Annotated in this window: 52 protein-coding genes (1 of these 52 running past the window's edge); 26 read left to right on the plus strand and 26 right to left on the minus strand. The window is 63.5% G+C overall.

Annotated elements, in window-relative coordinates:
- Nucleotides 1–891, plus strand: partial view of a bifunctional cobalt-precorrin-7 (C(5))-methyltransferase/cobalt-precorrin-6B (C(15))-methyltransferase gene (locus JOH52_RS08295; protein WP_014526984.1) — the 3' portion only. 342 nt of this gene lie to the left of the window's left edge; only the last 891 of its 1,233 coding nucleotides appear in the window; its start codon lies off the left edge, out of view; it ends in the stop codon at nucleotides 889–891.
- A 38-nt stretch (nucleotides 892–929) separates the two neighbouring features.
- The gene (gene cobM / locus JOH52_RS08300) at nucleotides 930–1,688 is read left to right on the plus strand and encodes a precorrin-4 C(11)-methyltransferase (RefSeq protein ID WP_010970288.1); all 759 of its coding nucleotides are present in this window, start codon (nucleotides 930–932) and stop codon (nucleotides 1,686–1,688) included.
- A 44-nt stretch (nucleotides 1,689–1,732) separates the two neighbouring features.
- Here cobM and JOH52_RS08305 read toward each other — a convergent pair whose 3' ends face one another.
- Nucleotides 1,733–2,665: a LysR family transcriptional regulator gene (locus JOH52_RS08305; protein ID WP_013844867.1), complete on the minus strand. Its 933-nt coding sequence runs from the start codon at nucleotides 2,663–2,665 to the stop codon at nucleotides 1,733–1,735.
- A 92-nt stretch (nucleotides 2,666–2,757) separates the two neighbouring features.
- Between JOH52_RS08305 and JOH52_RS08310 the strand changes: the two genes are divergently transcribed.
- Complete coding sequence (locus JOH52_RS08310) at nucleotides 2,758–3,570, plus strand: NAD(P)H-dependent oxidoreductase (protein ID WP_010970286.1); 813 nt, start codon at nucleotides 2,758–2,760, stop codon at nucleotides 3,568–3,570.
- Here JOH52_RS08310 and mnhG read toward each other — a convergent pair whose 3' ends face one another.
- The 10 genes from mnhG to JOH52_RS08360 all read right to left on the minus strand — a co-directional run bounded on the left by mnhG (nucleotide 3,571) and on the right by JOH52_RS08360 (nucleotide 16,350).
- The gene (gene mnhG, locus JOH52_RS08315; protein ID WP_010970285.1) at nucleotides 3,571–3,936 is read right to left on the minus strand and encodes a monovalent cation/H(+) antiporter subunit G; all 366 of its coding nucleotides are present in this window, start codon (nucleotides 3,934–3,936) and stop codon (nucleotides 3,571–3,573) included. It lies immediately after the preceding gene.
- The gene (locus JOH52_RS08320; RefSeq protein WP_003528834.1) at nucleotides 3,933–4,214 is read right to left on the minus strand and encodes a K+/H+ antiporter subunit F; all 282 of its coding nucleotides are present in this window, start codon (nucleotides 4,212–4,214) and stop codon (nucleotides 3,933–3,935) included. Before JOH52_RS08320 ends, mnhG begins: the two co-directional genes overlap by 4 nt.
- Nucleotides 4,211–4,696 (minus strand): Na+/H+ antiporter subunit E, encoded by a 486-nt coding sequence (locus JOH52_RS08325; RefSeq protein ID WP_003528836.1) that lies wholly within the window; start codon nucleotides 4,694–4,696, stop codon nucleotides 4,211–4,213. Before JOH52_RS08325 ends, JOH52_RS08320 begins: the two co-directional genes overlap by 4 nt.
- 2 nt (nucleotides 4,697–4,698) lie before the next feature.
- Entirely contained in the window at nucleotides 4,699–6,342 is a 1,644-nt protein-coding gene (locus JOH52_RS08330) for a monovalent cation/H+ antiporter subunit D (protein ID WP_013844865.1), read from the minus strand.
- Entirely contained in the window at nucleotides 6,311–6,658 is a 348-nt protein-coding gene (locus tag JOH52_RS08335; RefSeq protein WP_003528841.1) for a Na+/H+ antiporter subunit C, read from the minus strand. The genes JOH52_RS08330 and JOH52_RS08335 overlap by 32 nt, the downstream gene beginning before the upstream one ends.
- Nucleotides 6,658–9,567 (minus strand): monovalent cation/H+ antiporter subunit A, encoded by a 2,910-nt coding sequence (locus JOH52_RS08340; RefSeq protein WP_192924558.1) that lies wholly within the window; start codon nucleotides 9,565–9,567, stop codon nucleotides 6,658–6,660. Before JOH52_RS08340 ends, JOH52_RS08335 begins: the two co-directional genes overlap by 1 nt.
- A gap of 230 nt (nucleotides 9,568–9,797) precedes the next feature.
- On the minus strand, nucleotides 9,798–12,428 hold the full coding sequence (locus tag JOH52_RS08345; protein WP_107010537.1) for a bifunctional diguanylate cyclase/phosphodiesterase: 2,631 nt from the start codon (nucleotides 12,426–12,428) through the stop codon (nucleotides 9,798–9,800).
- A 157-nt stretch (nucleotides 12,429–12,585) separates the two neighbouring features.
- On the minus strand, nucleotides 12,586–14,199 hold the full coding sequence (locus tag JOH52_RS08350) for a cisplatin damage response ATP-dependent DNA ligase (RefSeq protein WP_010970282.1): 1,614 nt from the start codon (nucleotides 14,197–14,199) through the stop codon (nucleotides 12,586–12,588).
- A gap of 3 nt (nucleotides 14,200–14,202) precedes the next feature.
- Nucleotides 14,203–15,213 carry a ligase-associated DNA damage response exonuclease gene (locus JOH52_RS08355; RefSeq protein ID WP_010970281.1) on the minus strand — a complete coding sequence of 337 codons (1,011 nt, stop codon included), beginning with the start codon at nucleotides 15,211–15,213 and terminating at the stop codon, nucleotides 14,203–14,205.
- 183 nt (nucleotides 15,214–15,396) lie between these two features.
- Entirely contained in the window at nucleotides 15,397–16,350 is a 954-nt protein-coding gene (locus tag JOH52_RS08360; RefSeq protein ID WP_010970280.1) for a nucleoside hydrolase, read from the minus strand.
- A 199-nt stretch (nucleotides 16,351–16,549) separates the two neighbouring features.
- Here JOH52_RS08360 and JOH52_RS08365 point away from each other — a divergent pair, with 199 nt between their 5' ends.
- The gene (locus JOH52_RS08365) at nucleotides 16,550–17,170 is read left to right on the plus strand and encodes a hypothetical protein (protein WP_003528853.1); all 621 of its coding nucleotides are present in this window, start codon (nucleotides 16,550–16,552) and stop codon (nucleotides 17,168–17,170) included.
- A 169-nt stretch (nucleotides 17,171–17,339) separates the two neighbouring features.
- Here the strand turns inward: JOH52_RS08365 and lysS are convergent, their stop codons facing one another.
- The 5 genes from lysS to JOH52_RS08390 form a co-directional block, all read right to left on the minus strand.
- A complete protein-coding gene (lysS, locus tag JOH52_RS08370; protein WP_003528855.1) occupies nucleotides 17,340–18,836 on the minus strand; it encodes a lysine--tRNA ligase in 1,497 nt (498 codons plus the stop codon).
- Between the two features lie 10 nt (nucleotides 18,837–18,846).
- Entirely contained in the window at nucleotides 18,847–20,304 is a 1,458-nt protein-coding gene (gene gltX, locus JOH52_RS08375) for a glutamate--tRNA ligase (RefSeq protein WP_010970278.1), read from the minus strand.
- Between the two features lie 268 nt (nucleotides 20,305–20,572).
- Nucleotides 20,573–21,325, minus strand: a complete 753-nt coding sequence (locus JOH52_RS08380; protein WP_003528859.1) for a TerC family protein — start codon at nucleotides 21,323–21,325, stop codon at nucleotides 20,573–20,575.
- Nucleotides 21,326–21,491: 166 nt separating this feature from the next.
- Nucleotides 21,492–22,331 carry an AraC family transcriptional regulator gene (locus tag JOH52_RS08385; protein WP_003528861.1) on the minus strand — a complete coding sequence of 280 codons (840 nt, stop codon included), beginning with the start codon at nucleotides 22,329–22,331 and terminating at the stop codon, nucleotides 21,492–21,494.
- 119 nt (nucleotides 22,332–22,450) lie between these two features.
- A complete protein-coding gene (locus JOH52_RS08390) occupies nucleotides 22,451–23,161 on the minus strand; it encodes a TetR/AcrR family transcriptional regulator (RefSeq protein WP_003528863.1) in 711 nt (236 codons plus the stop codon).
- A gap of 242 nt (nucleotides 23,162–23,403) precedes the next feature.
- Between JOH52_RS08390 and JOH52_RS08395 the strand changes: the two genes are divergently transcribed.
- The 13 genes from JOH52_RS08395 to JOH52_RS08455 all read left to right on the plus strand — a co-directional run bounded on the left by JOH52_RS08395 (nucleotide 23,404) and on the right by JOH52_RS08455 (nucleotide 39,826).
- The gene (locus JOH52_RS08395) at nucleotides 23,404–24,615 is read left to right on the plus strand and encodes an HlyD family secretion protein (RefSeq protein WP_013844861.1); all 1,212 of its coding nucleotides are present in this window, start codon (nucleotides 23,404–23,406) and stop codon (nucleotides 24,613–24,615) included.
- A gap of 28 nt (nucleotides 24,616–24,643) precedes the next feature.
- Nucleotides 24,644–26,233, plus strand: a complete 1,590-nt coding sequence (locus JOH52_RS08400; protein ID WP_003528867.1) for a DHA2 family efflux MFS transporter permease subunit — start codon at nucleotides 24,644–24,646, stop codon at nucleotides 26,231–26,233.
- 169 nt (nucleotides 26,234–26,402) lie between these two features.
- The gene (locus tag JOH52_RS08405) at nucleotides 26,403–27,488 is read left to right on the plus strand and encodes a metallophosphoesterase (RefSeq protein ID WP_003528869.1); all 1,086 of its coding nucleotides are present in this window, start codon (nucleotides 26,403–26,405) and stop codon (nucleotides 27,486–27,488) included.
- Nucleotides 27,489–27,583: 95 nt separating this feature from the next.
- Nucleotides 27,584–28,621: a LacI family DNA-binding transcriptional regulator gene (locus JOH52_RS08410; RefSeq protein ID WP_010970275.1), complete on the plus strand. Its 1,038-nt coding sequence runs from the start codon at nucleotides 27,584–27,586 to the stop codon at nucleotides 28,619–28,621.
- A 9-nt stretch (nucleotides 28,622–28,630) separates the two neighbouring features.
- Complete coding sequence (xylB, locus tag JOH52_RS08415) at nucleotides 28,631–30,085, plus strand: xylulokinase (RefSeq protein WP_010970274.1); 1,455 nt, start codon at nucleotides 28,631–28,633, stop codon at nucleotides 30,083–30,085.
- Nucleotides 30,086–30,179: 94 nt separating this feature from the next.
- Nucleotides 30,180–31,490, plus strand: coding sequence for a xylose isomerase (gene xylA / locus JOH52_RS08420; protein ID WP_013844860.1), 1,311 nt, complete (start codon nucleotides 30,180–30,182; stop codon nucleotides 31,488–31,490).
- A 192-nt stretch (nucleotides 31,491–31,682) separates the two neighbouring features.
- Nucleotides 31,683–32,735, plus strand: coding sequence for a sugar phosphate isomerase/epimerase family protein (locus JOH52_RS08425; protein ID WP_013844859.1), 1,053 nt, complete (start codon nucleotides 31,683–31,685; stop codon nucleotides 32,733–32,735).
- Between the two features lie 207 nt (nucleotides 32,736–32,942).
- Nucleotides 32,943–34,127, plus strand: coding sequence for a Gfo/Idh/MocA family protein (locus tag JOH52_RS08430; RefSeq protein WP_010970271.1), 1,185 nt, complete (start codon nucleotides 32,943–32,945; stop codon nucleotides 34,125–34,127).
- 256 nt (nucleotides 34,128–34,383) lie between these two features.
- Nucleotides 34,384–35,760, plus strand: a complete 1,377-nt coding sequence (locus JOH52_RS08435) for a GH1 family beta-glucosidase (protein ID WP_010970270.1) — start codon at nucleotides 34,384–34,386, stop codon at nucleotides 35,758–35,760.
- A 337-nt stretch (nucleotides 35,761–36,097) separates the two neighbouring features.
- Entirely contained in the window at nucleotides 36,098–37,174 is a 1,077-nt protein-coding gene (locus JOH52_RS08440) for a methionine ABC transporter ATP-binding protein (RefSeq protein WP_010970269.1), read from the plus strand.
- Nucleotides 37,164–37,829, plus strand: a complete 666-nt coding sequence (locus JOH52_RS08445) for a methionine ABC transporter permease (RefSeq protein ID WP_003528883.1) — start codon at nucleotides 37,164–37,166, stop codon at nucleotides 37,827–37,829. The genes JOH52_RS08440 and JOH52_RS08445 overlap by 11 nt, the downstream gene beginning before the upstream one ends.
- Nucleotides 37,830–37,867: 38 nt before the next feature.
- Nucleotides 37,868–38,644: a MetQ/NlpA family ABC transporter substrate-binding protein gene (locus JOH52_RS08450; protein ID WP_010970268.1), complete on the plus strand. Its 777-nt coding sequence runs from the start codon at nucleotides 37,868–37,870 to the stop codon at nucleotides 38,642–38,644.
- 235 nt (nucleotides 38,645–38,879) lie between these two features.
- Nucleotides 38,880–39,826 (plus strand): IS630-like element ISRm2011-2 family transposase gene (locus JOH52_RS08455; RefSeq protein ID WP_011970797.1). Its coding sequence is split into 2 segments (ribosomal slippage): nucleotides 38,880–39,219 and nucleotides 39,219–39,826, totalling 948 coding nucleotides; the frame shifts between segments, so codons are not numbered across the junction.
- 12 nt (nucleotides 39,827–39,838) lie between these two features.
- Here the strand turns inward: JOH52_RS08455 and trhO are convergent.
- From trhO to JOH52_RS08470, 3 genes are all read right to left on the minus strand, one after another.
- Nucleotides 39,839–40,786, minus strand: coding sequence for an oxygen-dependent tRNA uridine(34) hydroxylase TrhO (trhO, locus tag JOH52_RS08460; RefSeq protein ID WP_013844858.1), 948 nt, complete (start codon nucleotides 40,784–40,786; stop codon nucleotides 39,839–39,841).
- Nucleotides 40,787–40,864: 78 nt separating this feature from the next.
- Nucleotides 40,865–41,767: a CHAD domain-containing protein gene (locus JOH52_RS08465; protein ID WP_010970266.1), complete on the minus strand. Its 903-nt coding sequence runs from the start codon at nucleotides 41,765–41,767 to the stop codon at nucleotides 40,865–40,867.
- Entirely contained in the window at nucleotides 41,764–42,237 is a 474-nt protein-coding gene (locus tag JOH52_RS08470; protein WP_010970265.1) for a CYTH domain-containing protein, read from the minus strand. Before JOH52_RS08470 ends, JOH52_RS08465 begins: the two co-directional genes overlap by 4 nt.
- Nucleotides 42,238–42,531: 294 nt before the next feature.
- On the opposite strand from JOH52_RS08470, the gene JOH52_RS08475 reads away from it, so the two are divergent.
- From JOH52_RS08475 to JOH52_RS08500, 6 genes are all read left to right on the plus strand, one after another.
- Entirely contained in the window at nucleotides 42,532–43,170 is a 639-nt protein-coding gene (locus tag JOH52_RS08475; protein WP_014529912.1) for a 2-dehydro-3-deoxy-phosphogluconate aldolase, read from the plus strand.
- Nucleotides 43,171–43,411: 241 nt separating this feature from the next.
- Nucleotides 43,412–44,116 carry a tellurite resistance TerB family protein gene (locus JOH52_RS08480; RefSeq protein ID WP_003528889.1) on the plus strand — a complete coding sequence of 235 codons (705 nt, stop codon included), beginning with the start codon at nucleotides 43,412–43,414 and terminating at the stop codon, nucleotides 44,114–44,116.
- 117 nt (nucleotides 44,117–44,233) lie between these two features.
- Complete coding sequence (locus JOH52_RS08485; protein ID WP_010970263.1) at nucleotides 44,234–44,932, plus strand: GNAT family N-acetyltransferase; 699 nt, start codon at nucleotides 44,234–44,236, stop codon at nucleotides 44,930–44,932.
- Nucleotides 44,929–45,141 carry a hypothetical protein gene (locus JOH52_RS08490; RefSeq protein WP_003528892.1) on the plus strand — a complete coding sequence of 71 codons (213 nt, stop codon included), beginning with the start codon at nucleotides 44,929–44,931 and terminating at the stop codon, nucleotides 45,139–45,141. Before JOH52_RS08485 ends, JOH52_RS08490 begins: the two co-directional genes overlap by 4 nt.
- A gap of 171 nt (nucleotides 45,142–45,312) precedes the next feature.
- Entirely contained in the window at nucleotides 45,313–45,552 is a 240-nt protein-coding gene (locus tag JOH52_RS08495) for a type II toxin-antitoxin system VapB family antitoxin (protein WP_003528894.1), read from the plus strand.
- The gene (locus JOH52_RS08500) at nucleotides 45,552–45,995 is read left to right on the plus strand and encodes a type II toxin-antitoxin system VapC family toxin (RefSeq protein WP_010970262.1); all 444 of its coding nucleotides are present in this window, start codon (nucleotides 45,552–45,554) and stop codon (nucleotides 45,993–45,995) included. The genes JOH52_RS08495 and JOH52_RS08500 overlap by 1 nt, the downstream gene beginning before the upstream one ends.
- Before the next feature lie 124 nt (nucleotides 45,996–46,119).
- Here the strand turns inward: JOH52_RS08500 and JOH52_RS08505 are convergent, their stop codons facing one another.
- The 3 genes from JOH52_RS08505 to JOH52_RS08515 form a co-directional block, all read right to left on the minus strand.
- A complete protein-coding gene (locus JOH52_RS08505) occupies nucleotides 46,120–47,154 on the minus strand; it encodes a nickel/cobalt transporter (protein WP_010970261.1) in 1,035 nt (344 codons plus the stop codon).
- Nucleotides 47,148–47,792 carry a DUF1007 family protein gene (locus tag JOH52_RS08510; RefSeq protein ID WP_017266959.1) on the minus strand — a complete coding sequence of 215 codons (645 nt, stop codon included), beginning with the start codon at nucleotides 47,790–47,792 and terminating at the stop codon, nucleotides 47,148–47,150. Before JOH52_RS08510 ends, JOH52_RS08505 begins: the two co-directional genes overlap by 7 nt.
- A gap of 119 nt (nucleotides 47,793–47,911) precedes the next feature.
- Entirely contained in the window at nucleotides 47,912–48,805 is an 894-nt protein-coding gene (locus JOH52_RS08515) for a LysR family transcriptional regulator (RefSeq protein WP_010970260.1), read from the minus strand.
- A gap of 586 nt (nucleotides 48,806–49,391) precedes the next feature.
- Here JOH52_RS08515 and odc2 point away from each other — a divergent pair.
- The gene (gene odc2, locus JOH52_RS08520) at nucleotides 49,392–50,531 is read left to right on the plus strand and encodes an ornithine/lysine decarboxylase (protein WP_010970259.1); all 1,140 of its coding nucleotides are present in this window, start codon (nucleotides 49,392–49,394) and stop codon (nucleotides 50,529–50,531) included.
- A gap of 85 nt (nucleotides 50,532–50,616) precedes the next feature.
- A complete protein-coding gene (locus JOH52_RS08525) occupies nucleotides 50,617–51,207 on the plus strand; it encodes a GNAT family N-acetyltransferase (RefSeq protein ID WP_010970258.1) in 591 nt (196 codons plus the stop codon).
- Between the two features lie 97 nt (nucleotides 51,208–51,304).
- Here the strand turns inward: JOH52_RS08525 and JOH52_RS08530 are convergent, their stop codons facing one another.
- Nucleotides 51,305–51,940 carry a LysE family translocator gene (locus tag JOH52_RS08530; RefSeq protein ID WP_013844857.1) on the minus strand — a complete coding sequence of 212 codons (636 nt, stop codon included), beginning with the start codon at nucleotides 51,938–51,940 and terminating at the stop codon, nucleotides 51,305–51,307.
- Nucleotides 51,941–52,217: 277 nt separating this feature from the next.
- Between JOH52_RS08530 and JOH52_RS08535 the strand changes: the two genes are divergently transcribed.
- The gene (locus tag JOH52_RS08535; RefSeq protein WP_003528909.1) at nucleotides 52,218–52,664 is read left to right on the plus strand and encodes a glyoxalase superfamily protein; all 447 of its coding nucleotides are present in this window, start codon (nucleotides 52,218–52,220) and stop codon (nucleotides 52,662–52,664) included.
- Between the two features lie 78 nt (nucleotides 52,665–52,742).
- On the opposite strand, the gene JOH52_RS08540 is transcribed toward JOH52_RS08535, so the two are convergent.
- The 3 genes from JOH52_RS08540 to JOH52_RS08550 form a co-directional block, all read right to left on the minus strand.
- Nucleotides 52,743–53,732: a WD40 repeat domain-containing protein gene (locus JOH52_RS08540; protein WP_010970256.1), complete on the minus strand. Its 990-nt coding sequence runs from the start codon at nucleotides 53,730–53,732 to the stop codon at nucleotides 52,743–52,745.
- Nucleotides 53,733–53,796: 64 nt separating this feature from the next.
- Nucleotides 53,797–54,897 (minus strand): CobW family GTP-binding protein, encoded by a 1,101-nt coding sequence (locus JOH52_RS08545; protein ID WP_003528913.1) that lies wholly within the window; start codon nucleotides 54,895–54,897, stop codon nucleotides 53,797–53,799.
- 116 nt (nucleotides 54,898–55,013) lie between these two features.
- Entirely contained in the window at nucleotides 55,014–55,805 is a 792-nt protein-coding gene (locus tag JOH52_RS08550; RefSeq protein WP_010970254.1) for a creatininase family protein, read from the minus strand.
- Between the last annotated feature and the right edge of the window lie 15 nt (nucleotides 55,806–55,820).

A 55,820-nucleotide genomic window follows, 5' to 3' on the forward strand; every position in this document is an offset into this window, starting at 1 on the left:
TTCAGCCTCGCGGCTTCCCGGCTCGGCTGGCCGCTGCAGGAGGTCGCGACCGTTTCGCTGCACGGCCGTCCGCTCGATCTCATAAGGCCGCATCTTCAGCCGGGCGCGCGCGTCCTGACGCTGACCTCGGACGAGAGCGGGCCGAAGGCGCTTGCCGGGCTGCTTGCAGAAAGCGGATTCGGTCAGTCACGGCTTACGGTTCTCGAGGCGCTCGGCGGCGCAGGCGAGCGTGTCTCCCGCCACCTCGCTTCCGGCTTCGCGATGGAGGAAATCAACGCGCTGAACGTCTGCGCGCTTGAGGTGGTGGCCGATGCCGATGCACGCGTTCTGACGCTTGCGAACGGCCTGGACGAGCGGCTTTTCGAGCACGACGGCCAGATCACCAAGCGGGAGGTGCGGGCGCTGACCCTCTCGGCACTCGCGCCGCGCAAGGGCGAACTCCTCTGGGACATCGGCGCCGGATCAGGCTCGATCGCGATCGAATGGATGCTTGCCGATCCGGCGATGCGCGCCGTCGCCGTAGAGGCGTCGTCCGAACGGGCTGCGCGGATCGGCCGCAATGCGGTCCGCTTCGGCGTTCCGGGGCTTGTGGTCGTCGAAGGGCAGGCGCCGGAGGCGCTGCGAGGGCTTCCGCGGCCGGACGTGATCTTCATCGGCGGCGGCGGCAGCGAGCCCGGCGTGATGGAGGCGGCGATTGCAGCGCTCGCGCCCGGCGGACGTCTCGTGGCCAATGCCGTGACGACGGAGATGGAAGCGGTGCTGCTCGCCCGACATGCGCAGTTCGGCGGCTCGCTGATCCGCATCGACATCGCCCGGGCCTCGCCCGTCGGCGCCATGACGGGCTGGCGGCCGGCCATGCCGGTCACGCAATGGTCGTGGATAAAGGCGTGAGCCGATCTTCGAACCATGCTTTTTCGAGAGGACAGATCATGACGGTTCATTTCATCGGCGCAGGCCCGGGCGCGGCAGACCTCATCACGGTCAGGGGCAGGGACCTGATTGGCCGCTGCCCCGTCTGCCTCTACGCCGGTTCGATCGTATCGCCCGAGCTCTTGCAATATTGCCCGCCGGGCGCCCGCATTATCGATACGGCGCCGATGTCGCTCGACGAGATCGAGGCGGAATATGTCCGCGCCGCCGAAGCCGGCGAGGATGTCGCCCGGCTGCATTCCGGCGATCTCTCCGTCTGGAGCGCGGTGGCAGAACAGATCCGCCGGCTGGAGAAGAATGGGATCGCCTACACGATGACGCCGGGCGTCCCCGCCTTCGCTGCCGCTGCCGCGACGCTCGGCCGCGAGCTGACGATCCCGGCGGTCGCGCAGAGCCTGGTGCTGACCCGAGTCTCCGGTCGTGCCTCGCCGATGCCGAACAGCGAGACGCTCGCCGCCTTCGGAGCCACCGGTTCGACGCTTGCGATCCATCTTGCGATTCACGCGCTTGGTCAGGTGGTCGAGGAGCTGACGCCGCTTTACGGCGCCGACTGCCCGGTCGCGATCGTGGTCAAGGCTTCCTGGCCGGACGAGCGCGTCGTCCGCGGCACGCTCGGCGACATCGCAGCCAGGGTTGCGGCGGAACCGATCGAACGCACTGCGCTGATCTTCGTCGGACCGGGCCTGGAAGCATCGGATTTCCGCGAGAGCTCGCTCTACGACCCGACCTATCAGCGCCGGTTCCGCGGGCGCGATTGAACGGGCGGGCATCGTTCAAAGTGCCACAGCGGAAAGTCGGCTGATCATTGCCCGTTCGGCGAACGGTCCATTCCCGGGAGCTTGCCGATCTCATTTGCGAGGAAGTCGATGAGAAGGCGGACCCGGGAGATGCCGGCGCGTTCCGGTACGATCAGCATGTTGAGCGGCACGGAAGGAAGCGAATAGCCGGGCAGCACCGCCTCGATCCTTCCGGCCTCCAGAAGATCGCCGACAAGCCATCGATGCGCTGGCACGATTCCGCGTCCGGCGATGAGCGCTTCGCGCACGGCCAGGCCATGGTCCACTCTCAAGCGCCCGCCGAAGGGGACGGCGTGGTACTTGCCATCCCGCCCCTGCAGGGCGAGTGTTTCGCTGCCTGACACATTCGACATCCGGATGCCTTCGTGCCCGATGAGCTCCTGCGGAGTGGCCGGTCTTCCGCGCTCCGCGAGGTAGGCCGGCGCTGCCACCAGCAGCCGTCGGCTTTGGCCAAGCGCTTTCATCCGCATCGAACTGTCGCTGACAGGCCCCAGGCGGATCGCCACATCAATCCCCTCCCGCACGAGGTCGACGCGCTCATCGCTGAGGCTCAGGTCGATGCCGATCTCCGGAAAAAGGTCCTGAAAGGCGAAGATCAGCCGGCTGACATGCAGCACGCCGAAAGCCGCCGTGCAGGAGACCCGGATCGTACCGGCTTGAGCGCCGCGCGTGCCGCGCACCTCATCGCTGGCCTGCTCGACCAGACGCAGGATCTCGACGCTTCGGGCGTAATAGCGGCTGCCTTCGTCAGTCATCATGACGCGCCGGGTCGTCCTGCTCAGCAAAGGCACGCCCACGGCCTCCTCAAGCTCGCGCAGGTGGCGTGTTACGGTCGATTGACCTACTCCGAGTTCGCGCGCGACAGCACTGAGACTCCCACGCTCCGCCACGCGGGCGAAGGTGCGCATGCGCTCCAAGGTGATGTCAGATTTATCCATTATTTGGCATAATCTTATGCATTCTCCAGAGGTAGCGGATTAGACGAGCGTTGGCTACCTAGAGGTTCGAAATCTCACCAGGAGAATGATCCATGAAAATCCTGCTCGTCTTTGCCCACCCGGAATCGCGCTCGCTCAACGGAGCGCTCCGCGACGTCGCGATCGAGGAGCTCACGGCCCAAGGTCACGAAGTGCGGGTCTCGGATCTCTATGCCGACGGTTGGAAATCCGAAGTCGGTCACGCCGACTTCCCTCTCCTGCCGCCGGATGCGCGGCTCGTGCCGGTCGCGGCGTCCAAGACGGCCTTCGAAGCCGGCGCTTTGACGGAAGATGTAAAGGCGGAGATCGAAAAGCTGCTGTGGGCGGACGTTCTGATTCTTCAATTCCCGCTCTGGTGGTTTTCCATGCCTGCCATTCTCAAGGGCTGGGTCGACCGGGTGTTTGCCTACGGCTTCGCCTATGGCGTCGGCGAACATAGCGACAAGCGCTGGGGCGACCGCTATGGCGAAGGCAGCCTGGCAGGCAAGCGCGCGATGCTGATCGTCACCGCCGGCGGTTGGGAAGAGCACTATTCCGCCCGCGGGGTGAACGGACCAATCGACGACCTTCTGTTCCCGATCAATCACGGCATCCTCTATTATCCCGGCTATGACGTGCTTCCTCCCTTCGTGGCTTATCGCGCCGATCGCCTCGACGAAGCCGGATTCACTGAGGTCGCTGAGGGTCTTCGCGAAAGGATGCGGACGATCGGGACCGTGTCACCCATTCCCTATCGGCAGCAGAATGGCGGAGATTATCTCATTCCGAGCATGCAGCTCCGCCCCGGACTGGGAGATCCGGCTGCGCCCAGCTTTGCCCTTCACCTCAATGAGACGCGGGAGGCCCTCCGTCAGGCGGGCGAGTAGCTATTCTTCACCCGGCGCGGGCTTCTGCTTACGCGGCACGCCCTGCTGTTCCTCGAAGCGGTCGCGGTAGAGGGTCGCCTGGCCAAGCAGCATCAGGGTCACGGGCGTCGTCACCGTCACGAAGAAGATGATGAGAACTTCGTGGAATACCCAGCGGCTCTGCAAGACCGCGAAGCAGAGGATCGAGGCGAGGCAGAGGAGGATGGTGCCGCCGCTGGTCGCGATCGTCGGGGCGTGCAGGCGCGCGTAGAAATCCGGCAGGCGCAGGAGTCCGAGCGATCCGATCAGGGTGGTGGCGGCGCCGACGAGCATCAGCCCGCAGACGAGGAGCGCCGCCCATGGCGGAAGGTCGGTCAGATGGCTCATTCGATCACCTCGCCGCGCATGAGGAACTTTGCCAGCGCGATCGACGAGGCGAAGCCGATCACAGCGATGATCAGCGCCGTTTCGAAATAGACCGTATTCGCCGTGCGGATACCGAAGGTGATGAGCATCAGCATCGCATTGATGTAGAGCGTGTCGAGACCGAGAATGCGGTCCTGGGCCCTCGGTCCTCTGGCCATTCGGTAGAGCGCGAAGGCCATGGCCAGCGCAAGCATGGTCTGTGCGACGAGCACGGACCAGACGACGGCAAGCTCCATCATTCGAATATCTCCTTCAAGTCGGCCGCATAGCGCGTGATCGTTTTCCGCCACAGGTCCTCGTTTTCGATGTCGAGTACGTGGAAGAGCAGGATCTTCTGGCGACGATCATATTCGAGCCATGCGGTGCCCGGCGTCGCCGTGACGACGCAGGCGAGCAGCGCCAGGGCGTTCTCGTCGTCGAGATCGAGGCTGACCGTCATGAAGCCCGCATTAACCGGACGCCTGCCTGCGCGCAGGATGATCAGCGTGACGGCGATATTGGAGCGGATGACGTCGCCGACGACGCGCAGGATGAATCCGGCGATCCGGCTCCAGCGATGGAGACGCGAGCGGGCGGGCTGCAGGTTGAGCGTCACCCATGCGAGAACCGTGCTGACCACCAGGCCGAGGACGATAGAGCCCGGCGTCACGGACTGGCTCAGAAGCAGCCACATGAGGAGGAGCGCGATCGAGAGCAGCGGGTAGGGGAACCAGGTACGCATCGCTACTGGCTCCCGGCCCGCGGCGCCGAAAGCACGCGCTCGCTGTGGGTGAGCGGCGCGAGCAGATCGTCAGCCGTCGCCTGCATGTAGCGCATCGCGGGTCCTGCCTGCAGGCTCAGGAAGATGCAGGCGCCGAGCAGGACGACGACCGGCGTGATCTCGATCACGACGACCCGCGGGATCGTACCCTCGATCGACGCCCAGAAGGTTCGGATGCCGATGCGGTTCATCGCGATCATGGCGGCGAGACCGGACAGGATGAGGAGAGTGACATAGGTCCAGTCGGCGGCGGACATTGCGGTCGCGAGCTCGGCGGCCGGCATGTCGAAGAGGCCGCTGATGAGCGCGAATTTGGCGATGAAGCCGGAGAGAGGCGGCAGGCCGGCGAGCAGCAGGGCACAGAGGCAGAAGCAGAGGCCGAGAACGGCCATTGTGCCGGGAATGGCGGCGCCGACCTCTTCCTCCTCCTCGTCCTCGTCGAAATCGCCATAGGCTTCCATCGTCACCGCCAGAACGTCGGCGCCGGCGTCCCGGCCGCGTTCGACGAGTTCGATCAGCAGGAAGAAGGCCCCGATCGTCAGTGTCGAGCTGACCAGATAGAAGAGTGCGCCGGCGAGCATTCCGTCGTGGCCGAGGCCGACCGCGGCGAGCAGCGTCCCCGAGGATACGAGAACGGAGTAGCCCGCAAGGCGGCCCATTGCCTGCGAGGCGAGTACGCCGATGCCGCCGAAGGCGATCGTCAGCATTCCCCCGGTGACGAGCCATTCCTGGCCGAAACCGGACGATGCGCCCGCCGCGGTGCCGAAGACGAGCAGATGCAGGCGGATGATGACGTAGATGCCGACTTTGGTCAGGACCGCGAAGACGCCTGCGACCGGCGGCGTCGCCGCGGCATAGGCCGTCGGCAGCCAGAAGCTGAGCGGCCACATGCCCGCCTTGACGAGGAAGGCGACGCCGAGGATGGCCGAGCCCATTTCGACGAGCGTTCTGCTTCTGGGTTCGAGGGCTGCGAGCTTCGTTGCGAGGTCGGCCATGTTGAGCGTGCCGGCGGCGCCGTAGATCAGGCTGACGCCGATCAGGAACAGCGCCGAGGCGGCGAGGTTGACGGCGATATAATGCAGCCCCGCCTTCACGCGCAGAGGACCGGAGCCGTGCAGGAGCAGGCCGTAGGAGGCGGCCAGCATCATCTCGAAGAAGACGAAGAGATTGAAGAGGTCGCCCGTGAGAAATGCGCCGTTGAGACCGGCTACGAGAAGCTGGAACAGCGAATGGAAGTGATGCCCCGCCGTGTGCCACCGCGCCATGGAATAGGCCTGCGCGGCGAGTGCAAGGCCGCTCGTCAGGCACAGCATCAGGGCCGACAGGCGGTCGAGCACGAGGACGATACCGAAGGGGGCGGGCCAGTTGCCGAGCTGATAGACCCCTGATCCGGGGAGGCTGCCGGTGCCGGCCGCGGCAAGTCGCATGAGGATCATCGAGAGGATGAAGACGACGAGCGTGGACGCGAAGCCGATGGCCCCCTTCAATGTCCGGTCGCGCTCGTTGATCGGGATCAGCACCGCGGCCACGGCAAGCGGCAGGAGGATCGGCAGGATGAGAAGATGATCGAGCCAATCAGTCACCGCGCTGCTCCCTTCCGTCCACATGGTCGGTTCCGGTGAAGCCGCGGGAGGCGAGGAGCACCACGAGGAAAAGTGCGGTCATGGCGAAGCCGATGACGATCGCCGTCAGCACCAGTGCCTGCGGCACCGGATCGGTATAACGGGCGAGATCGCCGACGCCGCCTGGATCGAGGATCGGCGGGGCGTTCACCCGCAACCGGCCCATGCCGAAGATGAAGAGATTGACGGCGAAGGAGAGCAGCGAAAGCCCGATGATCACCTGGTATGTTCGCGGCCTCAGGAGAAGATAGACGCCCGATGCGGTCAGCGTGCCGATCCCGGCCGAAAGAATGAGTTCCATTAGCGTACCGCCTCCTTGTCGGAGCGCGCGGCCTTCGCATGCGCACGCGGTGCACGGACCGACTGGTGCGCCAGCGCGATCAGGATGAGAACGGTGGCACCGAGCACCAGCGAGAAGACGCCGAGGTCGAAGAGGATCGCGCTTGCGAGCGGAAACTTGCCGACGACCGGCAGGCTTGCATATTGCGCGTGGGAGGTGAGGAACGGATAGCCGAAGAACCAGGATCCGACGCCCGTGGCCGTCGCCACCAGGAGACCGATGCTCATCCAGCGAAGCGGATGGATGCGGAGCCGTTCCTCGACCCAGCGGGTGCCGCCGGACATATATTGCAGGATGAAGCCGATCGACATGGCGATGCCGGCGGCAAAACCGCCCCCCGGCAGATCATGTCCGCGCAGGAAGAGAAAGGCCGCGAGCATTCCGGTGACCGGAAACATCCAGCGCATGATCACCGCCGGGATGAAGAGGTATTCGGCCACGCTGTCGCCGGCGGCGCGGTCGGGGTGATCGTCGTCGAAGGCGTTCTGCACTTTTTGCTGCTCAGGGGCCTCCAGGCTGTCGGACTGAGGTCGGAAGCGCAGGAGAAGCGCGAAGACCGTGAGCGCCACGATGCAGAGCACGGCGATCTCGCCGAGCGTATCGAAGCCGCGGAAATCGACGAGGATGACGTTGACGACGTTGGTGCCGCCGCCCTCGCGATAGGCGCGCTCGAGAAAATAGCTGGCGATGGTTTCGGGAAGGGGCCGCGTCATCACCGTGTAGGCGATGAGCATCATTCCTCCGCCGGCGCCGATCGCCAGCAGCAAGTCGCGCAAGCGCCTCAGGCGGACCCGGATCGAGATGTCTTCCGCCGCCACCGGCTCCTCGATGCGCTTCGGCAGCCAGCGCAATCCGAGGAGAATGAGCACGGTGGTGACGATCTCCACCAGGAGCTGCGTGACCGCAAGATCGGGTGCGGAAAGCCAGACGAAGGTAATGCAGGTGACGAGCCCTGCTCCGCCGAGGAGCACCAGCGAGGCGAGACGGTGGAATTTCGCCTGATAGGCGGAGCCGATGGCGCAGGCGATGCCGATTGCCCAAAGCAGGGCGAAGGCGGGATCGATGCCGCGGATCACAAGCGGCGGCAGTTCGAAATTGCCGAGAAGAAGCGGCGATGCCCCCGCCGCAAGTGCCAGGAAGACGAGGAGACGCATCTGCGGCTGCAGGCGGCGCGTGCCGAGCCGCTGTTCGAGCCATCGGGCCCACTTCCAGGAAAGCGTCACCAGAACGCGCTCGAAAATGCGCTGACCCTGGAGCAGCCGGAAGACCGGCGGACCCTCGACGGCCGTCGCCAGATAGGAGCGCATCAGGAAATAGAGACCGATGCCGCCTGAAAGCGCGACGAAGCTCATGATCAGCGGAATGTTCCAGCCGTGCCAGACCGAAAGGCTGTAATCGGGCGTTCCCTCGCGCAGGACCGAGAGAACGGCCGTGTGAAGAAAGGGACCGATCGTCTGGGCGGGAATTATACCGACGACCAGACAGGCGAGAACGAGGAAGTCGAGCGGAGCCCGCATCCAGCGGGGTGGCTCATGCGGCTTTCTCGGGAGGTCTGCCGGTGGCCGGCCGAAGAAGACGCCGTGGATGAAGCGGAGCGAATAGGTGACTGCAAACATGCCCGCGATCGTCGCCACATACGGCGTGACCGTGTCGAGCGGGTTGACGAGATGCGTCTCGATCGCCTCGGCAAAGAACATCTCCTTGGAGAGAAAGCCGTTGAGCAGCGGCACGCCGGCCATGGCGGCACTCGCCACCATGGCGAGCGTCGCGGTGATCGGCATGAAGTGGAACAGCCCGCCCAGCCTGCGAATGTCGCGGGTGCCGCTTTCATGATCGATGATGCCGGCCGCCATGAAGAGCGAGGCCTTGAAGGTCGCGTGGTTGACGATATGGAAGACCGCGGCGACGGCCGCCAGCGGACTGCCGAGGCTCAGGAGAACGGTGATGAGCCCGAGATGACTGATCGTCGAATAGGCGAGGAGTCCTTTCAGATCCTGCTGAAAAATCGCGAAATAGGCGCCGAGCAGGAGCGTTGTCAGTCCCGCAAGGCCGACGATCCAGAACCAGGCTTCCGTGCCGGCCATCACCGGCCAGAACCGCACGAGCAGGAACACGCCGGCCTTCACCATCGTTGCCGAATGCAGATAGGCCGAAACCGGCGTCGGGGCCGCCATCGCGTGCGGCAGCCAGAAATGGAAGGGGAACTGGGCGCTCTTCGTCAACGCCCCGAGCAGGACGAGGACAAGCACCGTGCCATAGAGCGGATGGTTGCGGATCGCGTCGCCCGAGGCGAGGACCGCGTCGAGTTCATAGCTGCCGACGATCTTGCCGATGATTATCAGGCCGACGAACATGGCGAGGCCGCCCGTGCCGGTAATCGTCAGCGCCATGCGGGCGCCGTCGCGGGCGTGTGCGTTATGGTGCCAATAGCCGATCAGCAGGAAGGAGACGATGCTGGTCAGCTCCCAGAAGACGGCGAGCAGAATGAGGTTGCCGGAAAGGACGACGCCCAGCATCGAGCCCATGAAGGCAAGGAACAGCGCGAAAAAGCGCGGGACCGGGTCCTCCTCGGCCATATAGTAGCGGGCATAAAGGACGACGAGAACGCCGATCGCCGTGATCAGCGCCGAAAAAAGCCAGGCGAAGCCGTCCATCCTGAGGGTGAAGTTCAGCCCGAGTTCCGGAACCCAGTCGATCCGGTAATGGAGGACGCCGCCCGAGGCGACGTAGGGATAGAGGCCGGCGGTCACCAGGAAGCAGACAAGCGCGATCGCACCTGCGAACCAGGATATCGCACCGCGCTGATCGGACGGGAAGAAGATTGCAATGAGGCTTCCCGCGAAGGGGACAAGAATGAAAACAGAAAGCAATTTCTCCGCGTATTCGATCGTTTTGTCTCCTTGCGAGTGTATTGGAGGTCGGGACTTCGGTCCCGCGAGGACTGACGCCGGACGGGTCACGCGGACGAGGTCCGCGCGTTCGCATAAGCGGCAGAAGGCATATGTTTTTATGACTATTTTCCGGACGGCTGCCAAGCCTTAGCAGCAAGAAAAAGCCGCGTATGTGCAGTCCGCCTCTGAAGGCGAGGGCCGGATACCGGTCAGGCGGCGCGCCACCGCCGCTCGAAGACGAAAGTGGCAAGATCGTTGGCGTTCATCGGCCGGGCGAAGGCGTAGCCCTGCAGACCATGGCATTCCATTTCCTTGAGGATGCGGGCGTGCTCGAGCGTTTCGACACCTTCGGCGATCACTTCGATCCCGAGCGATGTGCCGATGTCGATGATCGATGCCACGAGCCGGCGCTCCGCCGGAGAGGAGAGAATAGGCAGCACCAGTTGCCGATCTATCTTCAGGCGGCGTGGCGTCAGCTTCAGCAGGCTCAGGATCGAGGGATAGCCGGTACCGAAGTCGTCGATCTCGATGTCGATGCCGAGTTCCTTGATGCGCCGGATGTTGGACATGACCGTCACATCGTTTTCGTCAAAGGAAATCGATTCGAGCAGTTCGAAGGAAAGCCGCCCCTCGGGTATGGAGAGCTCCTCCAGCCGGGCGATCAGTCCCTCGTCTCTCAGGCGCGGATAGGAGAGGTTGACAGACACCTTCGGCACATAGATGCCGTTTGCCTCCCAGCGATAGATCTGAAAGAGCGCCTGTTCGAGGATCTTCTGATCGATCGCCGCGACGACGTTGATGTCCTCCGCCGTCTTGAGAAAGGCGTGCGGACCGAGGAGCCCCTTGGTGGGATGATCCCATCGCGCGAGTGCCTCGACGCCGATGATGTCGAGCGAGCTCGGACAGAACTGCGGTTGGAAATATGCGACGAATTCGTTCTGCTCGAGACCGCGCAGGATCTCGTCGGCCGTCTGTTTCGTCTGGAGCACGGCGGTCTTCAGTGCGCCCGTAAAGGTCTCGTGGCGGTTGCGGCCGCGGCGCTTGGCCTCGTAGAGGGCGATATCGGCGTTGACGAGGACCTGGGAAAGGTCATCCGCCGCATCGGTTTGAGCGGCAATGCCGATGCTCACGCCGATGCGGCATTCCTGATCTTCGTAGCGGACCGGAACGCTCATCGCCTCGATCACGCGGGAAGCCAGCGCCGCGTCTTCGTCGCAGCCGCCGCTTGCGCGAATGATGACGAACTCGTCGCCGCCGATGCGGGCGACGAAGTCGTCCTGGCGTGCATTGTCCCGCAAAAGGCTTGCCGCATGCTTCAGGATCTCGTCGCCGGCTGCATGGCCCATCGTGTCGTTGATCTGCTTGAAACGGTCGAGGTCGATATGGAAGATGCTGATCTTCGCCTTTGCGTCGGCCCGTCGGCTGCGGTCGAAGAGAATCTGGTCCAGGAAGCGGCGATTGGGCAGGCCGGTCAATGGATCGTGCAGGGCGTTGAATTCCATGCGATGGCGCGCCGCCTCCAACTCGGCACTGTGGGCCTCGGCGAGGCGTTTGGCCTCCGAAAGCGTCGCGCGTGTCTTCACGTCGGCCGTCACGTCCCAGTTGACGCCGACGATCTTCCTGTTGCCGTTCGTGCCGGCATAGGTCGAGCCGATCGCACGGATGTGGCGGACTTCCCCATCCGGAAGGCGGATGCGGAATTCCGTGTTGTATGCGCCGCCCGTGGCGAGCGTTCCGGCGAATTCCGCCTCGGCACGGGCGAGATCGTCCGGATGAAGCGTGTTCCGCCAGTCCTCGTAGACCTCGCGCATCGACGATCCGATACCGTAGAGCTCCTTCATGCGGCTGTCCCACAGGAGCGTGCCGCTGTCGACGTCGAGCTCCCATATGCCGATCTTCGAAGTGTCGAGCGCGATCCTCAACCGGTGCGAAAGCTCCTGAAGCTGATCCTTGCTCTGCCTCAATGCGCGAAAGTTCGCCTGCCGCTCCGCCATGAGGCGGCCGGCGACGATCATCGGAGCGACGATCATCAGGCCGCCGAATGCGATGAGGAAGCGGACCTGCCAGGCATTCTGCGGTGTCGTCGGCCACCCGCCTTTGGGGATCGCGGCCATGCGCCAGGAACCGCCGGGCAAGGATACGCTCATCTCGACAGGGGCATTTTCGAAGATTGCCGGGTCGCCGAAGAAATGCGGGCCGCCGCGCCCCGTGCCGTCGCGGCCGGCAATGGCGATGTCGAGCGCCGGCGATGAAAGGCCACTGTCGCGATAGAGGCGATCGACATCGATCACCGCTGAAACGACGCCCCAGAAGCGGCGGCCGCCTTCCGGACCGGTGGTTACGGGAAAGCGGCCGATCAGCCCGCGACCGCCTTGCACGAGGTCGACCGGGCCCGCGAGCACCATCTCTCCGGATGCCACCGCGCGCATGACGGAACTGCGTTGTTTGTCGTTCGTGCGGTAATCGAGGCCGATCGCCTTCTCATTGCCCGTCAGCGGGTAGACCATCGCGACCACCAGTCCCGGCGCGGCGGCGATGTTGCGGAGCTGCGATCCCGCGCCGAAGACGCGACGCGCGAGTTCTCCGAAGCGCTGCTGCTGCATGTCGGGTTCGGTCTCGATCGTGGCGATCAGGCCCCGGACCAACTGGATATTGCCATTGACGCTGCTCTCGAGGCTCGAGCGTATCGGGTTGAGCGCGTCGGCGACTTCGGAGCGCAGCCGCGCTTCCGAAACGATCCGGTTCTGATTGTCGGCGAGAACCCCGGCAACGACCACGACAAGGGCCGCGATGACGGCCGGAAGGTAGCTGGGGGTGAGAAAGCGCGACAGAGGGGACATGGCATGGTGCGGCTTCAAAAGAGCAATTCCAGGACGAGGCGCGCCCAAAAGGAGGCGGGGACGGCATGCAGCAAGCCGGATAATTCCAGACTCTCCTTAACAAACCTTCATTCGGGGTTCCTGAAATAGCTCTCGGTAAGGCGTGGTAGTAAACGCTTCAGCGTTGCGTTCCCATCATCGCCTGCAGTGTCTCGAGCCTGTCGGCGTCGCGAGGCAGCTTGTCGGGTCTGAGGCGGGCAATCCGCGGGAAGCGCATGGCTACCCCGGATTTGTGACGCGTGGAGCGGTTGAGGCCTTCAAAGGCAACCTCGACGACGAAGCCGCTGTCGGGTTCGGCGCGCACCGCGCGCACGGGGCCGAAGCGTTCGACCGTATTGTCGCGCACGAAGCGATCGAGAACCTCGAGCTCGGCATCGGTGAAGCCGAAATAGGCCTTGCCGACGGGAACGAGGCTCGCCCCGTCTTCACCCTCCGCCCAGACGCCGAAGGTGAAATCGGAGTAATAGCTGGACCGCTTGCCATGGCCGCGCTGGGCATACATCAGCACGGCGTCGATATTGAAGGGCGCCCGCTTCCACTTGAACCACGGCCCCTTGGCCCGTCCGGCCATATAGGGCGAATCCAGCCGTTTCAGCATGACGCCTTCGATCACCGGATCGGGCGGGCTGGAGCGCAGCTCGTCGAGCTCCTTCCAGCTTGAAAAGCCGACGAGCGGCGAGAGATCGAAATGCTGCGGCGAGGCCGCTTCGATCAGCGACGACAGGGCTTCGCGGCGCACACGAAAGGGCTCGGGCCTGATATCGCGCTCGCCGGAAAAGAGAATGTCGTAGGCACGGATGAAGGCCGGATACTCGTCCATCAGCTTGCGGCTGACGGTCTTGCGGTTCAGCCTTTGCTGCAGGTCCGCGAATGTGCCCGTGGCGCGGTTGCTGCGCATCGTTCCGCCGACCAGAAGCTCGCCGTCGATGACGCCCGTGATATCGGCAGCTTCGATGATCTCGGGAAAGGCGGAGGATATCTCGTCGCCGCTGCGCGAATAGAGGCGTCGAGCCCCGCCGACATTGGCGAGCTGGACGCGGATGCCGTCCCATTTCCACTCGGCCGCGAAGTCGGCCGGATCGAGCCCGTCGAGATCGCCATCGCCGACCGCTGTTGCGAGCATCACCGAATGAAAGACCGCAGGTGTCTTGAGCACCGGCATCTCCGCCTCACCGGTGAGCCAGAGGAAAAGGGGCAGGTATGGCGGCTCCAATCCGTGCCAGAGCGTTTCGATCTCGCTCACCTCCTTGCCGCCCATCTCCGCCAGCGCCTGCTTCGCGAGCCGTGCCGAGACCCCGATGCGCAAGCCTCCTGTCGCGAGCTTCAGGAGGGCGAAGCGGCCGGAGGTGTCGAGCCGGTCCAGAAAGTCGCGGACGAGCGAACGGACCTCGGAGCGGCCGGCCCGCTGCAGCCGCTCGACAACCTCGCCGAGCGGAATGTCCTGAAGGGCGACGTCCGGCGGCGGCTCCCAGGCGAGAGAGACCGTTTCCGCGAGGTCGCCGACATAGTCGTAGGAATAGTGGAACAGCACGTCGTCCATGCGCTCGAGCAACAGGTCGCGAATGAGGGCAGGCTTCACCGTGTTGAGCGAGAGCGTCCCCGCGATCGCTGCCAGCGCATAGCCGCGGCTCGGATCGGGTGCGCCGCGGAAATAGTCGACGAGCAACCGGATCTTGGCGTTTCGCTGCGGCGTCAGCACGAGCCGGTCGAGCAGTTCGGCAAATGCTTTCATCGCTCACTCTCCCTCATCGTCGTAGCCGACAAGGTGCAATGGCCGTGCGGGTATGCCCTGCAACTGGCACCAGCGGACCAGCGCCTCCTCGCGCCCATGCGTGACCCAGACTTCAGCAGGCGCGATTTCGCGGATCGTGGCCGTGAGCTCGGCCCAGTCGCAATGATCGGAGATGACGAGCGGCAGCTCGACGCCGCGCTGCTTGGCGCGCTGGCGGATGAGCATCCAGCCGGAGGCGAAAATGGCGAGCGGATCGGCGAAACGGCGAGCCCATCGCTCGGCAAAAGCCGCCGGAGGCCCGAGAACGATGGCACCGGCGAGGTCCTGCCGGTTTTCCGGACCGAGCGTTGCCGGACGGATGTCGCCGAGATCGATCCCCTGGCTCTGGTAATATTCGCAGAGCCTGGCGAGTGCGCCATGGATGTGAATCGGTTCGTCGTAGCCCTGCTGGCGTATGAGCGCGATGAGGCGTTGTGCCTTGCCGAGGGCGTAGGCGCCGACCACATGCGCGCGCTCGGGAAATTGCCGGAGAGACTGGAGGAGCCGGGCGATCTCTCCCTTGTCGTCCGGGTGGTGGAATACCGGCAGGCCGAAGGTCGCTTCCGTGATGAAGACGTCGCAGGCGACCGGCTCGAAGGATGGGCAGGTCGGATCGGGCCGTCGCTTGTAGTCGCCGGAAACCACGATCCGCGTTCCGTCCGCCTCGACGGAGATCTGCGCCGAGCCGAGCACATGGCCGGCCGGTTGGAAACGGACACGCACGCCGCCGATCGAAATCGTTTCGCCGAAGCGCGCGACGTCGCTCGCGCCGCAGAAGTCGTCACCATATCGCAGGCGCATGATGTCGAGCGTCTCGCGCGTCGCGAGCACATGGCCATGTCCGGCGCGCGCATGGTCGGAATGTCCGTGGGTGATGAGTGCCCGTTCGACCGGTTGCACCGGGTCGATATAGAAATCCCCGTGTTGGCAGTAGAGACCCTTGGGGGCGGGAAAGAGCAACGCGTCCGGCTTCATACGGATAAACATAGCCGGCGGCGGCGCATCTGCCAGCTATCGGAGCCAAGTTTTTCGTTGCAACCGCGGGGGACCCCTCACCACAAGGGTCAGGGCTCTCCTCGGGTTTTGCCCCTCACCCTAACCCTCTCCCCGCAAGCGGGGCGAGGTTAGGGTGAGGGGCAGGGTTGAACACCTCAAGCTTCAATTGCCGTCCGCGAGCGTATCGCCGATGAGTTTCAGCACCGCTTCGGCATCGATTCCGATGCACGCCTGCTGGCTTGGGAAGCCGTCCCAGGCGTTCGGTGGAAACAGGCGTGCATCCGGCTTTTGAATGGTCTGGCCATCGGCGATGCCGCCGCAAAGCACTCGGATGGCGCCGCTGCGGGTCTGGAAGAGTTCGGGCGCGACGACATAGGCGCAGGCGCAGCTGTCGTGCACGATCATGCCGTCATCCACATGGTGCTCGTAGAAGTCGATGTAGAATTGCGAGATGTCGGAAAGAAGCCTCGCCGGTGCGCCGCCGCGTTCGGCGATATCGGAGAGCATGGCACGGCTCATCACCGTCTTCGTCGTCACGTCGAGACCAATGACGGTCACCGGCCATGGCGCCGTCATCACCACATCGGCCGCTTCCGGGTCGCCGTGGATATTCGCTTCCGCCGCCGGCGTGATGTTGCCGGGAACATCGAAGGCGCCCCCCATGATCACTACCGCCTTGACGAGCGTGGCGATTTCCGGATCGTCGCGCAATGCGCGCGCCAGGTTGGTCATCCGGCCGACGGCGATGAGCGTCACTTGCCCGGGATTGGCGCGCACCGTGTCGATGATGAAGCGGTGGGCAGGACGAGGGTCGAGCGGCAGGTCTATCTGCGCCGGCACATCGATATTGCCGAGCCCGTCATCGCCGTGAATGCCTGTCGGCCATCCGACATGCGGCCGGCCGGCATCGAGCGTCTCGCCGATGCCCTTGGCGACCGGTGCGGCAATATTCCATGCCCCTTTGAGGAACAACGCATTGCGCGTCGTCGTCTCGATCGAGGCATTGCCGAAGACCGTGGTGATGCCGACCAGCTCTATCGCCGGGTGACGGTGCAGAAAGAGGAGGGCCATCGCATCGTCGACGCCCGGATCCGTATCGAAAATAACCTTGTGCATACCGCCTCTTCCCTGGTTCCGGGGAATTCCCGCCTACAGCGACGTTGTCCATGGCGCAATGGACAAGCTGCGGGCGAAAGTCAATCGCTGACCGCCTGCCGGAGGCTCCGCTTAAACTTTCCGAAAGGTGGTTCGTCTATCTTCGAAGACGCCTGCGGGCCTTTCTTGCGACCCTTTACGACGACAGCGGAGCCACCACTTGAAGGCCATTCTCAGCAAGTTGCGCCCTTCGAAGCGGCTGGTGATCATCCTGTCCGCCGCCTTCGGGGTCTCCGCCGCATCCGGCGGTGCCGCGGTCTATGTCGGTCGGGACAAGATACTGACCCGCTTCGCGGGACCTTCCGTTTCCGGTCTCGACTGCACGGCGCTCCGGACCTTGAAGCTCGACCATAAGGGGCAGCGTTGGATCCGCATGCATGTGAAGACGGACCGGGCAAGCGGGCCGGATCGGATCAGGACCGCCCTTCGCGTCGCAGGCGCCCTCGCCAAAAAGGAGGAGGCCGATCTTTATCAGGTGGTCGTGCTCGATGCGGCAGGTCCGGAGGATCGCGCAAGCGTGCGCGGCGCGGCGATCGGCGCGGAGGTGCTCTTCGCCCCCGGTCCGCGGAGCGTGCCCGGTATGGATGAACCCTTCCGCGCCTCCTATAACGAGGCCGCGGCCAACGCTGCCGGCAGGTTCCACGGCAAGGTCGTGACGCTCGAACTGGACGACGTCCGCGCCATCATGGCCAAGATGGACGATCGCTCGATGTGCATCGATCCGTCGGCAACGGGCGATGTCGCGGCCGTTGCGCCGGCCGAGGAGCAAGCGAGTCATTAAGGGAAGAGCCCCTCCCCAACCCCTTCCCACAGGTGGGAGGGGCTTGACTTGCCGCGCCTGATCCACCGACTCTCAACGCACCGCACGCTCGGACGCTGCGAATGGCACCGGTCGGGAACCGCGGGCGCCTAGCCCCCGCCCCGTGTGGGGACGGGCCAGCTCCAAAGTGTCAATCGGCCTTCTGGCGGCGGGCCGGGAAGAGGATGATGTCGCGGATCGACGGCGAGTTGGTGAGCAGCATGATCAGCCGGTCGACACCGATCCCCAACCCCCCGGCGGGCGGCATGCCCTGGTCCATGGCATCGAGGAAGTCCTCGTCCAGCGTCTTTTCCTTCTCGCCGCGGGCATGCGCCTGTTCCATCTGCTCGACCATGCGGGCGCGCTGCTCGACCGGGTCGTTGAGCTCGGAAAAGGCGTTGCCGATCTCCCAGCCGTTGCAATAGGTCTCGAAGCGCTCGACGAGCCGCGGCTCGCCCGGCACCTCCTTGGCGAAGGGCGAGATGTCCTTCGGGAAGTGGATGACATGAGCAGGCTGGATCAAGGTCGCTTCGACCTTCTCCTCGAAGAGGAAGGCGAGCACTTCGCCCCAGGTCGCGTCCTTCTCGATCTCGACACCGGCGTCGCGAGCCGCCTGCCGGGCCTCCTCGTCGCTCTTGAGGGCAAGGAAATCGATTCCGGTCGCGTCCTTGACGGCCGCCGGCATAGAGACGCGCGGGAACGGCCCCTTGAAGGAGAGCTGCTTGTCGCCGAACTCGAATTCCGTCTTGCCGTGAACCGCAAGCGCCAGGGTCTCGAACATGCGCTCCACGAGACCCATCACGTCCTCGTAGTCAGCATAGGCCCAGTAGCACTCCATCATGGTGAATTCAGGATTGTGCCGGGTCGAGACGCCTTCGTTGCGGAAGTTGCGGTTGATCTCGAAGACCTTGTCCGTCAGGCCGGAAACGAGAATGCGCTTCAGGTAAAGCTCGGGCGCGATGCGCAGATACATGTCGAGCTTCAGCGTGTTGTGATGCGTCTTGAAGGGCTCGGCCGTCGCGCCGCCGTAGATCGGCTGCAGCATCGGCGTCTCCACTTCCATGAAGCCTTCGTCCTCGAGGAATCGGCGCAGGCTCGACACGATGCGGCTTCGCTGCTGGAAGCGCAGCTTCGATTCCTCGTTGACCATGATGTCGAGGTAGCGCTTGCGGTAGCGCGTCTCGATATCGGCAAGCCCGTGATACTTCTCCGGCATCGGCAGGAGCGACTTGCAGAGCATGGTGATCTCTTTGGCGTTGACGGTCAGTTCGCCGCGCTTGGTGCGGCGCACCTCTCCGGTGACCCCGATGATGTCGCCGAGATCGATCATCGGCAGAAGCGCGCGCGCCTCTTCCGGTGCCGTATCCTTGTGCGAAAAGATCTGGATCTTGCCGGAGGCGTCATGAAGATCCATGAACATGCCGGAATTGCGCGAGGAGAAAACGCGGCCGGCAACGGTTACCGTTTCGCCGCTTTCGGTATCGGGCTCCAGCCCGGCATATTTCTCCGCGAGTTCCGCATTGGTGAGCGTACGGTGGAAATGCGCGGGATAGACGTCGCCGATCTGCTGGCGCAGCAGGTCGAGCTTCTGGGAGCGCACTTCCGTCGCGTCGGAGGAGAGGCCGGCTGCCTGTGTCTTGTCGGTCATGGTCTTGTCCTTACTTTCCACTGCCCGCCATGGAGGCGACGACCTGCGCGGCGACCTTCAGCCGCTGGCGCACGACCGAACGGCCGAGCAGTTCCATCGAATCGAACAGCGGCAGCGAGCGCTGCGAGCCCGAGCAGGCGACGAAGAGCGGCGCCACCACGGCTTTCAGCTTCTTGCCCATGCGCTCGGCGCTGGCGCGCAGCTCCGTCTCGATCGAGTCCTTGTTCCATTCCAGGATCTTTTCGAGATCCGGCTGGACGGTGTTCAGGATTTTGAGCATCTCCTCGGGCGAGGCCTTCACGCCGGCAAAGGCGGCGGGCTGCAGGCCGAGATCCGACTTGAAGAGGAAGGCGGCGAGATCGGGCAGTTCGCCGAGCTTCGAAATGCGGGTCTGAGAGAGCTTCAGACCTTCCTTGAGCCGTTCGTTGTCCATCGCCCAGGCGAGGACGCGGGCTGCGAATTCCTCTTCGGAGAGCTTCTCGCGGATCCAGCGCGCGTTCAGCCAGTCGAGCTTCTGGATGTCGAAGATCGCGCCGGCCTTGGACAGGTTTTCCGGATCGAATTTCTCCGCCAGCTCCTCCATCGTCAGCAGTTCTTCGCCTTCGGCGATCTGGATGAAGAACAGCCCGAGGAAGTTCATCAGCGCTTCCGGCAGGTAGCCGAGCGCCGTGTAGTAGGAGATGGAGGTCGGGTTCTTGCGCTTCGACAGTTTCGACTTGTCGGCATTGCGCATCAGCGACAGATGCATGAAGACAGGGGGCTCGAGACCCAGATACTGATAGATCAGAATGTGCTTCGGCACCGAGGCGAGCCACTCCTCGCCGCGTGCGACATGGGTGATCTTCATCAGATGGTCGTCGACGACGTTCGCCATGTGATAGGTCGGCATGCCGTCGGCCTTGAGCAGCACCTGCATGTCGACGGCTTCCCACGGGATCTCGACATCGCCATAGACGCCGTCGCGGAACTTGCAGGAGCCCTCGGTCGGGATCTTCATGCGCACGACGTGCGGCTCGCCGGCGTCGACGCGCGACGTCACTTCCTCGGCCGAGAGGCTGAGGCAGAGGCCGTCATATTTCGGCGGCTTGCCGGCGGCGCGCTGCGCCTCGCGCATCTGTTCCAGCCGCTCGGGCGTGCAGAAACAGCGGAAACCGTGGCCGTTCGCGACGATCTTCTCGACGTAGGGCTTGTAGATGTCCTTGCGGTCGCTCTGGCGATAGGGGCCGTAGGGGCCGCCGATATCGGGACCTTCCGACCATTCCAGTCCGCACCACTTTAGCGCGTCGAGCACCTTCTTCTCGAATTCCGGCGTCGAGCGCGTCGCATCCGTGTCCTCGATGCGCAGGATGAATTTGCCGCCGTGCTTCTTGGCGAAGAGATAGTTGAAGAGCGCGATATAGGCGGTGCCGACATGCGGCTCGCCGGTGGGGGAAGGTGCGATACGCACCCGGACTGCAGAATCTGCCATTGTCTTTGCCCGTCTTGACGTGCTTTCGGGGCCCTTTGCCGGAGTGCTTTCCAGCTTGCGGGCGCGCATTTTATGGGAAGGAAAGGCCCGCAAGGGTTCCGCACCAGCGGTTTAGGCAGGCAATTCCAGTCGGCAGGCGTGAGACCATAGAAAGCCCTGCATGTCAACGGAAAGCCGCGAGCGGCAATGTCGTCGTCTCGCTGCCCGCAACGAGCAAAGATCACCGCGAAGGCCCGCATTGCGATGCGGGCCTCGTTGTGTCGTGCTTCTATTTCGTTCTTGCGGTCTGCCGCTTCATGCGCGCGTTGCGGGCGACCATGTTGAGAACCTCGACCAGTGCGGAGAAGGCCATGGCCGCATAGACGTAGCCCTTCGGCACGTGGAAGCCCATGCCTTCGGCGATCAGGGTCGTGCCGATCATCAGGAGGAAGGCCAGCGCCAGCATGACGATCGTCGGATTTCTCTCGATGAAGTTCGCAAGCGGGTTCGCTGCAACCAGCATGACGGTCACGGCGACGACGACGGCGACGACCATGATCGGCAGATGCGGGGTCATGCCGACGGCGGTGATGATGCTGTCGACCGAGAAGACGAGGTCGAGAAGCAGGATCTGGCCGATGGCGGCCGCGAAGCTGTTGATCGCGGAGCTGGCGATGAAATCCTCCTCATGATCGCTCGGATCGACACTGTGGTGGATTTCCTTGGTCGCCTTCCAGACGAGGAAGAGCCCGCCGGCGATCAGGATCATGTCCTTCCAGGAAAAACCGTGGCCGAAGGCTTCGAAGACCGGCTGCGTCAGTTGAACGATCCAGGCGATGGTGCCGAGCAGGGCCAGCCGCATGATGAGTGCAAGGCCGATGCCGATGCGCCGGGCGCTGACGCGGTTTTCCGGCGGCAGCTTGTTGGTGAGGATCGAGATGAAAATGAGGTTGTCGATGCCGAGGACCACCTCCATTACGATGAGTGTGATGAGGGCGATCCAAGCCTCGGGGCTTTGAGCAAGCGTGAGGATTTCCTGCATCGGCAACTTTTCCTTTTCGGGACACGACAGATCGCGCAGTATTTAGGGATACTTGCGAAAGTCGCAAGCGCCGCCGCGCTTTTCGCGGCGACGTTGTCGGCTCCAGGTGATCGAAAAGGTGGAATTCTCGAAGGAAAGCCGGCTGCACCCGTCCGTGCACCGGAAATCAGCCCTTCAGTGGCACCCAGATCTCGACCGCACCCATGCCGGAATGCGGATCGAAGCGTTCGTCGTAGCGTTCCATCAGGTCGGGCAATTCGCCGTGCCGATAGCCGGACTGCGGAAACCAGGTCGTGAAGATGTGGTGGGCCGTGTTGGCGATGCCGGAAATGTGCCCGCGATGGACAAAGATCGCGTAACGCTGCCGGGGCAGCTTGAGTGTCGAAAAGCCGCTGGGCAGCGCCTCGGCGTCCCGTATCTCGGCCGCAGCCATGTAGCGGAAGCGGCCCGCTTCGCCGTCCGACTGGGTGCAGACGCCATAGGCGATATTGCCGTGCTGACCGGGAATGCTGCCGAAATAGGCGTTGAAACGCTGCCAGAGGGAAGGGATGCCTTCGGTGCGGTTGTAGTCATAGGTCTCTGCGAGACCGGCGAGAAGAAGCCCCGGGCTTTCCTCGAAGCGCGGCGGTTCGATTTTCAATGTGCGTGCGTCGTCCATTCTGATCGGCTCCAAAAGCTCGACATTGCGGACGTGCCTCTGCTTGCGTATCGACTCGGGCGTCACCCCGAACTGCTCGCGAAAGGCACGGGTGAAAGCCTCGTGCGAGCCGTAGCCCGCCTCGAGGGCCACTTCGAGAATGCTGGATGTGCCGTTGGCGAGGGCAAGCGCGGCGCCGCTTAAACGCCGGCCGCGGATATAGGCACTGATCGAGCGGCCGGCCGAAAGCCCGAATACGCGCGAAAGATGATAGCGCGAAAGGCCGGCGGCCGCGGCGACATCATCCAGTGATATATCCTCGGCGAAATGGCTTTCAATGAACCAGATCGCCCTTCCGATGGCACTCATCGTCACTCCCTTTGTGGACACGCAAGGTCTTACGGCCTTTCAGGCGAGCGCGTTTGATCGCAATTGCTGGATTGCAGGAAGATGGTACGGCATGTTTCGGCGGCAAGGCACCGTCGCTTTTACTCCTTGCCGGTCGTCTTTCCGTAGGCGGCCAGGAAAACGCGGATGGCGGATCTGACGTTCTTTTCGATGCTTTCGGCCGAGACGGCATCGCACATGCCGAAAAGGCGGCCCTTGAACATTCCGGCCATGGCGAGATCGATGAACTGCTTTGCGGCTATTTCCGTGTCTTCGATCGAGAGCATGCCTGCCGACACCTGCTGGTCGAGATAGGCCTTGAGCACGGTGTATCCGTTCTCCGGCGTCGCAGTGAAGAAGCGCTGCGCCAGCCGGGGCATCCGGTCGATCACGCCGAGTACCGTGCGCATCGCGCGGATCGTGTAGTCCGACGTTATGCTCGTCACCAGCTTCACGCCGAAAGCGTGAAGCGCCTCCTCGATCGGTTCATTGCCGTTCAACGACTGCTTGACGCTGTTGACGATAATGTTCCGCTCGCGCGCGATGAGCGCCGTGAACAGGTCTTCCTTGTTCTCGAAATAGACGTAGAGCGTGCCCTTGGAAACGCCGGCCTCGCGCGTGATGTCGTTCATGCTGGCCGCGTCGAAACTGCTCCGCATGAAAACGCGTTTGGCACCGTCGAGAATCCGCTCCCGTTTGACCGGGTCCTCGCCGGCCGCGTGCCGCCCTCCGCCTGAAGGGTTTTCCTGCTGGGGATGCTCCAGCCGATCCTGCAGGGTCTTTTCCTGCTCTGCGCTCTTCGCTGATACCATGGCTGCCGGACGTATCCACTCCTTTGATCGCGCGCGTCGCGGTGACCGCGGACGCATTCTGTCCAAAATCACTATCGCAGACAATTCCGGGAAAAACTGCGGGTGCGGACAAAACTTTTCGTCAACTTCATCGAAATCGAACCGACCGGTTCGATTTCCTCTTGATATGCGGCGCGAAAGGCTCTATGTCAAGCTCCATCGAACCGAACGGTTCAGTTCAATCTCAATCCAATTGGTGGTCCATGTCCGCTTCCAGCTCTTCCAGCGCTGCCCGTGTCCGTCCCGTCGGCGATGATTTCGAAGTAATGGATACTCATTCGGCCGAGGCCAAGAGCCCCGGGACCGGCGAGGCCGCAGCCGCAGGACAAGCGGACGCGGAGATCTCTGCGTCCCCGAAGAAGCGCCGCAAAATCCTTCCGGTGCTGGGTCTCGTGCTCCTCGGTGCCGCCGGCTGGTACGGCTATGATTGGTGGACCAACGGCCGTTTCCTGGTCTCGACGGACGACGCTTACATAGAAGGGGACATCGCGACGATTTCGCCCAAGGTGTCCGGCTATGTCGCCAAGGTCGACGTTGTCGCCAACCAGCATGTGAAGGCTGGCGATCCGCTGGTGACGCTCGACGACGGAGATTACCGCATTGCGGCCGAGCAGGCCGAGGCGCAGATCGCCACGCAGAAGCTCGCCCTCAGCCGTTTCGACGCGCAGATCTCCGGCGCAAAGGCGAGCCTCGCTCAGTCCGAAGCGCAGAAGAAGGCGCTTGAGGCGACCGTCCGCGGCGCCGAACTGGCACAGAAGCGCGCCAGCGAGCTCCAGTCGAAGTCGTTCGGGACGGATGCATCGCGCGACAGCGCCCAGGTCGCGCTCGATCAGGCGCGCGCAAATCTAGCCGGTGCCGAGGCCAATATCGCTGCGGCCAAGGCCAATATCACCGTGCTCGAGGCCCAGCAGATGGAAGCGGAAAGCACGATCCGCTCGCTGGAGCTTGCCCGGGACAAGGCAGACCGCGACCTGGGCTTCACCATACTCAAGGCGCCCTATGACGGTGTCATCGGCAATGTCGCGGTCCAGGTCGGCGACCTCGTCTCGGCCGGCCAGCGGCTCGCAGCGCTCGTGCCGACCGATCAGCTCTATATCGACGCCAATTTCAAGGAGACGCAGATCGCGCATCTGGTGCCGGGCTCCAAGGTTGAGATCCATGTCGACGCCTATGAGGATCACCCGATCGAAGGCACCGTCGCATCGATCTCGCCGGCCTCCGGTTCGGTCTTCTCGCTGCTGCCGGCGGAAAACGCGACGGGCAACTTCACCAAGGTCATCCAGCGCGTTCCGGTGCGCATCACGCTGCCGGCCGATGTGCTGGCGGAAGGGCACCTGCGCGCGGGGCTGAGCGTCGTCGTCGACGTCGATACCCGCACCGCACCGGAACAGTCGAAGGTCGCTGCGGCGAAGTAAAGGGCTGCAGGCCTGAGGAGTGGCGGAAATGGCCGCAACAGCAACAGCGGGCGCGGCTGCGCCGAGCCTACCCAAGGCCGAGGAGCATATGGACCCGCGGCGGCTCATCGCCTTTTTCGCGATGGTCGTCGGCATGTTCATGGCGATCCTCGACATCCAGATCGTCTCCGCCTCGCTCGCCGAGATCCAGGCGGGCCTGTCGGCCGGGTCTGACGAGATCGGCTGGGTGCAGACCGCCTATCTGATCGCGGAAGTCATCATGATCCCGCTCTCGGGCACGCTTGCCCGCATCGTCTCGACGCGGGTGCTCTTCTCCGTGGCCGCGGCCGGATTCACGGCGGCCAGCGCTCTTGCCGCCACGGCCACCAATATCGAACAGATGATCGTCTACCGGGCGATCCAGGGCTTTATCGGCGGCGGCATGATCCCGTCGGTCTTTGCCGCAGCCTTCACCATATTCCCGCCGTCCAAGCGCAACGTCGTCTCGCCGATCATCGGGCTCATCGCGACGCTTGCGCCGACCATCGGCCCGACGGTCGGCGGCTATCTGAGCCATGCCTTTTCCTGGCACTGGCTGTTCCTCATCAACGTCATTCCCGGCATCATCGTCGCGACGGTCACCTGGATCTTCATCGATTTCGACAAGCCGGAACTCGGATTGATCAAGAAGTTCGACTGGTGGGGACTTCTCTCCATGGCGATCTTTCTCGGCTCGCTCGAATACGTGCTGGAGGAAGGCAATGCCAATGACTGGTTCAACGACGAGCACATCGTCATGGGTGCCGTCGCCACCACGGTCGCCGCCGTCGTCTTCTTCTATCGGGCGTTCAAGGTCGATTTCCCGGTCGTCGATCTCAAGGCGTTCGCCAACCGCAACTTCACCTTCGGCTCGCTCTTCTCCTTCGTCATGGGGATCGGCCTTTACGGGCTCACCTATCTCTATCCGCTCTATCTCGGGCGTATCCGCGGCTACGACTCGCTGATGATCGGCGAAACCATGTTCGTCTCGGGTCTCGCCATGTTCCTGACGGCGCCGGTTGCGGGCTTCCTCGCCGGGCGAATGGACGCGCGGGCGATGATGACCATCGGCTTTGCCGGCTTTGCCGCGGGCACCTGGCTGATGAGCCAGATGACCGCCGACTGGGATTTCTGGGAGCTGCTCGTTCCGCAGATCCTGCGCGGCTGCTCGCTGATGCTCTGCATGGTGCCGATCAACAATATCGCGCTCGGCACCCTGCCGCCGGCGCGCATCCGCAATGCGTCGGGACTCTACAACCTGACGCGTAACCTCGGTGGCGCGGTCGGGTTGGCGGTCATCAACACTATCCTCACGCAGCGCCAGGATTTCCACTACGCCCGGCTCGCCGAGCACGTGGAATGGGGCAACCCGGTCGCCGTCGAGCGGATGCGCAACATCGCCTCGACCTTCACTGCACACGGCCTCGACGGAACCACGGCTGCGGTCAAGCAGCTGGCGGCGATGGTCCAGCAGCAGGCGGTGATCATGTCCTTCATCGACGTGTTCGTATTGCTGACCGTCCTGTTCCTGTCGATGATCGCCGGCGTCCTGATGATCGCCAAGCCACAAGGCGCCGGCCCCGGAGGCGGCGGGCACTAGCGCGGGATAACGAAAAGTGTGCGCGGTTTTCCGCCTACATCCCGCTCCAGCGCTTTACGCGCTTTCGAGATCGCTGCAATATCCCGTCTCGTCGAAGCTGTCGGAGGCGCGCGGAGCAACGCGCGGGCGGCGCATGAACGATCGTCCTTGCCTACGACCTTCGCGGCGGATGTTCCTCGCCGGTGCGGTCGGATTCAGCCTCTCGATGACGGTGGGCGGCAGATTTCCAAGGGCAGCCGGCCCTCCGGTCGACGTGACCTTCCTCTTTGCCGCGGATATCCATGCCTGCCTCGTTTCGACGGACGGCTTGGCGCCGAACTGCGACGCGGAGGGCAAGACCGACGCCAGCCTCTTGCGCCATGTCGCCGCACTGAACGCACTTGCGGCGCAGCACTGGCCGCATGCCATTGGAGGAAAGCCGAGCGGCCTTGCCAGCGCGGGCACGAGGATTTCGCGTCCGCTCGGTCTGGTGCTCGGCGGCGACATCACCGACGATGGCGGCGGCCAGGTTCGCCAGCCCCGCGAGGGGCGGCAATTACAGCAGTTTCAGAGCCGATACGAGCAGGCGCCGGGCCCGCACCATATCCACATTCCCGTTTATGTCGGCCTTGGAAACCATGACCTCGACCAGGACGGGCCGCCGCCGAATGCCGACTGGTATCGCCGGGAACTGCGAGACTATGTCGAGCTTACCCATCGCCAGACCGTTTTCTACAAGCCGCCGGTGCCGGTCGCGAATTACGATCCGCTATCGGACAGCTATTCCTGGGACTGGGGCGGTCTTCATCTCGTACACTTGCAGCGTTTCGGAGGCGACGAGAACAAGGGCGCGGTGAGCGGATTGCCATGGCTCAAGAGCGATCTCTCCTCCCATGCCGCCGATGGCCGGCCGGTCGTCCTCTTCCAGCATTATGGCTGGGACGCGTTTTCGACCGAGGCCTGGGATCCGGCGGCAAAGACCTTCGACGACAAGGGAGAGGGAGAGCCGCATTGGTGGAGCGCCGACGAGCGCCGGGCGCTGCTTGATCACCTGCAGGGCTACAATGTCGTCGGCCTCTTCCATGGGCATGAGCATGACCGCGTCATGGCCTACAGGGTCGGCGAGATCGACGTCTTCAAGCCCAAGGCGGCCTTCCTCGGCGGTTTCGCGGTCGTGCGCGTGACCGGCAGCTTCATGGATGTAGCCTTCGGCGAGGCCGAGGGCGAGCATGGCCACGTCGTCTTCACGCAGGCCTTCAGCAAGCGTTTCGATTGAAGCGACATTCCGGAACGTCCATTCGATCGCCCGCCCGGAGTTTTCTGATTTACGTACATCAAAAATTCCTCTAATGGGTTTGCCGGGAGGAAGAGATGCGACCGACAGTTCACGATATCGCCGCCGAGGCAGGCGTCAGTCTCGCCACCGTCGACCGGGTGTTGAACAATCGTCCGGGCGTGAGAAGCGTCACGCGGGGCAAGGTGGAGCGCGCGATCGCCACGCTCGGTTATGTTCGCGATGTCGCCGCTGCCAATCTTGCCAAGAGCCGCAGCTATCCCCTGATCTTCATCCTGCCCGCCGGCGAAAACTCCTTCATGCGCGGTCTCGAGGCGGAGGTGCGGTCGGCGATGTCGCGTTCCGCGACCGAGCGGCTGGATATCACCATCCTTTCCGTTCCGGTCTTCGATGCACCGGCGCTCGCCGCCGCACTACACGACGCGCGTGAGCGCCGGCCGGCGGGTGTCGCGGTGGTTGCCGTCGACGCGCCGGAGGTGACGGAGGCGGTAAAGCGGCTCCGCGAAGACGGCATTGCCGTCGTTACGCTGGTCTCCGATCTGCCGGGGTCCGGTCGCGACCATTTCGCCGGCGTCGACAATGTCGCCGCGGGCCGCACCGCCGGCAGCCTGATGGGCCGGTTCCTCGGCGGCGGCGAAGGGCCGGTCGCGGTGCTCGCCGGCTCCATGCTGGTACGCGACCATCGTGATCGGCTGGAGGGTTTCCAGGCTGTCATGAGCGAGGATTTCGCCTGGCGCCGGATACTGCCGGTGATCGAGGGGCAGGACAATCCGTCTCTGGTCGAGACGCTCGTCGGCGCGCTTCTCGGGCAGCATCCCGACCTCGCCGGCATCTACAGCCTCGGTGCCGGCAATCGCGGCCTTGTCGCCGCTCTCGAAAAGGCGGGCAAAGGAAGGGCCGTTTGCACGATCGCGCATGAGTTGACGCCGCACAGCCGCGCCGGACTTCTTTCCGGCACGATCGACGCGCTGCTCAACCAGAATGCGGGCCATGAGGTCAGAAGCGCCATCCGGGTGCTGAAAGCAAAGGCGGACGGGCTGCCGGTCATCGCGGCGCAGGAACGCATCCGCATCGATATTTTCCTGAAGGACAACCTGCCGCTCGAGCAGGAATAGGAGGACACCATGTATCTCGGACTGGATCTCGGCACGTCCGGCGTCAAGGCCATGCTGATGGACGGCGAGCAGCGGATCATCGGCTCCGCCAGCGGCGCGCTCGACGTCGACCGGCCGCATCCCGGCTGGTCGGAACAGGATCCGGCTGACTGGATCCGCGCCGCCGAGGAGGCGATCGCCCGGTTGAGGGAAACGCATGCGCAAGCGCTTGCAGCGGTCCGCGGCATCGGCCTTTCCGGCCAGATGCACGGTGCGACATTGCTCGACGAAGGCGATGCGGTGCTGCGGCCATGCATATTGTGGAACGACACCCGCAGCTTCCGCGAGGCGGCGGCGCTCGACGGCGATCCGCAGTTTCGGGCGCTGACCGGCAACATCGTCTTTCCGGGCTTCACCGCACCGAAGCTCGCCTGGGTGCGTGAAAACGAGCCGGAGATCTTCGCCAGAGTTCGCTGGGTACTGCTCCCGAAGGATTACCTGCGCCTCTGGCTGACCGGCGAGCATATGTCGGAGATGTCCGATTCGGCCGGCACGTCATGGCTCGATACGGGCAAGCGCAAATGGTCGGCGAGCCTGCTTGCCGCTACTCATCTCGAAGAACGGCAGATGCCGGACCTCGTCGAAGGCACCGATGCAGCCGGGACTTTGCGGCCGGAGCTCGCTGCGCGTTGGGGGATGGGACCTGGCGTCGTGGTCGCCGGCGGTGCGGGCGACAACGCAGCCTCGGCCTGCGGCATGGGAACGGTCGGGGAGGGGCAGGCCTTCGTCTCGCTCGGCACTTCCGGCGTGCTTTTCGCGGCCAATGCAAGCTATCTCCCCAACCCGGAGAGCGCCGTCCACGCCTTCTGCCACGCGCTGCCCAACACCTGGCACCAGATGGGCGTGATCCTCTCGGCGACGGACGCGCTGAACTGGCATTCCGGCGTCACCGGCCGGAGTGCCGCGGAACTCACCAGTGAACTCGGCGAGAGCCTCAAGGCGCCGGGCTCCGTGACGTTTCTTCCCTACCTCTCCGGCGAGCGCACGCCGCACAACGACGCGACGATCCGCGGCGTCTTTGCCGGCCTCGGGCACGAGAGTTCCCGGGCGGTGCTTACGCAGGCGGTGCTCGAAGGCGTTTCCTTCGCGATCCGCGACAGTCTCGAGGCACTGCGCGCGGCCGGCACGAAGCTCAAGCGGGTGACGGCGATCGGCGGCGGTTCGCGCTCGCGGTACTGGCTGAGCTCGATCGCGACCGCGCTGAACCTGCCGGTCGACCTGCCCGCGGACGGCGATTTCGGCGCTGCCTTCGGCGCGGCGCGGCTCGGCCTGATCGCCGCCACCGGAGCCGACCCGGCCGCGGTCTGCACCGCACCCGAGACGGCGGAAACGATCGCGCCCGAGGCATCGCTCGTGCCCGCCTATGAAGATGCTTACCAACGCTATCGCCGGCTTTATCCGGCGATAAAGGAAGCGGCGCTGTGAGCGGTTTCGGCGCATCCACCAACTGCCTTCCACCCGATAGCCGGCTCCGTCGCGAACGGTGCCGCCAATTCACAATCCATGAGAGGAGACTGTCGTGAGCACGGGATTTTTCGGCGATATCGCCAAGATCAAATATGAGGGACCGGAAAGCACCAATCCGCTCGCCTTCCGCCATTACAATCCGGACGACGTCGTCCTCGGCAAGCGGATGGAGGATCATCTGCGCTTCGCCGTCGCCTACTGGCACACCTTCGTCTGGCCGGGCGGCGATCCCTTCGGCGGGCAGACCTTCGAACGCCCCTGGTTCAAGGATTCGATGGAAGCCGCCAAGCTGAAGGCGGATGTCGCCTTCGAATTCTTCCAGCTTCTCGGCGTACCCTACTACTGCTTCCACGACGCGGACGTGCGCCCGGAGGGGCGGAACTTCGCCGAGAACACGAGCAATCTCAACGCGATCGTCGATTATTTCGCCGGGAAGCAGGAAGAGACCGGCGTCAAGCTGCTGTGGGGCACGGCGAACCTCTTTTCAAACCGCCGCTTCATGGCGGGGGCTGCGACGAACCCGGACCCGGACGTCTTCGCCTTTGCCGCCGCGACGGTGAAGACCTGCATCGACGCGACGCAGCGGCTGGATGGCGAGAACTATGTGCTCTGGGGCGGACGCGAGGGCTATGAGACCCTGCTCAACACCGACCTGAAGCGCGAGCTCGATCAGCTCGGCCGCTTCCTCAACCTGGTCGTCGAATACAAGCACAGGATCGGCTTCAAGGGCACGATCCTGATCGAGCCGAAGCCGCAGGAGCCGACCAAGCACCAGTACGACTACGACGTCGCGACCGTCTATGGCTTCCTCAAGAGATACGGCCTCGAGAACGAGGTGAAGGTCAACATCGAGCAGGGCCACGCGATCCTTGCCGGACATTCCTTCGAGCACGAGCTGGCGCTCGCCAATGCGCTCGGCATCTTCGGTTCGATCGACATGAACCGCAACGACTACCAGTCCGGCTGGGACACCGACCAGTTCCCGAACAACGTGCCGGAAATGGCGCTCGCCTATTACCACGTGCTTGCGGGCGGCGGCTTCAAGACCGGCGGCACGAACTTCGACGCGAAGCTGCGCCGGCAGTCGATCGACCCCGAAGACCTGCTGATCGGCCATATCGGCGGCATGGATTGCTGCGCGCGCGGCCTCAAGGCGGCCGCGAAGATGATCGAGGACAAGGCGCTCTCCGCACCGCTCGAAGCGCGCTACGCCGGCTGGAACGTGCCGGAGGCGAAGAAGATGCTCGACGGCGGCTTCTCGCTCGAGGAGATCGAGGCCTGGGTGCTCAAGTCCGACGTCAACCCGCAGCCGAAATCCGGCAGGCAGGAGCTTCTGGAAAACGTGGTGAACCGCTACGTCTGACGGGCGCGGGAAATCCTTTTTCACGAGGGGCGCGCAAGCCGATTGCCCCTCGCGAAGAATCTGCTAGCTTCTGGCTCCTGCAACGTTGCAGGTGTATCAGTCGCTGCGAATTCGCGGGCCGGAAGCACTGGAAGTCAACGGTCGGCCGCAGGGCCGGCACATCGGACACCGCTCCATCAGGGAGGAAGTTATATGAAGACGATCAAAGGACCGGGGCTGTTTCTTGCGCAATTCGCCGGCGATGCCGCACCCTTCAATTCTTGGGATTCGATCACCAAATGGGCAGCCGATTGCGGTTATAAGGGGGTGCAGGTCCCGAGCTGGGACGGCCGGCTCTTCGACCTGAAGAAGGCTGCGGAATCGAAGACCTATTGCGACGAGGTCGCCGGCAAGGCGCGCGACAACGGTGTCGAGATCACCGAGCTTTCGACCCACCTCCAGGGCCAGCTCGTTGCGGCGCATCCCGCCTATGACGAGGCTTTCGACGGTTTCGCCGTTCCGCAAGTTCGCGGCAATCCCAGGGCGCGCCAGGAGTGGGCGGTCGAGCAGGTGAAGCTGGCGCTGACCGCCTCGAAGAACCTCGGCCTCGGTGCGATGGCAAGTTTTTCCGGCGCACTCGCCTGGCCCTTCGTCTATCCGTGGCCGCAGCGCCCGGCGGGCCTGGTGGAGACCGCCTTCGACGAGCTCGCGCGGCGGTGGAAGCCGATCCTCGACCACGCCGAGGATTGCGGCGTCGACGTGTGCTACGAGATCCATCCGGGCGAGGACCTGCACGACGGCATCACCTATGAGATGTTCCTGGAGCGCACCGGCAACCATGCCCGCGCCTGCATGCTCTACGACCCGTCTCACTATGTGCTGCAGTGCCTCGACTATCTCGAGAATATCGACATCTACAAGGACCGCATCCGGATGTTCCACGTCAAGGACGCGGAGTTCAATCCCACCGGACGCCAGGGCGTCTATGGCGGCTATCAAAGCTGGGTGAACCGCGCCGGCCGCTTCCGCTCGCTCGGCGACGGTCAGGTGGATTTCGGGGCCGTCTTCTCGAAGATGGCCGCCAATGATTTTGCCGGCTGGGCCGTGGTCGAGTGGGAATGCTGCCTGAAACATCCGGAAGACGGCGCGCGCGAAGGCTCCGAGTTCGTGAAGGCGCATATCATCCGCGTCACCGAAAAGGCCTTCGACGATTTCGCCGACAGCGGCACCGACGAGGCGGCGAACCGGCGGATGCTGGGAATCTAAGTGAAAACCCCTCCCCAACCCCTCCCCACAAGGGGGAGGGGCTTACCCTGTGGCTTCCGCCGGCATTAATCACGACGTCGATAATTGCGAATCCGTCGAAACATGGATGGAGCGGCTCGGCACAAGTGAGCCCCTCCCCCTTGTGGGGAGGGGTTGGGGAGGGGCAGTGACGGCAATTCACGCGAACTCTTCAGGAGAGAAAGAACGATGGCTATCGAGGGAAGCAGTACGGAAACGCGTCAGAAGCGCATTCGGCTCGGCATGGTGGGCGGTGGATCGGGCGCCTTTATCGGCGCGGTGCATCGGATCGCCGCCAGGCTCGACGATCACTACGAGCTTGTCGCCGGCGCGCTCTCGTCGACGCCGGAGAAGGCCGAGGCTTCGGGCCGCGAGCTCGGGCTCGATCCATCGCGTGTCTATTCGGATTTCAAGGAAATGGCGATCCGTGAGGCGAAGCTGAAGAACGGCATCGAGGCGGTGGCGATCGTCACCCCTAACCATGTTCACTATGCTGCTGCCAAGGAATTCCTGAAGCGCGGCATCCACGTCATCTGCGACAAGCCGCTGACGTCGACGCTCGCCGACGCGAAGAAGCTCAAGAAGGCGGCCGACGAAAGCGATGCGCTCTTCGTGCTGACGCACAACTACACCGGCTATCCGATGGTGCGCCAGGCGCGCGAAATGATTGAGAATGGCGACATCGGCGCCGTCCGCCTCGTGCAGATGGAATATCCGCAGGACTGGCTGACCGAGAATATCGAGCAGTCCGGTCAGAAGCAGGCCGCCTGGCGCACCGACCCGGCGCGCTCCGGCGCCGGCGGCTCGACCGGCGACATCGGCACGCATGCCTATAATCTCGGCTGCTTCGTTTCCGGCCTCGAGCTCGAGGAGCTCGCCGCCGATCTCGACAGCTTCGTTGGCGGGCGGCAGCTCGACGACAATGCACATGTGCTGATGCGCTTCAGGGAAAAGGACGGAACGCGCGCCAAGGGCATGCTCTGGTGCAGCCAGGTGGCACCCGGCCACGAGAACGGCCTGATGGTGCGCGTCTACGGTACCAAGGGCGGTCTCGAATGGACGCAGAAGGATCCGAATTACCTCTGGTACACGCCCTTCGGCGAGCCGAAGCGTCTGCTGACGCGCGCTGGCGCAGGAGCTTCGCCGGCGGCGGCACGCGTATCGCGCATTCCGTCCGGCCACCCCGAGGGCTACCTCGAAGGCTTCGCCAATATCTATTCGGAAGCGGCGCGGGCGATCTACGCCAAGCGCAACGGCGGGAAGGCGGATCCTTCTGTCATCTATCCGACGATAGACGATGGCATGAGGGGCATGACCTTCGTCGATGCCTGCGTGCGTTCCTCGGAACGCAACGGCGCCTGGATCAAGGTCTGAGCCTTGCAAGCCGGAGCATTTCCGCGATTCGGTGAAAAGTGGAAATGTTCCAGAGCGGGATGTATTTACGTCGACCCGACCTAAAAACATCGTGATCTAGGGAAGGGCGGGAACACCTCGCCCTTTTTCATTGACATTTGCCACCGCGGCCTTAGGCCACGTCCTCAGACGAGGGCGAGACCTCCCATGGTCCGCCTTACCATTGAATCGAACGCAGCCATGCCTTCGGTCCGGCTGCGCAGACGATGAGGCCTGAATGATGATCGAAGCCAAGAAACTCGCAGCGCGCTTTCCCGGCGACTTTGTCTTCGGCGTTGCAACCGCATCCTTCCAGATCGAGGGAGCCAGCAAGGCGGATGGTCGCAAAGCCTCCATCTGGGACGCCTTCTCCAATATGCCGGGGCGCGTTTACGGGCGCCACAACGGCGACGTCGCCTGCGACCATTACAACCGGCTGGAGCAGGACCTGGACCTCATCAAGAGCCTCGGCGTCGAGGCCTACCGCTTCTCGATCGCCTGGCCGCGGATCGTGCCGGAGGGCACGGGGCCGATCAACGAGAAGGGGCTCGACTTTTACGACCGCCTTGTCGACGGACTGAAGGCGCGCGGCATCAAGGCCTTTGCGACCCTCTATCACTGGGACCTGCCGCTGGCGCTGATGGGCGACGGCGGCTGGACGGCACGCACGACCGCCTATGCATACCAGCGTTACGCCAAGACCGTGATCGCGCGTCTGGGGGATCGTCTCGACGCGGTCGCGACCTTCAACGAACCGTGGTGTTCCGTCTGGCTCGGCCATCTCTACGGTGTCCATGCACCGGGCGAGCGCAACATGGATGCAGCACTTGCCGCACTGCACTTCACCAATCTCGCCCACGGGTTGGGGGTCGCGGCGATCCGCTCGGAACGGCCGGAACTGCCGGTCGGCATCGTCATCAATGCCCATTCGGTCTATCCCGGCAGCAACAGCGCCGAGGACAAGGCCGCGGCGGAGCGCGCCTTCGATTTCCACAACGGCGTCTTCTTCGATCCGATCTTCAAGGGCGAGTATCCGGAGGATTTCCTCTCCGCGCTCGGCGAACGCATGCCGGCGATCGAGGACGGCGACATGGCAACGATCGCCCAGCCGCTCGATTGGTGGGGGCTCAACTATTATACGCCGATGCGGGTTTCGGCAGACCCCGCGAAAGGCGCCGAATATCCGGCGACCGTCAATGCGAAACCTGTCAGCAACGTGAAGACCGATATTGGCTGGGAAGTCTATGCGCCGGCTTTGGGCAGCCTGGTGGAGACGCTCAATGCGCGCTACAGGCTCCCCGACTGCTACATCACCGAGAATGGCGCCTGTTACAACATGGGCGTCGAGAACGGTACCGTCGACGATCAGCCTCGGCTCGACTACATCTCAGACCACCTCGCCGTCACCGCCGATCTCATCGCCAAGGGTTATCCGATGCGGGGCTATTTCGCCTGGAGCCTGATGGATAACTTCGAATGGGCCGAGGGCTACCGGATGCGCTTCGGCATCGTTCACGTCGATTACGAGACACAGGTCCGCACGATCAAGAAAAGCGGTCGCTGGTATAAGGACCTGGCGGAACGGTTTCCAAGCGGCAACCACAAGCCGGGATGATGCCGGAGCGAGCGGACGGCGGTTCTGCACAAAAAGAGTAGACTTTTGCGTCGCGCCCTGGGGCTCCGGAAAAACGTACCTGTAAAAGGGCGCGCCCGCGCGCCATAAGAACCACATGCTCCTTGGCATGGCAGTCATGCCGAGGAGGCGTTGAACTGACCGGTTGGCCGATGATAGAGAGTTGCTCCACGTTTCGAATGCGTTGTCGAATGTCCGTCTGACGAGGCGACGTTTTTTCCGTGCCGGCCCTATTTAGCAAGGGACCGGAGTTTCGAACATCCGAGAGCATCATGTATCCTCCTATCGTTTTGATCCCTCCTGCGGGGGCGACCGGACAATGACCCTTCCTCGATCCGAGATATCGGCCGGTGATGCGGTCGTCTTCGACGCCGTGTCCAAGCGCTTTCCGGCCTCCGGCGGAAATACGGCCTTCACTGCGCTCGACAATGTCAGCCTGGCGGTCGCTCGCGGCTCGATCACCGGTATCATCGGTCGTTCCGGCGCCGGCAAATCGACACTGATCCGGCTGGTCAACGGCCTCGAAAAGCCTTCAAGCGGCAAGGTGTTCGTCGATGGCGTCGATGTGGGTGCGCTGGACGAGGCGGGCCTGCGCGATCTCCGCCGCTCCGTCGGCATGATCTTCCAGCATTTCAACCTGCTTTCCTCGCGCACCGTTTTCGGCAATGTCGCGCTGCCGCTCGAAATCGCCGGCATGGATCGGCGCGCGATCGAGCAGCGTGTGCGCCCGCTTCTCGAACTCGTCGGTCTTGCCGACAAGCACGGGCGCTACCCGGCGGAACTTTCCGGCGGCCAGAAGCAGCGCATCGGCATCGCCCGGGCGCTTGCGACCGAACCCAAGCTGTTGCTCTCGGACGAGGCGACCTCGGCGCTCGACCCGGAAACGACGCAGTCGATCCTGGAACTGCTGAGACGGATCAATGCGGAACTGGGCCTTACCGTTCTGCTCATCACCCACGAGATGGAAGTCGTGAAAGCGGTTACCTCCGACGTGGCGGTGATCGACAAGGGCGAGATCGTGGAGCGAGGGCACACTTTCGATGTCTTCACGCATTCCAGGCACGAGACGACGCGGGCGCTCCTTTCCGGTCTGGCGGGTTCGAAACTGCCGGAAGCCGTTGCCAGAGGCCTGAAGCCGGCGGCAGCAAGCGGCGATCGCGTCGTGGTGCGCCTCACCTTCTTCGGGGCAGCGGCGGAGCGCCCGCTGATCTCGCAGCTCATCCAGTCCGTCGGCGCCGAGGTCAACATCATCGCCGGCACGATCGACGAGATCGGCGGCAAGCCCTATGGCTCGCTCGTCGTCGCCTATGGCGCCGATGCCGAAACCTCGGGCAAGGCGGAGCGCTTCTTCACCGAGAACGGACTGGTCACGGAGGTGCTCGGCTATGTCGCCTGATCTTCTGCTTCGCATAGGCAGCGCAACGCTCGACACGATGTACATGGTGGCGATCGCCGGCCTCGTGGGCTCGCTGATCGGGCTGCCGATCGGCATCTTCCTGGCGACCAGCGGCAAGGGCGAGCTGTTTCCCGCGCCCAATGTCAACCGCGCCGTGGGACTTGTGGTGAACGCGACGCGGTCGACGCCCTTCATCATTCTCGTCGTCGCGATCATTCCGTTGACGCGCCTCATCACCGGCACCTCCATCGGCACCAAAGCGGCGATCGTTCCTTTGACGATTGCGACCATTCCGTTCGTCGCCCGCCTTGTCGAGGCGGCGATCCGCGACGTCGACAAGGGGCTGATCGAGGCGGCGCGCGCCATGGGCGCCACCCCGATGCAGATCGTCTTCAAGGTCCTGCTCGCCGAATCACGGCCGGCGCTGACGCTGGCGCTCACCATGACGATCGTCAGCCTCATCGGCTATTCGGCGATGGTCGGCGCCGTCGGCGGCGGCGGTCTCGGCGACCTGGGCATCCGCTACGGCTACCAGCGCTTCATGCCGGACGTGATGCTCGTCGTGGTCGTCGTGCTCATCGTGCTCGTACAGCTCGTCCAGAGCGCCGGCGACCGGATGGCGCGGCGCTTCGACAAGCGCAGCCGCAAGACCTGATCCTTTCCAAGACACCAAACAGCAACAAGGAGACATCCATGAAAAAGTTGATTCTCGCGGCGGCCTTCGCCGTCCTGGCTGCCGGCACGGCGCTCGCTGAGACCATCAAGGTCGGCGTCACCCCGGGCGAGCATGCCGAGATCATGGAGAAGGTGAAGGAAGTCGCCGCCCCCAAGGGCCTCGACATAGAGATCCTCGAATTCTCCGACTACGTGGTTCCCAACCAGGCGCTCGCCGACGGCGACCTCAATGCCAATTCCTTCCAGCACCAGCCCTATCTCGACAACCAGATCGCCGATCGTGGCTTCGACATCGTCAGCGTGGGCCTGACCATCACCACGCCGATGGGCGTCTATTCGAGCAAGGTTAAGAGCCTCGATGAGCTGGAGGACGGCGCGACGATCGCCATTCCGAACGACCCCACCAATGGCGGCCGCGCGCTCCTGGTTCTCGCATCGAAGGGCCTCATCAAGGTCAATCCGGATGCCGGGCTCAAGGTCACCCCGGCCGACGTGACGGAAAATCCGAAGAACATCGAGTTCGCCGAGCTCGACGCGGCCCAGCTGCCGCGCTCGCTGGCCGATGTCGACGCGGCCGTGATCAACACCAATTACGCGCTCGAGGCCGATCTTCACCCGAAGGAAGACGCCATCGCCATCGAAAGCGAGAAGTCTCCTTATGCCAACGTCATTGCGGTGCGTAGCGCAGACAAGGATGCGCCCTGGGTGAAGACGCTCGTCGAATCCTACCACGACGACAAGGTCAAGGCCTTCATCGTGGAGCACTTCAAGGGTGCGCTCATCCCGAGCTGGTGAGCGGCGTTTGCCCCCTCTCCTCGGGTCTAACCCGAGGACTAACCCTCTCCCCGCGGGCGGCCACGGCATGCCCCTCAACCGGCAGGCGGTTGAGGGGCATCGACCGGGTGAATCCGGTTAGACTGAACCAAGCAAAGCTCTAGAGCGGGATGCATTTAGGCGGAATCGGAAAGGGGATTCCTTTTTCTGCGCAAATCAGATTCACCATTCAGGCCGGTGAAGGAGGCCGGCCTTTATGGCGAGACCTTTTTCGAATGATCTTCGGGAACGCGTTGTCGATGCGGTGACGGGCGAGGGCCTATCGTGCCGGGCAGCGGCCAAGCGCTTCGGCATCGGCATCAGCACCGCGATCGATTGGGTGCGGCGGTTTCGCGAGACGGGCAGCGCCGCACCCGGCCAGATGGGTGGGCACAAGCCCCGCAAGCTTTCCGGTCCGCACCGGGCTTGGCTGCTTTGCCGCTGCCGCGAGCGCGACTTCACGCTGCACGGACTTGTCGCCGAGTTGAGCGAGCGCGGCCTGAAGGTGGATTATCGCGCCGTCTGGACCTTCGTGCACGAAGAGGGGTTGAGTTATAAAAAAAGACGCTGGTCGCCAGCGAACGGGAGCGGCCCGACGTCGCCCGCCACCGGGCACGATGGCTGAAGCACTGCCCCGGAATTGATCCCGCCCGCCTCGTTTTCATCGATGAGACCTGGACGAAGACGAACATGGCGCCGCTGCGGGGCTGGGCGCCTCGCGGCGAACGACTGGTGGGCTACGCCCCCTTCGGCCATTGGAACACCATGACCTTTGTCGCCGCACTCAGGGCCGACCGCGTCAGCGCTCCCTTTATCCTCGATGGCCCGATCAATGGCGAACGCTTCCGCATCTATGTCCAGCAAGTTCTGGTGCCGGAACTCAAAGCCGGCGACATCGTCATCCTGGACAATCTCGGCTCCCATAAGGGTCAGGAGATCCGCGCCGCCATCCGTAAGGCCGGCGCCCGCCTGTTCTTTCTGCCGAAATATTCCCCCGATCTCAATCCGATCGAAAAGCTCTTCGCCAAAATCAAGCACTGGTTGCGTGAGGCACAGGCCAGATCACGCGACGCAATCCATGACGAACTGCGCCACATTCTCCAAGCCGTCACCCCACAGGAATGCGCAGCCTACTTCAAAGAGGCGGGATATGAACGGGCTTAAATACATACCGCTCTAGCTTCCGAGGTGCCGCGCGCCGCGCTTCTTCGCAAGCATGATCTGCCTCTGCCTCTGGCGGTAACGCTCGCGATCCTCTTCGGTGCGGGTGTCGTGGCAGTGGATGCAGGAGACGCCTTCCTCGTGAAGGGGCGACTGGAGGTCCTCGGGCGTCAGCGGCTGGCGGCAGGCATGGCAGAGCGTGTGTTCGCCTTCCTGCAGCCCGTGGGTGACGGACACGCGCTCGTCGAAGACGAAGCAGGCGCCTTCCCAGAGGCTCTCTTCCGGCGGTATTTCCTCGAGATATTTGAGAATGCCGCCCTTGAGGTGATAGACCTCCTCGAAGCCCTGTTCCTTCATGAAGGCCGTCGCCTTCTCGCAGCGGATACCGCCGGTGCAGTACATGGCGATCTTCGGCTTGTTGTGCAGGCCGCTATTGTTGCGCACCCACTCGGGAAATTCCCGGAAGGTCTTGGTCTTCGGGTCGACGGCTCCCTGGAAGAGGCCGATGGCCGTTTCGTAGTCGTTGCGCGTGTCGATGACCAGCGTTTCCGGATCGGAGATCAGCGCGTTCCAGTCCTTCGGCTCCACATAGGTGCCGACCACCTTTTTGGGGTCGATGTTCTCGACGCCCATGGTGACGATCTCCTTCTTCAGGCGCACCTTCATGCGCAGGAAGGGCATGGCCGAGGCCCGGCTCTCCTTGTGTACCAGGCCGGCGAATTCCGGCTGCGCGCGGACACAGGCAAGGACCGCCGCAATGCCTTCTTCGGTGCCGGCGATCGTCCCGTTAATGCCCTCATGGGCCAGAAGCAGCGTTCCCTTCACCCCATTGGCATCGCAGATCGCCTGCAGCGGCTCGCGGAAATCGGCGAAGCGCGGAAAGGATACGAAATGGTAGAGGGCGGCCACCAGAAACTGGCCCGGCGTCTCCGGGCGGCGCGATGTCGTGAGCATGTCGGTCATGCGGCACGCAAATACAGGTTTCGGGCGCCAAGTGCAATTGCGGCGAATCACGCCTGAGCGCGGCTTTCAGTAAGTGTTCTACCTTCCGGCTTCGAGCCAGAGCAGTTCGAGGGTTCGGCTCTCCCTCCGCGGCCGGTCGAGAAAGACCGCATCCGCGCGCTTCAAGGCCTCACGCCTCAGCTCGTCCTGCCTGGCCGCGACATTCGAAAGAAGATGTTCCCTGCTGTTGCCCGCCAGGTCCGGCCGTTCGTCGACGAGCGACATCAATGCGGCGATGTCGTTCAGATGGCCGAGCACATCGACCAGTTCGCTCGCCTCGGTTCTCTTCGCCCGCATTGCCGACGGCCAGGCCTCGCGAAGCAGGGAGAGCTGCATCCGGTAATCCTGTGCGCCCTTGCGCAGGTCGTGAAACAGCGTCGTATCGGAGCTTGCCGCACAGGCCGCCCTGGCGCGTGCGGCGCGCCGCAATGTCTGCCGCCAGCCCTTCGCCAGGCGGCGGGCGGATTTCCGCCTTCCGTCATGGAAGGAAACATGAGCGAGTGCGGCGTGCGCCTTTCGGCAATTGACGATGGTTTCTTCGATCTTCCGGTCGAGATCGCCTTCGTCTTCGGCAATCCGGTCGCGCCGGCTTGCGAGGATCGAGCAGATCTTGTCGAGGGCCAGCTGCTGCTCCTCGCTCGCCGCGTGCCGGCGCAGATACCCGGCATTCTCGACAAGCGCTGCCGCGTCGCGGAATGTCGAGAGACTGCGTGCCATGGCGCGGAAGCGGGCGTTTTCCTGCCTCTGGAAGAGTGGCGCATCCGCGGCCACGAGGCGATAGAGCGAGCGCAGGCGCTTGAAGCCCTTGCGTGCATCGTGGATCGCTTCATGCACGCCTTCGGGTTGGACCTCCAGCATCGCGATCGCGCGTTCGATCTGTTCCCCTCCGACGGCGCGGAAGTCCTCTGTAAAGGGGCGCTTCGGATGGAAGGCAAAGGTCATGTCTGCGCTTCCAGCAGTCCTTCGGTGGCAAGCGCCTGATTGGAGTAGCGGCGATCGCCGGTGATCTCGCGCCCCAGCCAGGCCGGCAGGTTGGGCAGGTCCGTTTCCCGCTTCATTTCGACTTCGGCGACTGTGAGCCCTTCAAGCGCGCCCTCATAGACGTCGACCTCCCAGGTGAAACCCTTGTGCGGTATCCGGAAACGCCGCTTCTCGATGACGATGCCGATCGCCTGGGTCAATAATTCCCGCGCGTCATTCATGGGGAGATCGTATTCGTACTCGTTGCGGACGAGCGCCGATTTGCCGATCTTGATGGTCAGGCGTGCCCGCTTGTTGCCGTGAATGCGCACGCGTACGGAGCGGTCTTCCATGGTGACGACGTAGGCCTGACGTAGCCTGATGCCCTTGTCCGCGTGTTGCCGCCAGCCATCGGTGGCGACAAGAAACTTGCGCTCAATCTCCTTTGCCATGGATCTCCTGCCATTTCGAGAAGTCGGCCGGCACAGACTACCGTTTAATCGATGTCGCTCAAGTCTTGTCCCTTCGATCACGATGATTTTAGATCGGATGGACCTGAAATCGTGAACGTGATCGGTCCTGACAAGTTAGAGCGGAAGCGGGCGGAATAGCGCGAACCGTTTTCCGGGGCGCGATCTACCGCAGATGGTTTCTCTTCGGCGGCAGAGTAGCTTTCAGGCTCGACAACCGCAGACCGGCACGCTATGCGAGGGGCATTATTCAATCGTTTTAAAAGGACGATCGGCATGAGCGCGAAAACGGACAAGCTTCTCTCCATCCTCAAGCTGCAGCCGGTGGTTCCGGTCTTGGTGATCGATGATGCGGGGTCGGCGGTACCGCTCGCGCGGGCGCTGGTCGCCGGAGGCCTCAAGGCGATCGAGATCACCTTGCGCACGCCGGCCGCGCTGGAGGTGATCCGTGCCGTCGCGAATGAGGTTGAGGGCGCCGTTGCCGGTGCCGGCACCATCCTCAATGCTGCCCAGTTCGAAGAGGCCGTCGCGGCCGGGTCGCAGTTCATCGTCAGCCCCGGCACGACGCAGGAACTGATCGACGTCGCCAACGATCACGAGGTGCCGCTGCTACCGGGTGCGGCGACGGCGAGCGAGGTCATGGGGCTGCGCGAGGAGGGCTACGATGTGATGAAGTTCTTCCCGGCCGAGCAGGCCGGAGGCGCTGCCTATCTGAAATCGCTGTCGTCGCCGCTCGCAGGCACCATGTTCTGCCCGACCGGCGGAATCTCGCTTGCCAATGCGCGCGACTACCTGACGCTTCCGAACGTCGTTTGCGTCGGCGGCTCCTGGGTTGCGCCGAAGGACCTGGTCGTCAGGGGCGACTGGGCCGGCATCACCAAGCTTGCGGCCGAGGCCTTCGCGCTCAAGGGCTGATCCTAGTTAGAGCGGGACGAGGAAAAGTGTGCCGTTTTCCGCCTGCATCCCGCGTCTCAACTTCTTGGAATCGATCACGCCGGCACGCGATGGAAGAAGGCCGGCATTCGTCCGGCCATTTCATTCTTCACGCCGGTTTGTATTTCCGTGGCAACGTTCCTATGTCTCAATCGGCCAACGACGGAGCGGGGTGGGGCGTTCATGCCTGCCATCGCGCATGGACCGAAAAGGAGCAAGCCTGATGTTCGACGCGAAGAAATTGCTGGATCAGTTCCTGGGATCGCAGGTGCCCGGCGCCGGAGGGACCGTCCGCGGCCGGGCGGATCAGGTGACCAAAGTCGCGAAAGACAATCCGCTTGCCAGCGGCGCGATCGCCGCGGTCCTGCTCGGCACGAAATCCGGACGCAAGCTGGCCGGCAATGCCGCCGTCCTCGGCGGTCTCGCCGCGATCGCCGGCCTCGGCTATCAGGCCTACAAGAACTACCAGTCCGGCAAGGAGCCGGTGGCCGAGCCCGCACCACGCGCACCGGCGCAGTTGCCGGCGCCGCCCGCCGACTCCGGCTTCGCCGCGCCGGAAGCGCTGAGCGACGACTTCGCGCTCGTTCTGGTGCGCGCCATGATCGCCGCCGCGCGCGCGGATGGCCATATCGACGGCACCGAGCGCGGCCGCATCATGGACAAGCTATCCGTTTCGGGCCTTTCCGCGGATGCGGCGGCCTTCCTGGAAGCGGAGCTCGTCAACCCGATCGATCTCGACGCCATCATCTCCGCCGGGAAGACGGAGGAGGAGCGGGTGGAGATCTATACGGCCTCCCGTCTCGCGATCGAGCCGGACGGCCGGGCCGAGCGCGGCTATCTCGATCTGCTTGCCGGGCGGCTCGGCCTGGCCGATGCGCTCGTCGACCACATCGAGGCGACGGTTTCTGCGGCAAAGATTCCGGCTTGAACGAATTCATGAGCGGGCGTCGATCCGTTCCGCTCATGGGTCGCATCACGAGTTTGAATTTGTCACCGCCCTGCGTCTGTCCTATGGCCAGTGCGAATGCAAACGCGGGAGCAGTTGATGCGTGATCTTGCCCACTGGAAAGGATGCTCGGCGCCGAAACCGGTGCTCATCGAGGGGCGATACGTCCTTGTCGAGCCCTATGATCGGGCGAAACATCTGAACGCCCTCTGGAGCGATGCCTTCGGCGGCATGGCCATCAACCCTCTGCTCAAATATTTCTCCCAGGAGGATTTTTCGGGCATAGAGGATTTCGACACCTGGCTTTCGGCGGTTCAGCAGAAGTCGGGCTGGGTGACCGAGGTCTTTCGCGAGAAGGCGAGCGGCAAGGTCGTCGGCATGGCAAACTACATGCGCGCCGATCCCGCCAACGGCGTCGTCGAGGTCGGCGGCGTCGCGCATGGGTCCGCCATGGCGCGATCGCCGCTTTCGACTGAAGCGCACTATCTCATGGCCAGGCATGTGTTCGACGACCTCGGCTATAGGCGCTATGAATGGAAGTGCCACAGCGAAAATCAGGCGAGCCGCACCACCGCGGCGCGCCTCGGCTTCATCTTCGAAGGCATTTTCCGTCAGCACATGGTTTCGAAACGCGCCAATCGCGATACGGCCTGGTTCTCGATGATCGATCGCGAATGGCCGCTCATCAAGACCGCTTTCGAGCAGTGGCTTTCGCCCGACAATTTCGATCGCGACGGACGCCAGAAGCAGCGCCTCGAGGATATCCGCGCAACGCTTGCGCAGGAGGAACGAAGGTGAGCACGCCCGAGAAGGAGAAATCGCCCGCCGTCGCGGCAGCCATCATTCTGCTGGTGGTCGGGATCGGCTTCTTTGCGCTGCCCTCGATCATGGTGAGGCTCGGCGACATATCCCCATGGCTTGCGGCCGCCGTCGGCTGCCTATTCGTGATAGCCTTCTTCCTGATCTTCTGGCTGCGCGCCCGGTATCAGCGCCGGAAGGGACTGTGAGTCTCCGGTCGGCTATTTCCGCATATTCTATTGAAGGTGCGGGTGCTGCGGGTCAGTTCGGATACCTTCAAGAGCGGGTACCGACATTCTCGTCGAACGTGCCAGCGTAAACTGCTTCTGGTGAGGATATGAAAAGAAGGATATTATAATATCCTCGAAAGGATATACTGTATGCCGCTCTATATCAAGGATCCCGAGGTCGACCGGCTGGCCGAGGAGCTTATCAGCCTGACCAAATCCAGCAAGGTGGATGCGGTCAAGGACGCGCTCAAGCATGAGATAGCCAAACGTAAGGCCGTTCTTCCTGTCCGAGAACGCCTTGCAAAATCCCTTGCCATGGCGCGCGAGGCCGGTCCCTTTGCCCCCGGCAACCACAAGCGGGAAACCGACGACATGTGGGGCGATGACTGATGCTGTTCATTGACGCCTCGGTTATCGTCGCCATTCTGGCCGAGGAAGAGGATGCCCCAAGCCTGATCGATCGGCTCGAGCAGGACGGCGGCCCCTACTACGTCTCGCCCGTCGTGCGGATGGAAGCGACCCTATCGCTCACGCGCCGATTGGCCGAGGCCGCAGGCAGGGGTGGACCAGCAACACCCGAGATGATGGACACGGCGCGCCGTCTCGTCGAGCAGTTCATCTCCGACCTCGATTGCAAGGAAGCGATGATTTCTGGCGACGTTGGCTCCAAGGCGCTTGATGCCGCGCGGCAGTTCGGCAAGGTCATGAACCACCCCGCCAAGCTGAACATGGGCGACTGTTTCACCTATGCCTGCGCGCGGGCTTATCGTACCCGAATTGCCTATAAGGGTGACGACTTCACCTATACCGATCTCGGCTGGCATAGCCATTAAGGTCTATCGGAAAGCCACGCCAAACCCTGGGGCGCGGCCTACCCCTTCTCGCCGTCGGAACGGGGAGAAGGTCGCGTCAGCGAGATGAAAGGCGGTTGCGGGTGGAATGTTCTTCCGAGGTAACTCAGCTCTGCAGCGCCGCGCCCAGGAGCACCAGCCCGAGCAGCAGGACAAGCAACGCACCGGCGATCTCGATGCCGTTCGAGATGCGTGCCGCAGCCGAATCGCTGGAGGCATAGCGCACGGCAATGCCCTTGGCCGTCACGGCCATGGTCGCCAGGATCGAAACGGTGATTGCCGTGCCGATCGACATGGCGAAGACCGAAAGCACGCCGCCGAGATAGAGCCCGTTGAGGAGGGCGAAGGACAGCACGATCAGCGCGCCGGAGCAGGGCCGCAGGCCGACTGCGACGATCGCCGACCAGGCTTCGCTGAGCGCGAAGCGGTCGCCCTTCAGGAGCGCCGGATCGGGTGCATGGGCGTGGCCGCAGGTGGCGCAGACCTCGCCGGGCCCGTGCGCATGCCCGTGCGCATGGTGGTGATCATGATGATGATGCTCGTGGCCGTGGCTATGACCGTCATGGGCATGCACCGTGGCCGGGGCAGGGGCCGGACGCAGCATCGATCGCAGCTTGCGGAAGACCAGCCAGCCGCCGAAGGCCGCGATCAGCGCATAGCTCGCGATTTCGAGTGCACGGGTGGCGTTCGTCATGCTGATCGAGGAGCCGCGCAGCACGAGATAGACGGCGCCGATCAGGAGGATGGCAACGACGCCCTGCAGGATCGAGGAGAGGAAGGAAAGCAGCACGCCTCTCTTCAGTTCCGTCTCATTGGCGATCATGTAGGAGGAGATGACCGCCTTGCCGTGGCCCGGACCGGCGGCATGGAAGACACCGTAGGTGAAGGAAAGGCCGATCAGGGACCAGAGCTGCCACGGGTTATCGCGCATGTCCTTGAGTGCGTCGGTCAGCATTCGGTAGAAGCCCTGCTGCTCCATGTTCACCCAGGAAAAGAACCCGCCAAGGAAGCCCGTCGTCCGGATGGAAGGTTCGGCAGTGCCGATGCCGAGAGGCGACTGGGCGGCGGCGACGGTTGCGGAAAAGGCCGTCAACAGGAGGGCGGCCACGATCAGGCGGCCGGCGTTGCGGGCATTCAGCATGTGATCTCGATCCTGGTTGCAAAGAGCTTCGACGTGTCGGTCCCGGTCGGATCGTTCCAGAAGGCGTCGGTCAGCGTGTCCTTGTTCTCCGCCAGCACTTCGTCGGGATCGGGCCGCACCACCTGATGCTGGCAGGCCTCGATCTTGTCGCCGACGACGGAGAGGTCTTCGTCGGTCGGGAAGTCAATGGCGGTATACATGGTCGGGTCGTAGACGCCGAAGGAAAGCTTGCCCTTGAGCGGCATGGTCTCGGCAGGCTTGACCGCGAACATCATCAGGAGCTGGTTATCCTTGTAATCGACGGTGATGCTGTCGGGTCTGTTGACCTTCACGGATTTGCCGTTGTCGGAAATCGACGTGTAATAGTTGTACTCCGCCAGCGACTCGAGCACCGTCTGGCCGACTTCCTTCAGTTCATCCGGGTCGAGCGTGGCGTTCGCGTTCTTGTCGAAGTCGAGAACGACGCTTGCCGAAAACAGCTCGTCGAACCGCCAGACATTCCTCAGCTCGCCGATCCCGCCCTTTTCGTCGGAGACGATCTCCAGGCGAGCTTCCGCGAATATATGCGGGTGGGCGAAGGCGAGAGCGGGCGCGAGGAGCGTCGCAAGGCCGGCCATGACGATGCTTTGTGTTTTCATGGGAATGGGAATCCTTTCGGCCGAGGCCGCGCGAATCGTCCCCGAATGTACCGTAAATGAGACGGAATTGGGACTTGTAGCGCATCGTTTCCACCGGGTGAGGAAGGATCGCAGTCGCATCAGCGCGTCCTGCGGAACCAGCTGTGGAGGAAGTCGACGAAGGTGCGAACCTTGGTCGGGAGGTAACGACGATGCGGATAGATGGCGTAGATGCCGCGATCCTTGGGCAGGAAATCGTCGAAGAACGTCACGAGCTCGCCGGCAGCGATCTTCGGCCGGGCGATGAAATCGGGAAGGACCGCCACTCCGATGCCGCTCACCGCGGCCCGCGCCGCGGCAAGCGGGCTGTTGACCTCGATCTGCCCGCTGACCGACACGGTGAATGGCGAACCGTCCTTTTCGACGAAACGCCAGCTCGAATAGGACCGGCCGTTGGTGTCGAGGATGCACGGCAGCTTGGAAAGTTCGCTCGGATGCCCGAGGGGGCCGGCCTTGGCCATGAAATCCGGCGAGGCGCAGACCAGCACCTGAAAGTCGTCGAGCTTGCGGGCGATCAGCGTCGAGTCCTCGAGCCGGGTGATTCGGATGGCGACGTCGAATCCTTCCTCGACGAGGTCGATGAACCGGTCGTCCGAGACGATGTCGAGCGACAGTTCGGGATGCTCCTTGCCGAAGTCGATCAGGGACTGGCCGATATCCGCATCGACGAAAGTCCTCGGCACGGTGATTCGCAATCGGCCCTTGAGGTCGGAATTGTTGGCACGCACGAGATCGGCGAGGTTGTCGATCTCCTTCAGGATCTCCGATGCGCTGCGGTAATAGGTGTGTCCGGCCTCGGTCAGCGAGAACTGGCGCGTCGTGCGGTTCAACAGCAGCGCGCCGAGCTCGTCCTCGAGTTCGCGCACATATTTCGACAGCAGCGCCTTGGATTTGCCGATGCGCCGGGCCGCGGCCGAAAAGCCTTCCGCGTCCACGACATCGATGAAGGCGCGGATGCGGGTCAAGGTATCCATGATTCGTCTTTCTCCGGCATGCAGGCGAAAACGCGCTTGGTAGACGGGTCTCCGGTTCCCACCCGCACGCACGGCCCTGCTGCGATCGTTCAGCCAAAGTGAACACTGGCGCCGTTGCCCGGTCCAGAAAAAATTAGCGGCGAGATGGAAAAAACTCTTGATTACGACAATGATTTTTCTTACCTACGCCTTGCCCAAAGTCGCACGTGCCTGTGGGTGTCCGCCGACCCTCGATTAGGTGAGGTTATCGGTAAGGTACCTGGAACTAACCCCTCCAGTCGCTATTCCGGCCAACCGGGAAATGCGAGGACATCTTGAAGCAACGACGGTGCGGGCCTTTCTGGTGTCTGCCGGCTCTCCAACAGCCGGGGTTACTGAAGAGGCACACCTTCATTGCCGGAAGTGCGGTTGGGTTATTCCCTCCAATCCATGGCAGACAAAGCCGAATCCTAGCCTTTGCGGGCTTTGATTCAAATTCGCGCATCGAGCGCATGCATGGTTCCGGGGTCTCCACCGGCTGGTTCCAGTGCAGGCGCGCGTATGCCCTTTGTCCTCCACAGTCGTGGAGTCTAATGGATCGGGGAATATGGCCATGACCACCGCACGTATCATCGACTTCCTCAACACCCGACGACCCGAAGGTCCTTGCCTCGTTGTCGACCTCGACGTCGTGCGCGACAATTTCAAGGCCTTCCGTCATGCGCTGCCCGACAGCGCGATCTATTATGCCGTGAAGGCAAACCCGGCACCGGAAATCCTGCGCCTTCTCGCCGGCCTCGGCTCCAACTTCGATTGCGCGTCCGTCGCCGAAATCGAAATGGCGCTCGATGCCGGGGCGACGCCGAACCGCATCTCCTATGGCAACACCATCAAGAAGGAGCGGGACGTTGCGCGCGCCCATGCGCTGGGGATCAGCCTCTTTGCGGTCGACAGCCACGAAGAGGTCGAGAAGATCGCGCGCGCCGCTCCCGGTGCCCGTGTCTTCTGCCGCGTGCTGACCGATGGCGAAGGCGCCGAATGGCCGCTGTCGCGCAAGTTCGGCTGCGTGCCGCAGATGGCGGTCGACGTGCTCGTCTATGCGCACCAGCTCGGGCTCGTCTCCTACGGCGTCTCGTTCCATGTCGGCTCGCAGATGACGAAGCTCGACGCATGGGATGCGGCTCTTGCCGATGCCAAGCGCGTCTTCGTCCAGCTTGCCAAGCAGGGCATCGAGCTAAAAATGGTCAATATGGGCGGCGGCTTCCCGACGAAGTACCTCAGGGACGTTCCGTCGGCCGAGGCCTATGGCCAGGCGATCTTCGGCGCGCTGAAGAAGCACTTCGGCAACAACATTCCGGAGACGATCATCGAGCCGGGCCGCGGCATGGTGGGAAATGCCGGCGTGATCAAGGCGGAAGTCGTTCTCGTGTCGAAGAAGTCGGACAACGACAGCCACCGTTGGGTCTTCCTCGACATCGGCAAGTTCGGCGGTCTCGCCGAGACGATGGACGAGGCGATCCGCTATCCGATCCGTACGGCCCGCGATGCCGATGCGATGGAACCCTGCGTGCTCGCCGGCCCGACCTGCGACTCGGCAGACGTGCTCTATGAGAAGAACATGTATCCGCTGCCGATCTCCCTGACGATCGGCGACGAGGTTCTGATCGAAGGCACGGGCGCCTACACGACGACCTACTCGGCCGTCGCTTTCAACGGCTTCGAGCCGCTAAAGGCCTATGTCATCTGATCCTGCTCGCTCCCGTTCACGCGGGAGCGGCTTTCACAATTCATGTCCGGTCCGCCTGAAGCGGTTTTGATGACGGGAGGCCCAGATGGCCGCTGTTGTTGATTCCTTGCGCGCGTTCTTCGCGCCAACCACCTTTGTGATCGACTCGGAAAACCCGGGCGATGTCGTTGCGCGCGAGAACCTGCTCGACCGCGCCATGGGCGCGGGTCGCCGCAGGAAATCGTCGGAGAAGCTGCGTCGCGGCCGCGTGCCTGCCGAGGGCCTTGCCCTTGTCGCCCGGGATGCCGACGGTCACGTCATCGGCACCGTGCGCCTCTGGAACGTCGAGGCCGGCGTCAACCGCGAGGGCCAGCCGGTGCCGGCGCTGCTGCTCGGCCCGCTTGCGGTCGATCCGGCGCATGAGGGCAAAGGTATCGGCGGCATGCTGATGCGCGCGGCGGTCCAGGAAGCCAAGAACCGCGGCCATGGCGCCGTCCTGCTCGTCGGCGACGCCGCCTATTACGAACGTTTCGGCTTCTTCTCGCAGCGCGCGCAGCATCTCGTCATGCCCGGTCCTTTCGAGCGCAATCGCTTCCTGGCGCTCGAGCTCAAGGAAGGCTGGCTCGACGGTGCTGCCGGGATGCTGGTCGCCAGCGGCCGGAAACTCGCTTTGCCGCCGCTTCGCCGCGCCGCCTGAATTTCTTCCGCCTCTCACCCTGCGGAGGTGGATTATCAGCAGCGCTCCTGCCGTCCTTCGCGGCGGGAGCGCTGTTTACGCACTTTTCCGAAGTGCTCTAATTCGCAGCGCGCCGATAGAGCGCCAGAGATCCGGCGAGCGCCAGCAGTGCGCCGCCGCAGATGCGGTCGAGCCAGATCGCGCCGGAGCGCCTCATGAAGCGGACCGCCTGCGACCCGAGCAGGGCGTAACCGAACATCACCACGAAATCGATCGACGCGAAGACGATGGCCAGCATGGCGTATTGCGGCGCCTGCGGCAGGGCGGGATCGATGAATTGCGGCAGAAAGGCCGAAAAGAACAGATAGCCCTTGGGATTGGTGACGGCGACGAGGAAGCTCTTGGTGAAGATGGAGCGCGTTGCGCCGGAATCCGCTCCCTGCGGCGCTTGCGACGGGAGTTCCAGCGTTCCGCGCGATCGCAGCAGCATGACGCCGAGATAGGCGAGATAGGCGGCGCCCAGCCATTTGACCACGGAGAACCAGAACTCCGACGCTGCAAGCAGTGCACCGAGCCCGAGTGCGACCGCGCCGATCAGCACGAAATCCGAGAGCATCGCGCCGATCATTCCTGCCGTTGCCCGTTTCACGCCAAAACGCGAACCATTGGTGAGCGCGAGAAGCACGGTTGGTCCAGGCGTTGCGATGCCGATGAAAGCGACAAGCGCGAATGCGAGAATGGTGACTTCGCTCATGATGTCCTCCCTAGATCACTTTTCCTCATCCCGCTCTTGGCGACGCCAAGTCGTCCCATAGCTGTCGCGTGCGTGCAAGTGGCCATCGCCGGCGGCCCGCGCGTTTGACAGCCTGCATGGTTTCCCCTATTCAGGCGCCGGGCGAGGGCCCCTGCCGTCCGCGAGCGTCAAGCTTCGGTGAAGTCTCTCTTTTCGACACGGTCACGCCGAGCGGCATGCTGCCGATGGCAATGCGGACACCCATCCAGAAATGCATGCCGTAACAGGAGACCCTGTCATGACGCATGAATTACGAAGCCTTCCCTCGCTCGATGCGCTGAAGGACCAGGCCAGACGCCTGAGATCCCGGCTTGCGTCGGAGGGTGACGAAGTCACCCACTCCAAGTCGCTCGAGCTGGTCGCCGCCCAGTATGGCTATCGCGATTGGAACACGCTGCACGCGGCCGTCGGCAACCGGCCTGCTTTCAACCCATGGATGCTCGGGGCGCGGGTCAAAGGCCGTTATCTCGGCCAGGCTTTCGAAGCGGAAATCCTCTCGGCCCAGGCGATCAGCGCGAAACCGCGACGTTATCGGCTGACGTTCAAGTTCGACGAGCCTGTCGACGTCGTCACATTCGAGAGCTTCTCCGCTTTCCGACAACGGGTCACCGCCACCATCGATGAAAGCGGGCGGACGGTCGAGAGGACCTCGGATGGGCGGCCGCATCTTGAACTGGAGTGGTGAGGAACAGGCGGAGCTGGCCCTCATCCGGCTTGCCCCCGCCTTTTCGCCGCAGCGGCGGATTGCATGCATTCACGCCTGCTACCCGGCGATATCCACCACACCGCAATCGCCCGCCGCCGATCCGAAGGCGAGTTGGCGGCCGCTCTTGTTCCAGGCCATGGCGGTGATCGCGCCATTGCCCGGGCGACGCAACAGCACTTCCTTGCTGTCCGCGAAGCGGGCGGCGAGGATCATGCCATCCTCATAGCCGATGGCGACGATATCGTCTGCCGGGTGGCAGGCGACTGTCGTCACCATTATGTTGGCGCGGGTGCCGAGCTCGAGCGGCGCCTTGCCCATCGGTCCGTCCTTGCCCTGAAACGGCCAGACGATCGCTGCCGGCGCGCCGGACGAGGCGAGCCACTTGCCCTTCGCAGACCAGGAGAGTGACTTCACCTTGGCCGGATAGCCGGTCATGCGCATGTGCCGCGCCTCGGCGCCGGGCTTCGCGTCGAGCTTCCAGCCATGCAGCGCATTTTCCTGCATTGCGGTGACGACGAAGCGTCCGTCGGGAGAGAAGGTGACGCCTGTGTGGGCGCCCTTCCATTCGAGATCGACCGGCTGGCCTGCCATGGCCACCCAGTGCAGCGAGACGCCGTTGTATCGCGCGGCGGCGATCCTCAGGCCCTTGGGTGCGAAGGCGATGCCTTCGACGGTCCGCTGCTCGGGAAATTCCCTGGTGGTACCGTCGGAAAGGCGGACATGCGTCGTCTTGCCGTAGGCGTAAGCGACCGCACCTTGCGGTCCGGCCGCAACTTGCGAGATCCATTTGCGACCCGTGTCGGCAACGAGGCTCGCCGTGCCGTCTGCCGAAATGCGCATTACCTTGCCGTCTTCGCCGCCGGTCAGCAGCGTGTCGTTCGCCTCGTCGACAACGAAGGACAGCAGCCCGTCATGTGCTTCGGTCGTCTTGTGGCCGTGATCGAGCCGGTGGATCGTGCCGGCGGCCCCGGCGAAGAAGGGAACATCCTTGAGGAAAGCCACGCCGACGACGTGGCCTTCGAGATCGAGCGGAGCGACGGTCGGCATCAGTTGGACGGGCTTTCTTTTTTCATCATGAACTTATCCCGAAGCCGGGCGCCATCTTCCGGGATCATGCCTGGACTTCGCACGCCTTGAAGGTGCGCTCGATCTTCTCGCGGTCGAGATCGCGGCCGATGAAGACGAGCCTGCTTTCGCGCTTCTCGCCGTCTTTCCACGGGCGCTGGTGATCGCCTTCGATGATCATGTGAACGCCCTGGACGACATAACGCTCCGCATCGCCGGCAAAGGCGATGATGCCCTTGAGGCGCAGGATGTTCGGACCGTCGGTCTGGGTGATCTTCTGGATCCAGGGGAAGAAACGATCCGGATTCATTTCGCCCCCGCGCAGCGAAATCGACTGCACCGTCACGTCATGGATCGGCGAGGGACCGTCGTGATGGTGATGGTGATGGTGGTCGTGGTCGTGATCATGATCATGATCATGATGGTGGTGATCATGATGGTGGTGATCGTGGTCGCAATCGGGACCGCAAACGTGGTCGTGATCCTCCTGATCGAGGAAGTGGGGATCGTTTTCGAGCGCCCTGTCGAGATTGAAGGCCCCCTGGTCGAGCACCTTTCCGAGGTCGATCTCGGAGCGCTGCGTGCGATAGATACGGGCGGACGGATTGATGACGCGCACGGTCGCCTCGACGCGCTCGAGTTCCTCCGGCGTCACGAGGTCGGTCTTGTTGAGGAGCACCACGTCGGCGAAGGCGATCTGGTCCTCGGCCTCGCGGCTGTCCTTCAGACGCAGCGGCAGGTGCTTGGCGTCGACGAGCGCCACGACGGCGTCCAGTTCGGTCTTGGCGCGAACGTCGTCATCCATGAAGAAGGTCTGCGCGACCGGCACCGGGTCGGCAAGGCCGGTGGTCTCGACGATGATCGCGTCGAAGCGTCCGGGACGGCGCATCAGTCCTTCGACGACACGGATCAGGTCGCCTCGAACGGTGCAGCAGACGCAGCCGTTGTTCATCTCGTAGATTTCCTCGTCGGACTCGACGATCAGGTCGTTATCGATGCCGATCTCGCCGAACTCGTTGACGATGACCGCATATTTGCGGCCATGATTCTCGCTGAGGATGCGGTTCAGAAGCGTCGTCTTGCCGGAGCCGAGATAGCCCGTGAGCACGGTGACGGGGATCGGCTTCTGCGCGGATGTTTCGGTCATGGGAACCTCGAGGGTTGGCGATGCGCCGCGGGCATCGATGGTTGGGTTCTCATATAAGAGATGAGGTGGCGATGCGCAAATACAGACCTGTGTCGCGATCGACGGGGGAGAAAAAATCAGTCGAGCTCGCCGGCATCGAAGGCGTTCACATCCTCGAGCAGCTCGATGATGCCTTTTGCCGCATGCGCAAGCAGCGCTTCGCCGCGCTCGGCGGTGGCGGCGGCGGCATTGCCGGCGACGCCGTCCGGGTTCAGATCCGACATCTTCCAGCCGAAAGCGTGCGGGCCGTAAGCGCGCAGATGCTTGAAGGAAAGCGCGAATTCGCCCTGGCGCGAAGGGAAGGCGCGGGCCTTCGCCATATCCACCTTGTCCGGATGGAGCGCCAGCATGACCGAGGTCTCGATATCGCCGCCATGGATGTCGACCGCCTTGTCCTTGGCGCTGATCCAGCCATCCGGCTGTCCGAAGCGTGTCCAGCTCGTCGCCACGGCCAGCATCCTGAAGCGTATCCGCGCCTCCGTCGCTACGATGGTCATCAGGGGCGAATTGCCGCCATGTGCGTTCAGCATCACGAACTTGCGGACGCCGAGTCCGGCGAGACTCTCGGCGATGCCGAGCCAACGTTCGATCGCCTCGTCATAGGCGAGCGTGCGAGTGCCGGAAACATCCATGTGTTCGATCGAATAGCCGACCGGTTCGACAGGCAGGAAGGTCACGGGCAGTGCTTGGGGGAGTGCGGCGATGACGCGCTCGACGATGCCCGCCGCGATCAGCCGATCCGTTTCGAAGGGGAGATGCGGCCCGTGCTGTTCATGTGCGCCGAGCGGGAGCACCGCGATCCAGTCCCGCCGCTCGACGGGTTCGAGTGCGGCGGAATTGTCGGTCCATCGGGGCTTCGGCAACGACATTTCTACTCGGCCCTC

The sequence above is a fragment of the Sinorhizobium meliloti genome, assembly GCF_017876815.1.
Taxonomy (GTDB): Bacteria; Pseudomonadota; Alphaproteobacteria; order Rhizobiales; family Rhizobiaceae; genus Sinorhizobium; species Sinorhizobium meliloti.

Excerpts from the sequence above, each read along its gene's own strand:
- cobM (WP_010970288.1), top strand. The coding sequence starts at position 930 with ATGACGGTTCATTTCATCGGCGCAGGCCCGGGCGCGGCAGACCTCATC.
- JOH52_RS08305 (WP_013844867.1), bottom strand. The coding sequence starts at position 2,665 with ATGGATAAATCTGACATCACCTTGGAGCGCATGCGCACCTTCGCCCGC.
- JOH52_RS08310 (WP_010970286.1), top strand. The coding sequence starts at position 2,758 with ATGAAAATCCTGCTCGTCTTTGCCCACCCGGAATCGCGCTCGCTCAAC.
- mnhG (WP_010970285.1), bottom strand. The coding sequence starts at position 3,936 with ATGAGCCATCTGACCGACCTTCCGCCATGGGCGGCGCTCCTCGTCTGC.
- JOH52_RS08320 (WP_003528834.1), bottom strand. The coding sequence starts at position 4,214 with ATGATGGAGCTTGCCGTCGTCTGGTCCGTGCTCGTCGCACAGACCATG.
- JOH52_RS08325 (WP_003528836.1), bottom strand. The coding sequence starts at position 4,696 with ATGCGTACCTGGTTCCCCTACCCGCTGCTCTCGATCGCGCTCCTCCTC.
- JOH52_RS08330 (WP_013844865.1), bottom strand. The coding sequence starts at position 6,342 with ATGTGGACGGAAGGGAGCAGCGCGGTGACTGATTGGCTCGATCATCTT.
- JOH52_RS08335 (WP_003528841.1), bottom strand. The coding sequence starts at position 6,658 with ATGGAACTCATTCTTTCGGCCGGGATCGGCACGCTGACCGCATCGGGC.
- JOH52_RS08345 (WP_107010537.1), bottom strand. The coding sequence starts at position 12,428 with ATGTCCCCTCTGTCGCGCTTTCTCACCCCCAGCTACCTTCCGGCCGTC.
- JOH52_RS08350 (WP_010970282.1), bottom strand. The coding sequence starts at position 14,199 with ATGAAAGCATTTGCCGAACTGCTCGACCGGCTCGTGCTGACGCCGCAG.
- JOH52_RS08355 (WP_010970281.1), bottom strand. The coding sequence starts at position 15,213 with ATGAAGCCGGACGCGTTGCTCTTTCCCGCCCCCAAGGGTCTCTACTGC.
- JOH52_RS08360 (WP_010970280.1), bottom strand. The coding sequence starts at position 16,350 with ATGCACAAGGTTATTTTCGATACGGATCCGGGCGTCGACGATGCGATG.
- lysS (WP_003528855.1), bottom strand. The coding sequence starts at position 18,836 with ATGACCGACAAGACACAGGCAGCCGGCCTCTCCTCCGACGCGACGGAA.
- gltX (WP_010970278.1), bottom strand. The coding sequence starts at position 20,304 with ATGGCAGATTCTGCAGTCCGGGTGCGTATCGCACCTTCCCCCACCGGC.
- JOH52_RS08380 (WP_003528859.1), bottom strand. The coding sequence starts at position 21,325 with ATGCAGGAAATCCTCACGCTTGCTCAAAGCCCCGAGGCTTGGATCGCC.
- JOH52_RS08385 (WP_003528861.1), bottom strand. The coding sequence starts at position 22,331 with ATGAGTGCCATCGGAAGGGCGATCTGGTTCATTGAAAGCCATTTCGCC.
- JOH52_RS08390 (WP_003528863.1), bottom strand. The coding sequence starts at position 23,161 with ATGGTATCAGCGAAGAGCGCAGAGCAGGAAAAGACCCTGCAGGATCGG.
- JOH52_RS08395 (WP_013844861.1), top strand. The coding sequence starts at position 23,404 with ATGTCCGCTTCCAGCTCTTCCAGCGCTGCCCGTGTCCGTCCCGTCGGC.
- JOH52_RS08400 (WP_003528867.1), top strand. The coding sequence starts at position 24,644 with ATGGCCGCAACAGCAACAGCGGGCGCGGCTGCGCCGAGCCTACCCAAG.
- JOH52_RS08405 (WP_003528869.1), top strand. The coding sequence starts at position 26,403 with ATGTTCCTCGCCGGTGCGGTCGGATTCAGCCTCTCGATGACGGTGGGC.
- JOH52_RS08410 (WP_010970275.1), top strand. The coding sequence starts at position 27,584 with ATGCGACCGACAGTTCACGATATCGCCGCCGAGGCAGGCGTCAGTCTC.
- xylB (WP_010970274.1), top strand. The coding sequence starts at position 28,631 with ATGTATCTCGGACTGGATCTCGGCACGTCCGGCGTCAAGGCCATGCTG.
- JOH52_RS08425 (WP_013844859.1), top strand. The coding sequence starts at position 31,683 with ATGAAGACGATCAAAGGACCGGGGCTGTTTCTTGCGCAATTCGCCGGC.
- JOH52_RS08430 (WP_010970271.1), top strand. The coding sequence starts at position 32,943 with ATGGCTATCGAGGGAAGCAGTACGGAAACGCGTCAGAAGCGCATTCGG.
- JOH52_RS08435 (WP_010970270.1), top strand. The coding sequence starts at position 34,384 with ATGATGATCGAAGCCAAGAAACTCGCAGCGCGCTTTCCCGGCGACTTT.
- JOH52_RS08440 (WP_010970269.1), top strand. The coding sequence starts at position 36,098 with ATGACCCTTCCTCGATCCGAGATATCGGCCGGTGATGCGGTCGTCTTC.
- JOH52_RS08445 (WP_003528883.1), top strand. The coding sequence starts at position 37,164 with ATGTCGCCTGATCTTCTGCTTCGCATAGGCAGCGCAACGCTCGACACG.
- JOH52_RS08450 (WP_010970268.1), top strand. The coding sequence starts at position 37,868 with ATGAAAAAGTTGATTCTCGCGGCGGCCTTCGCCGTCCTGGCTGCCGGC.
- trhO (WP_013844858.1), bottom strand. The coding sequence starts at position 40,786 with ATGACCGACATGCTCACGACATCGCGCCGCCCGGAGACGCCGGGCCAG.
- JOH52_RS08465 (WP_010970266.1), bottom strand. The coding sequence starts at position 41,767 with ATGACCTTTGCCTTCCATCCGAAGCGCCCCTTTACAGAGGACTTCCGC.
- JOH52_RS08470 (WP_010970265.1), bottom strand. The coding sequence starts at position 42,237 with ATGGCAAAGGAGATTGAGCGCAAGTTTCTTGTCGCCACCGATGGCTGG.
- JOH52_RS08475 (WP_014529912.1), top strand. The coding sequence starts at position 42,532 with ATGAGCGCGAAAACGGACAAGCTTCTCTCCATCCTCAAGCTGCAGCCG.
- JOH52_RS08480 (WP_003528889.1), top strand. The coding sequence starts at position 43,412 with ATGTTCGACGCGAAGAAATTGCTGGATCAGTTCCTGGGATCGCAGGTG.
- JOH52_RS08485 (WP_010970263.1), top strand. The coding sequence starts at position 44,234 with ATGCGTGATCTTGCCCACTGGAAAGGATGCTCGGCGCCGAAACCGGTG.
- JOH52_RS08495 (WP_003528894.1), top strand. The coding sequence starts at position 45,313 with ATGCCGCTCTATATCAAGGATCCCGAGGTCGACCGGCTGGCCGAGGAG.
- JOH52_RS08500 (WP_010970262.1), top strand. The coding sequence starts at position 45,552 with ATGCTGTTCATTGACGCCTCGGTTATCGTCGCCATTCTGGCCGAGGAA.
- JOH52_RS08505 (WP_010970261.1), bottom strand. The coding sequence starts at position 47,154 with ATGCTGAATGCCCGCAACGCCGGCCGCCTGATCGTGGCCGCCCTCCTG.
- JOH52_RS08510 (WP_017266959.1), bottom strand. The coding sequence starts at position 47,792 with ATGAAAACACAAAGCATCGTCATGGCCGGCCTTGCGACGCTCCTCGCG.
- JOH52_RS08515 (WP_010970260.1), bottom strand. The coding sequence starts at position 48,805 with ATGGATACCTTGACCCGCATCCGCGCCTTCATCGATGTCGTGGACGCG.
- odc2 (WP_010970259.1), top strand. The coding sequence starts at position 49,392 with ATGGCCATGACCACCGCACGTATCATCGACTTCCTCAACACCCGACGA.
- JOH52_RS08525 (WP_010970258.1), top strand. The coding sequence starts at position 50,617 with ATGGCCGCTGTTGTTGATTCCTTGCGCGCGTTCTTCGCGCCAACCACC.
- JOH52_RS08530 (WP_013844857.1), bottom strand. The coding sequence starts at position 51,940 with ATGAGCGAAGTCACCATTCTCGCATTCGCGCTTGTCGCTTTCATCGGC.
- JOH52_RS08535 (WP_003528909.1), top strand. The coding sequence starts at position 52,218 with ATGACGCATGAATTACGAAGCCTTCCCTCGCTCGATGCGCTGAAGGAC.
- JOH52_RS08540 (WP_010970256.1), bottom strand. The coding sequence starts at position 53,732 with ATGCCGACCGTCGCTCCGCTCGATCTCGAAGGCCACGTCGTCGGCGTG.
- JOH52_RS08545 (WP_003528913.1), bottom strand. The coding sequence starts at position 54,897 with ATGACCGAAACATCCGCGCAGAAGCCGATCCCCGTCACCGTGCTCACG.
- JOH52_RS08550 (WP_010970254.1), bottom strand. The coding sequence starts at position 55,805 with ATGTCGTTGCCGAAGCCCCGATGGACCGACAATTCCGCCGCACTCGAA.